This window comes from Paenibacillus algorifonticola, assembly GCF_050481745.1.
GTDB classification, from domain to species: Bacteria; Bacillota; Bacilli; order Paenibacillales; family Paenibacillaceae; genus Pristimantibacillus; species Pristimantibacillus algorifonticola_A.
Genome location: NZ_JBCNGR010000018.1, coordinates 57672 through 102106, shown reverse-complemented (window position 1 = coordinate 102106; position 44435 = coordinate 57672). Strand labels below are relative to the sequence as shown.

Here is a 44435-nt window from a genome sequence, read left to right as displayed (position 1 = left end):
CGAAAGAATGCTGTCACAAGTAGCTTAGTAACGGGATTTCAGTATGAGCGTGTTTTCAAACTGCACTTTTCTTGACAACTCCAGCTTGACCTCTGCCTGCGTCGCACTCCGTATGGAGTGCGTGGATTGAAACAGTAAAGGTTCCCAGTATAATTTTATGCTTTTCAGGTCGCACTCCGTATGGAGTGCGTGGATTGAAACCGAGAAGGATCCGAAGGTACGCCGTAGCTGGAGCGTCGCACTCCGTATGGAGTGCGTGGATTGAAACACCGTCTTATCTCCAAAACCCAACACATCGGACATGTCGCACTCCGTATGGAGTGCGTGGATTGAAACGAGCGGTACGCCGAGCAGCCGGCAGGGCAGTTGCAAGTCGCACTCCGTATGGAGTGCGTGGATTGAAACAGCCATCTCGAAGGTAGGAGCTATGCCTCGCAGAGTCGCACTCCGTATGGAGTGCGTGGATTAAAACACATCCAGAACGACTACAAAATCGAGTTGCTAAGCGCACATTCATTTAAATTGAAAAAACAGGCTGCTCCCGCGTTGTATCATCCACGCGGAAACAGCCTGTTTATATTAAAACCCCCTACTTATTCCACTGTCATCGTCTTCTTCAAAAGCTCCTTCATCATCTGTGCAGCTTTCACCTTGACGCTGAGGCAGGGAGAGATTTCCACGGAGTAGCGACCGCTTTGCAGCTCTTCGCGCAGCTCGGTGGCGGTGCGGCATTCCCGCTCCAGCACATTCCATACGCTGCCGAACTGGAGCGGTTGGTGGGAGTCGCTGCCTGCGCAGGCGGGCAAGCCGATTTCAGCTGCAAGCTGGCGAACCTGATCGGCCATGTCGGGGCCATATTGGTACAAGTCCTTCGCGTTAATGTCCAACGCATGAAGCCGCAGAAGCTGCTCAGCCGCATACTGTGTGAGCGGGTTGCTCTCCCGCATCGGATGTGCGCCAATCCGCAGCACAGGAGCATCCTCCGTAAGATCCATCAGCTCGGAAAAGGGGATAAAGCAGCCTTTTTCCGAATAAGGCTCTAATTGCTGGTGTAAATCACGCAGGTACAAGCGATTGCCTATGATCAAAATATGCCCGCGCTCCGCAACATCTACCTCCATCCCCGTGAACACCTTCAAGCCATCCACATCATAATAATCGTCCTGATAGGCGAAGGCTGCGTCAAGCTGATCCAGCATATCGGTATAGTTCAGCGTGTTAAAATGCTCGGTCAACGCAATGGCGCTTAGACTATTTTCAATCGCTTCAGCCGTCATGGCGGCGAAATAGTCGAGCGAAAAATGTGTTTTTTTCGATAGCTTGCCGTGAGTGTGCAAATCAAGATTCATCATATAGCTGAGGTCTCCGTTTCGATATGCAATATTATAAAGATAAATACTGTCCCGCTACCGCCAGCACAATCATATAGCAGAGGGAGCAGCCGAGAAATACAAAATCCAATGGGCGAATACGCAAATAGGCGAGCTTCAGCTTCTTCGCATCCGGGCTGACTAAGGAATAAGTAAAGCCGCGCACCTCCAGCGCTTCAACCGTTGTGCGGGTGCGCTTCGCCGTATTTAAAATTAGCGGATAAAAGGCACGGACGCTGATCGTCGCCAAGTAGATGAGGGAGCGCCAGCCGAAAATCCCTTTCCGCTGCGGCGAGCGTCCGCGAAGGCGGAAGGAATGAATAATGTTGTGATATTCCTCAATTAGAATTGGCAGCATTCGGTAGCCATACGATACCCCGAAGCTGAACTGCGCCGGCATGCCGAGGCTGAGCAGCGCGTCGCTCAGCTTCTCGGGGTCCATGCTGGAGAAAACAGCAATGCTGGCGAGTGAAATGAGCAATATTTTCAGCGTGAGTGTCATGAGGGGCCAGAAGCTGGCGAGACTTCCGCCGAACAGGAGCGAGCCTAGCAAAATATAGCTGATCTCGCTGACGAGCCCGACGCCCATAATGATGAGGACGAGCGGGCTGACCTTGGAGGACAAGGTGAGCGCGACGATTGGCACGAGCAGCCCCAGCAGAATGAACTTGTTATGAATGAACCAGGGCGCTATAGCGAAAAAGGAATACCAGACAATAAGCATGCGCGGATCGAAGCGCGATAAAAAAGTAGATTGGCGGCCGAAGGCGGTGCGCATCAGCTCAATTTTAATTTGCTCGACGCTGAGCTTGTCGATCAGATTTTGTTTAATGGCTTCCACTCGGTATGGCCTCCTCTCTAGGCAGTTGCTCTGATGCGTCCGCAGAAGCGGCTCCAGTCAGGCGGCAAAGCAATTCGTCAACGGATAAGCACGGCGGCTCTAAACCAAGCCGATCGCTGAGCAGCGTAATTTGCGGCGGAATGAGTCCGGCCTGCTCCAATACGGGAAGCTCGCGGAACAAGGAACGCGTATCTGTATCCAGCAGCACCTGACCGTTGTGCATCACGATGACGCGATTCGCCCATTCGGCAACCAGCTGCATATCATGGGTGGCGATCAGCGTCGCCTTGACCTGATCCTCCAGCTCGGCAAGCATGGCGGTCATTTCGCGCCGACTTGAAGCATCAAGACTGGCCGTCGGTTCATCGAGCAGCATCACCGTAGGACGCATCGCGAGGCCAATCGCAAGGGTAGCCCGCCGCTGCTGCCCGCCGCTTAACAATCTGCCATCGCGATCCTGAAGCGCGGTGAGCCGCAGCCGCTCCAGCACTTCATCGGTAAAGGCTGAATATCCCGCTTTATTTCGGGCTTTCGGGAAAAACTCCACATCCTTGCGCACCGAATCCTCAATAAACATTTCCTCCGGATGCTGATAGATGAAGGAAACGAATTCAGAAAGCTGCTCGGGCGAATGGCGCTTCGTTAAGCGGCCGCAAACGGTAAGCTCGCCCTTATTTGGACGGCGAATGCCGGAAATAAGCTTAAGCAGTGTCGATTTGCCCGCGCCATTGTTGCCGACGAGTGCAATTCGATCTCCCTCGTAAATCGAGAGACTCAGATCGCGAATAACAGGGTGCAGCGCTCGCGTAATCGTTTTGTAGCCGTAGGACACATGCTCGAAGCGAATCAACTCTTGCGGTGACGCGGCATCCGAAGCCTTTGCCAGCGCTGGAACCGGATTTGCTGAAAGGCTGAGCACCTGCGATTCCTGCTTTGCTATAAACCCAGCCTGCCCAGTGGACGGAAAAGCAGCTTGCGGCTTATGATCCTTGTTAACATAGGACGCTGCTTCCATATCCTTTTGAAAATAAACCGCAGCCTCCGCCAGCGTAATCGGATATATCTGCTCTGCTGTGGCTGCCGCCGTCGCTGCTGCCGATTGCCTGCGCCGGGCTTCCCAATTTCTTACTGCCAAGGTGACCTGCGGCGGCAAAATATTCAGCGCTGCCAATTCATCGACGCGGGACAGCGCCTCCTGTACAGGCTTGATCCAGCGGATGCTGCCGCTATCCATCAATACGACTTTATCGCAATAATCGGCAATAAATTCAGTATGATGCTCAATGACGATGATCGTTTTACCGTATTGCTTGTTGAGCATGGCGAGCTTATCGTAAATCAGCTTGGCGTGATAAGGATCAAGCTGGGCGACGGGCTCGTCCACGATGATCACATCGGGATCAAGAGCGAGCGCGCCTGCCAGCGCAGTCATATGCTTCTGCCCGCCGCTAAGCTGCCAAATCCATTGGTCGCGCAATGGCTCAAGACCGAGCACGGCGAGCGCCCTTTCGCCGCGCTGGAGATAGTCCGCATAGCCGTAATTAAGCGGTGCAAAGCAGGCTTCATCGTACACAGTCGGACGTACGAGCTGATTTTCAAAATCCTGAAAAACGTAAGTCACCTTGCGCGAAAGGGAGGACACCGTTTCGTTTGCGGCATCCATGCCAGCTACCCGAATCGATCCGCTCAAATCACCAACATAATAATTAGGAATAAGGCCGTTCAAGCATTTGCAGAGCGTCGATTTGCCGCTCCCATTCGTCCCAGCAATGGCGATAAATTCCCCAGGCTGAATCGTCAGCTTTATATCGTGCAAAGCCATGCCCTCAGCACCTGGATATTGAAAGCTAACGTCGTTCATTTCAATGATAGGAGCTGCAGCTGCAGCGGCTCGTGAGGTCATCGTTGCGGCGTTATGATGCTGTAGGTTGCTCAAAGCTTCATATCCCCCGGCTTCTGGACGGTCTTTGCTTTGGAACGCATCGCGAATGCAACGGTGACGATCAGAACGAGGGCTGCGGCACCGATGCTCACCCACATATAGCCGCTGCCATATTGCTCAATAAATTCCGGCTCCCAGACGGCGAAGTTCATATCTGACTCGGCCAGAAATTCGGCGACGACCGCAAGGAAGAAAAAGCAAATGCCCGTAATGAGCAAGCGCGGCGTCACCAGCTGTCCAAGCGAAAGCGGAACCCGGCTGTCGCGCGGCTTCATGCCGAGCAGCGGCTCGATTTTTCCATAGAGTCTTGGTACGAGAAACAGCGTTGGCAGCAGGGAGAAGAAAATGCCGGTAATGACCATGGCGTTCAGGAAGCTAAGGCCTTCAATGAGCAAAATACTTTCTGGCAGCCCCGGCACCGCTTCAAATTCCTCAATCCCAAACCATACTTTGCCGATATCGACAATCGTGCCGAGCATTTGGTCAATGCCTACTGCAACGAAGGAAGCTAGAGCAAGCTGCTTGCGATTGCGGGGATCGCTGACGAGCAGTCCGGCAACATACATGGCGAGCGAGAACTCAATGAATTTTTCCAGCTCCCCCAGTCCGCCGAATTGCCCGAGCAGCAGCTCTCCGAAAATAATCTCCCCGAAAGAAGCGCCAAGCGCGGCATACAGCGGGTTGAACAAAATACATAAAGTGAGCGGAATGAATGCGAAATATTCAACCTTGATTTCAATCGGCCCAAGCTTGAGCTCGGGGATAAGCTCGGAGAACATATTGGAAATGCCGTACAGCGACATAGCCAGTATGAACACCATAAGCTTCTGGGATTGCGTCAATTCGTAACGGCGTTTAAGCGCGGATGTCACGTTTAATTCCTCCTAAGCAAAATGGGATTGAGGCGAAATTCGCTTCGCCTGCCTCAGTGCAGCAGCGAACTCTTTTTCAATATAAAGAGGAACTGTTAACGCATCATCAACGAATTATTTCGTTTCTGTAAAATAATTTTCATGAATTAATTTATGATAAAAAACTTTCAAAAAGTTGCGGCCAAATGCTATACTGCTGATGAGAGCCTGCTTTTGAGGCACAGGATCAGGCGTAGGCACAGGCATAGGGAGGGCACATCATGGTACCGATTAATATCAAAATGAATTTGGATAAAATGTCAAAAAGCCAGCAGGCGATAGCCAATTATGTAGCGGGCGCACTAGCGCAAATTCCCTATTGCACCGAGGAGGACATTGCGCAGGCGGTTGGAGTCAGTACGGCGACCGTTTCGCGTTTTTGGGCTACGATTGGTTTTGCCAATTTGAAAGCCTTCAAGAAGCATTTGCTGCAAAATGAACATGCTACCCCTGCTCATAAAATGAAGCAGATTTTAAATAAGGTCGATTCGGAAGCCGCCGATGTTGTGGGCGAAATATTGGACATAGCCGCAAATCATGTTGCGGTCACGAAGCAGCGGGTGGAGCGGGCAGCGTTTCATCAGACGGTGGAGGCGATTCATGCCGCGCGTAAAGTTTATATTTTTGGCTCGGGGGCGGCGGTCTGTCTCGTTGCGCTTCTGCAATTCCGCCTGAATCGGATCGGCGTGCAGGTGGTGGCGATGGAGGCTAGCGGCAGCGAGCTGTTTGAAACGTTGTCTCACGCTGGGGAAGAGGATGTCGTGCTGATGTTTGGCTTTGTCAGGCGGTCGCCGGAAATGACGGTTATTTTGGAGCAGGGCAAGGCGGCGGGTTATCGGACGGTGCTGGTCACGGATTTGCTCGTCTCGGATATGCTGGTGCAGAGTGATATTGTGCTGCAATTGGATCGGGGGGAGCTGGAGGGCTTTCATTCGATGACGGCTCCCGTTGCATTGGTAGATGCTTTGACGGTAGCTGTGACGAAGCGGCAAGGCCAGCAGGCGCTTAATCAGCTGGATCGGCTTCATGCGCTGCGCAAGCGTTATGCTGCGCAGCTTCCGAAGTAGGGGACTACTAGCAAGCCGGGTGTTGGTATAGCTGCCTTTTTCTACGAGGGATTCTGATCCGTATTCTCTTGATTGTCTTTGTTCTTATAATAGGCCTTTCTGCGGACATAGACGAAATGGGCCAGATTCAGAATACCTGTCACGATGGCTAAAATAGAGGGGAGTATTTGAAGTAGGGTTGGCAATGTGGCTCCGTTGCCAACGGGGCCCGTTCTAGGCTGCAAGGCTTCCCAATAGCCAAAAAGTATGGCGCTAAAGCCGAAAAAAATCAAAAATAGCGACAGCACAATAACTAATTTTTCGTTTCTCATCGCAAATTCCCCCCTCATTCAAGTTTAGCCCGCAAAAGCGCATATCAGCCATTTAAATACTCCTTACTACGAAAACACACCCTAAAATGTTACAATTTACAAAGAAGCTGTCTTTTAGACACTTATGCACGCATGGGTAAATGTGGATTTTTAAGGAAAGGCTGAATCATAATGAATCAAATGAATCAAATCGACTACGAGGCTTTTTATAATGAGGTTGGAGCGAGCAATGGCTGGAATTTCAGCAGGCTGAAGTGTATTTCGGAGGAAGCGAAGTGGGATTTGTATCAGGAGGTTGTCAAGCTTAGCCGAAAAACCGACCTTCTGCTCGATATTGGCACGGGCGGCGGGGAAGCTATTTTATCGATTGCGGACTGTGCCCTGCTGCTGGTGGGCATTGATTTATCTAAAGGCATGGTTGATACCGCTATGAAAAATATAACGAAAGCTGGGCGCGGCAACGTGCGCGTGCTGCAAATGAATGCGGATAAGCTGGATTTTCCAGACCGCTTCTTTCAGATCGTTTCTTGCAGGCATTCCGCCTTTAATGCGCAGGAGGTAGCTCGTGTGCTGGAGAACGGCGGTACATTTCTGACGCAGCAAGTGAGCGAGAACGATAAGCTGAATCTCAAGCAGGCGTTTGGAAAAGGGCAAGCCTATGGGGAGAAGCCAGGCTCGCTCAAGGAGCGGTACATAGCAGAGCTGACGGAAGCTGGCTTTTTGAAGATTGAGGTTATGGAGTGGAACGTCGCTGAGTTTTATGAGACGGCGGAGGATTTGATTTTTCTGCTTAAGCATACGCCGATTATTCCGAATTTTGGGCGGCAGCCGGAAGATTTTGAGCGATTAGAAGCGTTCATTAGAGATAATAAGTCGGAAAGAGGCATCAAGACGAACGCAGAGCGGTTTATGATTAAAGCACAAAGGTAGAAGCAGGGGGCACAAAGGTGAGAGAACAGCAGTTGATCAACAGTCAGAAAAGGCCGATTACGATAAACAACATCGTGAAGGATTTGCGAAGATTAGGCGTTCGCGAGGGAGATGCGGTGCTGGTGCACGCCTCCTTGTCGCGCTTGGGCTGGGTATGCGGCGGGCCGCAGGCTATGGTGCAGGCGCTTCTGCAGGCGGTCGGGGACGAGGGCACGTTAATTATGCCTGCGCAAAGCGGAGATTGGAGCGATCCCGCCGAATGGGGCAATCCTCCGGTTCCAGAGGAGTGGTATGAGACGATTTATCGGGAGCTTCCGGCTTTCGATCCGGCTTTATCACCTACGCGGGGAATGGGGCGTATTGCCGAGCTGTTCCGAACGTTTCCGGCGACGGTGCGTTCAGCGCATCCGCAGGTTTCTTTTTGCGCCAATGGCAAGTATGCGGAGCTTATTACATCCGAGCATATGCTAAGCCCGCAATTCGGCATGGCGTCGCCACTTGGTAAGCTGTACGGCTTGGGTGCCAAGGTGCTGATGCTGGGGACGGGGTATGAATCCTGTACAAGCTTTCATCTGGCTGAAGCGATGAGTGAGCGTCTGCCGACGAAGCAGCTGGGAACAGCTATTTATGAAGGGGACGAGCGAGTATGGAAATGGTTTACGGATTTCGCATATGATTCGGAGGATTTTGGCCGGATTGGGCAGTGCTACGATCATGAAGGCTCTGTGCAAAAAGGTGCGGTAGGCAGCGCCGAGTCCCGGCTTTTTGATCTGAAAGAGGCGGTCGATTATGCCAAGCAGTGGATCATGATCCATCGTTGGATGGAGTGAAAAAAAGTTATGCCCATGCAGGTGCGAATGTGTTGCTCACATAAAAACCCTAGGGGATTCGCACCTCAAAATTTGTCGAATCATGACGAAGATGAAGGGCTTCGGGAAAAGTCAATATTTTATTAAGACTTTCTTCGTATGGATGATCTTGAAAATATATGCAATTGATGCCATGATGGGATCAATTGTATGTATTATTGCTGTCGCACTCCGTATGGAGTGCGTGGATTGAAATAATCTACCGGATGACCTATTTACCGAGTTAATTAAGTCGCACTCCGTATGGAGTGCGTGGATTGAAATATTTTTGATAAACTCCAATAGCTGGAGCATATCGTGTCGCACTCCGTATGGAGTGCGTGGATTGAAATCTAATAATGGTATAGCAACAAACCAGAAATGCAAATGTCGCACTCCGTATGGAGTGCGTGGATTGAAATGCCCTTAAATTTGGCGATGATTGTCGCCACAAGCCAGGTCGCACTCCGTATGGAGTGCGTGGATTGAAATGCATCATGGGAACGAAAAGTGTTCGTATCCCATTGTCGCACTCCGTATGGAGTGCGTGGATTGAAATAAAACAACACCCCCCGCCCTTGCGGATCATACCCGTCGCACTCCGTATGGAGTGCGTGGATTGAAATCTTCCTTTATCGGGATGATTATTACGATAAGGAGTGTCGCACTCCGTATGGAGTGCGTGGATTGAAATTTGGATGCCTGATCGCAATACAATCCGTGTTCGGCGTCGCACTCCGTATGGAGTGCGTGGATTGAAATAAACTGAATGAGCCGTCTAAACGGATAGGCGATAGTCGCACTCCGTATGGAGTGCGTGGATTGAAATGGCTTGCTAAACCATGCTCGACCAGGACGATCAAGGTCGCACTCCGTATGGAGTGCGTGGATTGAAATGCACACGTTGTTCGTATTGCAAAGCACGTTCTCGTCGCACTCCGTATGGAGTGCATGGATTGAAATCGTCGAATCAGTTTTTTACTTGCTGATTGCATCTGGTCGCACATCGTCCGTATATCCTTGATGAGATGTTCGTGTGCAACAATTGTTCGAAGCTTCTGCCAGAGTTCGGGGGAAGCTTCTTTCTTTAAAATTTTTTCTTAAAATTGTAATTATTCTTTTTGAAAGTATAATATAACAATAATTCATTGAGCTGTTTAGCCGAATTGTATTTGAATATTGAGATGAAGCTGGTATTTTCATGAATTTCGTGAATACAACGTTTTCCGAAACTACTTTATAATTAATTCATCAACAGAAAACTTACTAAAGGATGATATAAGAATGATAGATTATAAAGTTTTATTTGAAATTATAGATAAAAGCATTCAACAAAGAGGATATAAATTAATTACAGAAAAACCAGATCTAAATATATTAGGAGATAGTATTTTTAAATATAAGAGAACTGATCCTCCACGAATGAATATTTTAGCAGTTTGGAATTCGGATGAGGAAAAAGAAAAGGGTTACTTTATGATTCAATTGATTTATAGAAGAAAGATATATGAACCAGGAATGTTTCTAATACGTTTTAGAGACCTGAAAGATGAAGATGAATTAATAGACGATATAAACGGGATTTTTAAACATTGGGAACAATAACAACAATAACAACATTAAAAAAAGATAGTGAATAAAACGAATTTGGTTGATAAACACGGAAGAAACAGCAATGGACCCTAGAGGCTCCTCAATCCGTTGGTGCCATTTGCAGGGAAGCGGATTCAGCGGACACATCCGTATCGACTAACCGCATCACGGCCAACTGCTGCGGAACTTTAAGCCGGTGGGACGTCGTGAATATGGGAACATTATACGAAGCTCTTATGAAAGATCTATAAAAACTAATGAAAGTGGTCTCATGGTAGACCAAAGAATTAAATGCATGAGCATCGGCGTTACGTAACATTTTTCCTTTGTCAGGCTTGCTTTATTGTGAAAAATGCGGTTCACGGATGAGGTTTCGGGTGGGAGAGAATAAGAAGCAGGGGCAGCACTGGAGTGCATTGTGCTATCATCAATATAAAGACGGAAGCAAATGTGAGCAGCGCGGCAAGGTAATGGATGTTGATTTTTTCATTGCTCTGTATGACCGAATTATTCATGTAGACCCGAACATTTTACTGGAGATTGAATTGCATGGAAGTAGGTACAATGATACAAAGGTCATTATTGAGTTCAAAGAGCAGGAGTTGAAGAACCAGAAGCAGGCATTGGACAAGCTGCATGAATCTTATGAAGAAGACTTGGTAACGAAGCAGGTATTTTTGGAGCGTAAATTTATCCGGTCTAAGCAGATACAGAAGCTGGAGGAAGAGTTGAAGGATTTGCGGAAGGTTGTAGTAGATGAAGGGAATTATCCAACTGTGGAGCAGATATATGAGCGGATGGGTGAGTTTAGGGAGTTGTGGAGCATTGCGGTGACGAATGAGGAGAAGAATCGGGCGTTGAAGAAGTTGTTGGAGCGGATTATGTATGATCGGGAAGGGAATCGTGTGGGACTTACGGTTTGTTATAAATGATTTTTATAGTGAATTTTAAAGATAGAACCATTCAAGCCTCTAGAGATATTTCTAGAGGCTTGTCAGATTTCCGAAATTATTGTCCAATGTTGGAATATTTTGAAGGGGAATAGTTAGGTCTGTAGAATTACTAGAGTAGGTCTTTAAATGATGGGTTAATTATTTACGGTGAGTATTTTAGATGGGATTTGAAGGTATTAATTTAATTATTTTAGTGTGAATAAACAAAAAGTCAATATGGGTATGAATGATATTGTAATGCGAAACTTTTAGAGTGTTTTTCAGCTTGTTGATGAAATCATATAGTAGATGAGGTGCTAACATGGAACCGTATATTCTGGATAATGGTGGAATATTTAGCTTGAGTGGTTTTTCTTATCAAATAAGAGTATTCGTTTATTATATGTTGAAAATGAAAGAGGGAATGCAAATTGAGTTTGAAACTATAGAAGATGTTAATATGAAGAAAATTAAGCCGTACCAAATAGACGAATATGATGAGAAAATTATAAACAAAATAGTTAGTAGTGCGACAAATGAAGCTATTCAGGTTAAAAGAACTAAAATTACAGAAAGTACCACAATGCAAATATTAATGAATTGGTTCTTACTTGAGACCTCTGAACAAAATGTTTCCAAGTATACGCTTTTTACTGATTCAGAATATGGAAATTTGGATATATTGTTTAGCAAATCAGCCGAGACAATTTTTGAAGTGGTTAAAAATTCAAAAAAAACTAGCAAAGCCACTATTACTAAGGTTAAAAAAAAGATCAAAGAAATAGATGAGTTTATTAAAGTGTATGAATCTATCAAACAAAAATATGAATATATTTCTGCAAACAATATCGATACGTTAATTGATGAAAATTGTTCGGAGATTTTCAGAAAGGCTGGAGTTAATAAAGTGGTTTATTATCAGAGAATAAAGGAATTATTACAACATGTTACTGTTCAAGTAATAGAGAGTATACATAACAAAAATCCATATATTTTCTCTTATCAAAAATTCATTGCTTTAGTAGAAGAAATATGCAACAGATTGACAGAAGAAGTAACACTTCCTCAATATTCAGATTTCAAGAAACTATATACAATAAATTTCAATGATTTAAGTATTTCGAAATCTAGAGAATATAAGCAGTTGTTGGCATGTGAACTGCCTGAACATCAGATTAAAACACATCTAGGATACGGAGAATATTATAAAGAATTACGGTTTAGATTTATGGAATTAAATAAGATTGGTAAAATCAATGATTTAGAAGAAACAACTTATGAGAATTATGAGATGGTTAAAATGAAACTACAAAATAATAATAATGATACACCATTTAATCGGCTCGATGAGACAAAACAGCGAGGTAATACATATGCAGAGACAGAACCAGTACGTTTTGGATCGGGAATTTTTTTAACAAAAGCAGGAAATGATGAGCTTCAAATATCTTGGAAGGATGAAGAGAAATGAGACAACTTAATGTGGAAATCGAATCGATTCAAGTTAGTATCTTCTGTGAAGTAGTGTTAGATATTCTAAGGAAGCATAGAAGCCTAAGTATAAATAAAACTATTGTGTTTGCGTATCTTATAAAAAAAGAGCGTTTTATTCCTAATAGTGTTTATAACGGAAATAATACTCAAGATATTATTTATAAATGCCTCTCACTTCTTTCTGGAGATTTTGATGGATTTTGTAATAGTGTTGAATTCATTATTAAAGCAATTCATATTTTGAGTAATAAAGGAGTTGTAATTGTAGAAAATGATTTGCTACATGTTGAAGATAGTTCAGATGTTAGCGAAATAGCATATAAAGAAACAAAATTCATTGAAAAGGCTATTGAATATAGCAAATATATGAATGAAAAACAATTTATGAAAGAGGTTACTGCCAATGTTTAGAATAATTTTTCTACAGTTGCTAAATTCCAATGCGGAAAATTATAAATATGAATTTAAAGCAGGAATTAATTATTTCAAGGGTAAAAATAGTTCGGGAAAAACTGAGTTCTATAGTTTTATTGATTTTATGTTTGGTTCATCCGAAGATATTAGAAAAAAGCCTTGGTACAATGGAACATTAGAAAAAGCAACGATGGAGATTGATTACAACGGTATTCATATTATGTTATCAAGAACTAGCAATCCTAATGTGAATTATCTATATTATACAGATGAGGAGGAGACAGACTATATAGATCTAAGGGAATATAAAGGAAAGTTAAACACGATTTTTGCAAGAGATATTGAACTTCTTAATGATTTAAGAAAATTCACTGAAGAAGATCTTACATATAGAACATTTACAATGTTCAATTTTCTTGGGGAAAAAAGGCAAGGAGCAATTCATGATTTTTTTGATAAATGCAGTGACGTTAAATATTCAGTGAAATTAGCACCGATATTAAATTTCATATTCAATAATTTTCTTGAAAGAATATATGAATTACAAAAAGATTTAGAGTCTTTGTTGTCTGAGGTAAAAGAGTTAGAATCTGCCTCTGCGAGGTATGATTTTATTTATAATCAGATAAATAAAAATCTTCAAAAATTAGATATTGGAGTTTGGTATTCAGGTAAAAATAGTGAAGATATAAAATCAAAATTAAACAAAATGAAGAACATGAACGAGCTTAGGATTAATAAGAAGGACAAAAACGTTGCTGATTTGGAAGTTATGTATAGCAATATTTCTGAGCAAATTAAAATTTACGAAAATCGAATTTCTGATTCTAAGCAAATTGAGAAAGACAATCAAAATAGAAAGTTATTATTAGAAAAACTAAATTCATTACTCGGCGAAAATAGTGATTTTGAATATTTAGTTGCTCCATTACAAAAATTACTTTCTGAACTTGATACTACAATATCATTTAGTAAGTTTCTAGTGGGTGACAATACTATAATTGAACTGAAAAAACAAAGAGATCAAATAAAAACAGCAATAAGAAGAAACGATTCGCGGTTTAGATTATTTTCAGTTGAGGAAAAGGCAAAAGCAATAGTGATAATAGAAGATTACTTATCGGCAGATGTGAAATCTCATGAGGATGAAATTAAGCAGAAAAAAAAGCGTATCAAAGAAATACGTGAAGAATTAAAAATATTGCAAAATTCAGATGATAAAAGAAAGATTGAGAAATTGTCAAAGTTCATTACTGAACTTTATTTATCTGCAAAAGACATTTCATCTGTAGTTGAAGATGATTTTCAAAAAGAGGGTTTCAAGATACAGTATTTTAAAAAAGGGAATATTCTACAACCGACAATAATTAAAACGGATATTGATGAAAATGAAGTTGAAAATGTAAAAGTAGTTAATTATTATACTGGCAGCATGGCAAGGCATACGCTAATTCAATTATGCGGTTACTTGGGCTTTTTGAAACTATTAATAGAGGAGAATAAGTATCCTTTGATTCCTATATTAGTAATAGATCATTTGTCTAAACCTTTTGATTATACTAATGCAAAAGCAATAGGAAGAGTAATCACTAAAGCGTATGAGAGTATTGGAAAAGATAAACTACAGCTTTTTATGTTTGATGACGAGGAATATCAAGCCTTAGACTTAAAACCGGATCACTCTGAAAATTTGGTGAATGAAATAAAAACAGGATTTAATCCGTTTTTTGTCGCGGAGGGAGAAATCAAGCTGGAAGAACAAGGCGAAGTGCCCGATAACAATACAGATTATTAATCCGTTTTCGAATTGAGACCTATAAATATATTCATGTTAAAGCCTGGGGTGAACATGAAAGGTAACTCGTTTATATCTGAAGAAGCTTTTGAAATCGCCAAGTGAGACAACAAGCTTCTCTCCCTTTTGTATTGAATCAGGCAGAAATCTGTTTCAAGACCCTTTCCATGCGCTGACGTTTCCTATTCACACACCAAAGCGAATGCTTAAAAAAAATTCGTCGTGCTGCCTTAAGTGACGATTATCATTGGCTGAAGTGCTGGATTGGAGTGATATTCTTACGTCCGACGCAAAGAAGAGGCCTTGAATGAACGTAGAGAGATGGTTGAGTTGAGGCTTCGACAATTGCAAGTGCAGGGACAAAATAAACTTTGCGATGGGTAGGTAGGGGGGCGCAATGTATCCTTTTCCTAGAAAGCGTGGATTGTGGTGAACAAAAATTTTTCCAGTAAGCAATAAGGCTAGCTACCTAATCTATTTAAATACATTCGTTTGGTAGCACATTTTTTTGTAAGACTCATGTAATTAATTCTGAGAAGTTCATTAATCTAGCTTGTTGAACTTGAAGGAGAGAATGGTTTATGTATAAATATTATAAAACTATATTAGGTGAGTATAATTTTAACCATCATTTTGCTGTTGATATCATTAAAAATGATAGTACAGAAATGTATTATACAGAATCACATGAATATATGCATAGTATGATAACAATGAGCACCTCTTATGGATTTTATACATATTTATTGAATTTATGTGAAAGACATGAAGTTATTCACAAGGATTTTAAAAAAGAATTGATCATGAATATGAAATTTATCCAAGAGTCTTATGCAACATTTTCTGAGTTATGTCATGTACATATCAAAGAAGGCAAAGAAGTTTTTTTGAATAAAGTTGAAAAATTAAAGGCAACTAATAAAGAGTACTACAATTATTATAAGATGCCTGCCTTTATTTTAGATTATTGCGAAATTGAAGATGCGCTTATGTTTACGGAAATAATTGCACACATATCAATGAACATACCAGTTACAGATATTCCTCTTAATAAAAAGGAAAGAAAGAAGTTTTTGAGCAACGGAGTAAATGCCCAAAAGTATATACCAAATAGCCGATATAAACAACTTTTGAAAATGGTAAAAAGGAAATTTGAAGAAGGTAAAGACAACCAAGAAATAGTTGAATGGATTAAAGAGAATAATAATGGTTTTAAATATAATGATGTATATATGGAAGAATTAAAAGCTAAGGTGCTTACAAATTATTTGAAATGTGATAATTATGAGTTAATTAATAATTTATTATCAAACATGTACAATTTTGATATTTTGAGCTACGATACCTTCTTATCATACCCAACATTATTAAATCAAAAAATTGATATGTCATCTTTTGAATCAGTGATTGATTGGAAGCCTCTGTTTCAAAATCTTACCCACCAACACTTTTGCTTTCTATTCCTTTTATCAATTATTAAAGAAGGGAATATTCCATTTGTATTAATTAATATAAATAAAGAATCGAGATACTTAAAATATATTTCTGTAATGAAAGATATTGAAGTTCAAGAAATTTTTCATGAGAGATCGAATGTAATTATACTGGTTGGGAAAAAGTCACTTGCCTATAAATTATATATAAATAATTCTGTGGATAGCATATACCAATTTATCGATAATGCACTTATTGACAGTATTGAGTATTTAAATAAAAATTTTTCTGGATGTAAATATCGGGTTTTCAATTATAATAATAAATTCTCTATTCTATTAGTTTCAGATGGGAAAATGAAAATAATACAGCCAGTATCTATTCATGCATATTTACAAATAAAAAATGCCTGTGAACAGAAAATTTTAAAATTATTAGAAGTAGAAGAGGATGCAAATGCTTTCGATAACTTTATCATAAAAAATCAGAGAGAGAAAAAAGAGCTTGATACTGTAGTGAGTCTTCTGTTATTCAATCTCTTTGGAGAGATTGAATAGAAGACAGATATAGAAATATAGGATTCGTTTATTGTGGTTCATTTTCATATGCGCCTTTCCCTAGCTTTTTGGGTAAACTATCCCTAAGCAATACTTTACCCAAATCTCGCAGAAAAGAGGTGATGCCCCATGACAACTCACAAAGTACCCAATAGATTAGCCAAGGAAAAATCACGATATCTGCTGCAACATACACATAACCCGGTGAACTGGTTCTCTTGGTCGCCGGTCGGAAAAGGATTTTGAAATCGCCAAGCGCGACAACAAATCTATCCTTTCTATTGTGCATATCTATTTATTGACCCACACGTACTTGTCATTGACGAGTTGTTTCTTGAAGGCGTTCATGTCGCACTCCGTTTGGATGTGTGGATTGAAACACCTTAACCGACATACGTTCGTCGTGCGGATCGTATCTTACTCTGTGTGGAGTGTGTAGATTGAAAACCCTAAACATTCTCTTTCATTGCCATGTTCGTTTGCAGTCGCACTCCGTACAGAGTGCGCAAATTTAAACCCTAACAAACAGAGTACCCAAGGAGGACCTCCATGAAATGAATGGTATGAACTCATACAGATTACATCATTTCTGAGCTTTCCGGAAACGGAGGAGCAGTGGGAGAAGGATCTCGACTATTACCTCAGAAGGTGTAGATTTTTTGGGTATGCAGCGTGAAGGGCTAGAGCAGAAAAAAGACCACCTATTAAAATACCTCCCAGAAGCTTTTCACCCCTACATACACGATGGCACGTTGAATACGATCTACCCGCCTCCTGAATTGCAGGAAATGGCGAAGCAGTGGAAGCAAGATTACGATGATCGCATGCGTAAAGTGGCCGAGACGTATAACCGCTATTATAAATCGATTCAAAACGAGCTTCCGCCCAATGCGGTCAAGCTATTTGAAAATACCCTTCACGATGCCAAAATCACCTCGTATGCTCGTCCTGATGAAGCAACGTTTATTCTATATTTGGACTGTCGCGGCTCTTATTATTATTTTACGGATATTAAAATTACGTTTCACGGAGTCAAGCAGTTGGAGCTTCCGGATCTTCCTGAAAATACGTGGTGGCTGTACGATGAAATTTATACGATTGACGGCGGCTTTGAGCTCAGAGTGCTGCTGGATTCGCTAGAAGCGTTCATTATTTCCGCTGTCGATGTAGAGATTGAAGAATTAGGCGAACTGCAAAGCCAATAGCCAAGAGAGCCTATATAATATCCCAAAAAGGATCGTGAGCGCATGAACACGATATATTTAGTTCGTCATTGCCAAGCAATAGGCCAAGAGCCCGAAGCTCCGTTAACCGAGGCGGGGATAGAGCAAGCGCAGCAATTAGCTGTTTTTTTAGCGAACAAGCAGATAGAGGGAATCATTTCGAGCCCGTATGAGCGGGCTTATCGAACCATCTCTCCTCTGGCAGAGGCAACTGGCCTGCCTATACAGCGGGATGAGCGGTTAACCGAGCGTATTTTATCGGGTCAAAATCATCCTGACTGGCGCGAAATGCTTCGCCGAACGTATGAGGACATGGATTTATGCTACGAGGGCGGGGAATCCAGCCATGCCGCTGCAAGTCGGGCCGTTCAAGTCGTTAATGAGGCACTGAATAGCGGCTGGAAAAATACCGTAATCGTCTCTCATGGCAACCTCATTTCGCTGCTGCTCAAGCATCTGGATCAGGCAGTCGGATTTGATGAATGGGAAGCCCTGTCCAATCCCGACGTTTATGAGCTAACCTTCACCAGTGCGGCGTCCAGCTTTAAGCGAATTTGGAAGCCATAACCACACAAGCTCAGGGCTGTTTCTGCTACGATCTTCCACCTATATTTGATTCAATTTCAAATCCAGAGAGGAGCAGCGCCATTATGGATCAAAATATTATACAGGCGATAGTCAAGGGGGAAACCTCGCTTGGCATCGAATGTGGCTCCACACGAATCAAGGCTGTCCTGGTTGATTATAATTTTCAAACCATCGGTTCCAGCAGCTATGAGTGGGAAAATCAATTGATCGACGGTTACTGGACCTACGATCTCAATGAAATGATTAAAGGGCTGCAAGAAACCTATCGCCAATTAAAGCAAGAGGTCGAGAATAATTATGGCGTAACCCTGCAAGCAATCGGATCAATCGGATGCTCTGCCATGATGCAGGGCTATATTGCTCTTGATCACGCAGGGGAGCTATTGGTTCCGTTTCGTACATGGCGCAATGCCACAACGGGTGCAGCGGCATCGGAGCTAATCGAGAAATTCCAGTTTAAAATTCCAGAGCGCTGGAGCATCGCCCATTTATATCAAGCGATTTTGAACGAGGAAGAGCATGTCGCTAACCTAGCTTATATGACGACTTTGTCGGGTTATATGCATTGGTTGTTGACTGGCAGCAAGGCTCTTGGTATAGGCGATGCCTCTGGTATGTTCCCAATCGATGAATCTGCACAGCAATATAATGAAGATATGGTGAAGCAGTTTGCCGATTTAATTGCCGATAAAAGCTACCCGTGGAAGCTTAAAGATATTTTACCTAAAGTTCATGCTGCAGGCGAACATGCTGGATATCTAAGTGAAGCTGGCGCAAGGCTATTAGATCCATCTGGCAGTCTGCAAGCAGGTATTCCGCTATGTCCCCCAGAAGGCGATGCCGGAACAGGCATGGTCGCTACGAATAGTGTCAAAAAACGTACCGGCAACATTTCCGTAGGTACGTCGATTTTTGCCATGATTGTATTGGAGAAAGATTTATCCACGGTGTACCCTGAGATTGACATCGTGACTACACCTGATGGCAGCCCTGTCGCCATGGTTCTGGCTAACAACTGCTCCAGCGATATGAATGCATGGCTCGGCTTGTTCCGTGAATTTTATGAAGCAATGGGGCTGAAACCTGATATGAATCAGTTATTCAGCGTCCTGTTGGGCAAAGCGCTGGAAGCAGACGCTGATGGCGGCGGCTTGCTGAGCTACGGCTACTATTCAGGCGAGAACATTACCGGGTTTGCAAAAGGTCGTCCGCTGTTTGTTCGTTCTCCAGAAAGCCGCTTCAATCTGGCTAACTTTATGAGAGTACATCTGTTTAGCGCGTTTGCTGCCCTAAGGCTCGGGATGGATATTTTGACACAGAAGGAGCATTTAACGGTTGACCATATTTTGGCGCATGGCGGATTGTTCAAAACGCCGCTAGTCGGTCAAAAAATGTGTGCCGCGGCACTGAATGTTCCTGTTTCAGTCATGTCTACGGCTGGAGAGGGCGGCGCATGGGGGATGGCCATTTTGGCAGCCTATATGGTTAATAAAGAGCAGCACGAAGGCTTGGCTGATTACCTTGCGGCTAAAGTGTTCAAGGATGCGCAAGGACAAGAGGTTTATCCTGACAGCGCAGATGTGAAGGGCTTTGCCTTGTATATGGAGCGTTACACGGAAGGACTGGCCATTGAGCAGGCAGCGGTAGATCATTTTGTGGAAAACGGAATGAAATATGAAGCGTGAAAATGGAATAGCAGGCGGAGGTATCTAGACAGCTTTATGAAGAAGTATGACGAACTCATGTCATACTTCTTTTTTTATGATAACAACAGTAACAAAATCAAATTCATGATCATTTAAAAGGAGACGATACGAATGTCAAAGCATCCGTTACAAATGTTTGAATACCACACATGGGCGAGCCAAGCTATCCTGGGGAGAATCAAGGAGCTCCCATCCTCTGTGCTGAGTCAAGAAGTGAACAGCTCGTTTCCCACCATCGCCCATGCCCTTACTCATATCTATGCGGTTGATAAGATGTGGTATATGGTTTTGACAGGCACAGGTATGCCAGAGGCGCTGCAAGCATGCATGCCGCTAAATGCGGAGATCCTGAGTTCAGTGGATGAATACGCCAATCTCTTTGCCCAGTTATCAGAACAATATAGAGAATGGTTCCGAAGCCAAGCTGATTTGGAGCAAACTATTCTGCTTGACAATCCATATGCCGGAATACGCCAAACAAGCTTAGCAGAAATTGTGCTGCATCTGGTCAATCACGGAACCTATCACAGGGGCAATGTTTCGACTATGTTGCGTCAGCTCGGCCATGCATCCACTATGAACGACTATTCCCTTTTTTGGTACCAGGAAGCCGCAAAGTAAAACGAATAGCCAGCTCCCTTTTTTAACATAGCTCACCCGCTTTTATTCGTACTTATTAGCGGGAGCTATGTTTTTCCTTCAGGTGTCTCCATCATTAGAAAGAGAATATAGTTGATCTATGGAAATTGAAAATCTTATTACAGTAAAATCGAGAGAAAATCTGAGAATTTGGCTTACCCAGATAGGCTGCTATAGAAGCAAAGGAAGTTCATGGACTGAATTGAATAAAGAACCTGCTATGTCAAGGTCAGCGTGCAGCCGCCTTATTTTTTCGCGTAAAAGCTTACGGTTCCCGTGCTCTCATCCGCGCTGACGAACAAGCTGCGCCCTTGAACGCGGTGAATGCCTTCCGGCGATTCGCCAGCCGTTGGAATCAAGCCGAGGTAGACAGGGCTGGCAGCATTAGCGATATCGAAAAATAAAATCGCATCCGCACGTTCCGACGCTACAGCGGCAAGCGCTGTGCCGTCGACTGTCGCGACGGTCAGATTTTCCACCTCGCTGCCTTTATTCGGGCTGCGGTCATCGGGATACAAGCCGACCTTCGCTGTCGCCTCGTCAATCAGGTTCGCGCTGTCGTATACTCGCTTGCCCTCCAAATCCCAGACCGCGATGTTGCGGCCGCCGGCCTTCACGCCGTCTTTAAATTCATTTTTGCCCAAGTCGCCTTCATTGGCGGTCAGCACATATTTGCCATCCGGTGAGAAGGCAATGCCATCAGGCTCATAACGGGCGGTCAAATCCTGCGTAAACCGAACATTCCCATCGTCCTCCAGATCGGCTTTATGCTGCGTCGTGCCGAGCGAGAAAATTCGAATGAGCTTTTTCGTTTTCAAATCGACAAGCGCGATAGCGTTGTTTTCCTGCATCGTGACGGCTGCGGTTGTGCTGTCTGGGCTAATTGCCACATACTCCGGCTGCGGATCATGCGGATAAATCGCTCCCTCTACACCTTCCAAAGGAGTAGCAATATCCACTACCTCGCCCTTCAGCGGGTCGCCGCCTGCAAAAGAAACGATCATTATGCTGCCTGGGCGCTTCGCATTTGCAAAATCAATTTCATCCGCAGCTTTATCAATCTCCTCATCCTCAATCGCAATCACAGCATTCAGCCCGTCCGGCGAAAGCGCAATGGAGTCGGGGCCGATGCCAAGCTCATATGTTTTTACGGTTTTGTAGGTAGCCAAATCGACTACGGCAAGCAGTCCTTTGTTTGCTTTGTTCACGTCATCGCCTGTGCGGATGACCGCAAGACCATAGCTGCCGTCCTTGGATACGGTGACGCTCGTCACTTCCGCCGCTGCGGAAAGGTCGTTGAAGCTGACGGTTTTCAGCACGCTTACTTTATTAATGTCCGCGATGTCCAGCACGGAAATGCTGCCATTGTCCGCTTCGGTAACGAGCAGGCGCTTGCCGTCTGGCGTGGACGCTGCGATTTCGGCTTTACCACTTGGCATTTGGAAGGAGGCGGCAGGCTCAAAGCCGGTTTTATTTTGCTGCTGGACGAGCTGCGTTTTTAGGCTGTCCAACGCTTTTTTGGAAACATAGGTTGTGCTTTTCGTCAAAAGGGAAGGGCTTCCAATCTCGGTTGCAGCACCGTTAATCGTAGCGGACGAGGAGCCAATCGGGAACGATGCTTTTAAACCGCTTACCGTAATTTCAGCGCTGCGGCTGGCGGCGTCCCATGTTACTTCGCCTTGCATATTTTCGATCGCTTGGCGCAGCTTCACATAATCGCCAGCAGGCGCATCAGCAGCAAGTGCGGCAGGAGCGAAAGCGCCTGTCCCGGCAGCGAGCATCGTCGCGACTGACATCATTTGAACAAGTTGCTTAACCGTTTTCATAAGCTTGAAAATCCCCTTTATCCTTTTTTAAATTCGTATGTAGAATCGTTCTAAGTATATAAATAGATTGTTAAAGGCAGATCAAGGGACAGAGCTAGTTTTGTAAAAACGGCGAAGGAGCAGCTTCCAAATAAGGGAAGCAACGATATAATAGAAAGACTTAGAGGGCGAAAGGGCGCGGGCAGCACGATGGAAAAAGGGTTGTCGAATATTCACAAGATAAGAGGCTGGAAGCGCAGAGTCCGGGAAATAGCTGCCAGCTAGGTGACGTAGGGGTAGGGGATAGGCAGTTTTATGCCGAATGGGATAGCGAATGCCAACCATAAGTTGACATTACAAATTCATATATGGTATATAAAAATTAGGATTAGCACTCAGGCGTGAAGAGTGCTAAACTAGACTTAGCCTTACGCAGCCTAATAATGATGATTATTGAAGGGAGATTTATTCGTGGCCAAGAAACAGTTTAAAGCGGAATCGAAGAGATTGCTGGAAATGATGATTAATTCCATCTATACGCAGAAGGAAATCTTTTTGCGCGAGCTGATCTCCAATGCTAGTGATGCAATTGATAAAATCTACTACAAAGCATTATCCGATGATCAATTGGTATTCAATCAGGCGGATTATTATATTAAAGTAACGGCGGATCAAGAGGCGCGCACGCTGACGATTGCCGATACAGGTATCGGAATGACCAAGGAGGACCTGGAGAACAATCTCGGCATTATTGCCAAGAGCGGCTCGCTGGCCTTCAAGAACGAGAATGAAGCGAAGGACGGCCATAACATTATCGGCCAGTTCGGCGTTGGTTTTTATGCGGCGTTTATGGTGGCGGATGTGGTAACGGTAACGAGCCGTGCCCTCGGCAGTGAGGAAGCGTTCAAATGGAAATCCGAAGGCGCAGACGGCTACACGATTGTACCGGCTACGAAGGATACCGTCGGAACCGAAATCGTGCTGAAAATTAAAGACAATGCGGAAGAAGTCAGCTACGACGAGTTTTTGGAGCAATATCGCCTGCGTGCGATCATTAAGAAATATTCCGATTTCATTCGCTACCCGATTAAGATGGATGTTACAGGACAACGTCCGAAAGAGGACAGCGAAGGCGAATTCGAGGAGTATTCTGAAGAGCAGACGATTAACAGCATGGTGCCGATCTGGCGCAAAAATAAAAACGAGTTGACGCAGGAAGACTACGACAACTTCTATATGGAGAAGCGTTATGGCTTCGACAAGCCGCTTAAGCATATCCACATCAGTGCGGACGGCGCGGTTGTATACAACGCGATTCTCTATATTCCAGAGCATACGCCGTTCGATTATTACACGAAGGAATTTGAGAAAGGCCTTGAGCTGTACTCCAATGGCGTGCTCATTATGGACAAGTGCTCCGACCTGCTGCCGGATTATTTTGGCTTCGTGAAAGGGATGGTCGACTCCGAGGATTTGTCGCTGAACATTTCCCGCGAGCTGCTTCAGCATGACCGCCAGCTGAGCCTCATTGCCAAAAACATCAAAAACAAAATCAAAAGCCAGCTGGTCAGCCTGCTCAAAGACGAGCGCGACAGCTATGAGAAATTCTACAAAGCCTTCGGCAGACAGCTGAAATTTGGCGTCTACAACGATTACGGCGCCAACAAGGATACGCTGCAGGATTTGCTGCTGTTCAGCTCCTCCAAGGAGAAAACGCTCGTATCGCTCGATGAATACGTAGAGCGCATGCCGGAAGATCAGAAGTATATTTATTATGCTTCGGGCGCATCGATTGATCGCATTGAGAAGCTGCCGCAAACGGAAATGGTATTGGACAAAGGGTACGAAATTTTGTACTTCACGGACGATATCGATGAATTTGCGATTAAAGTGATTTTGAAATACAAGGATAAAGAATTTAAATCCGTATCCAGCGGAGATCTTGGCATTGAAGCGGATCCGAGCGAGGAAACGACAGAGGCGGAAGCGACTGACAACAAGGAGCTGTTCGAGAAGATGCAAGGCATCCTAGCGGGCAAAGTATCCGGTGTTCGCGCTTCGAAGCGCTTGAAATCGCATCCGGTCTGCTTGTCCTCCGAAGGAGAAGTGTCGATCGAGATGGAGAAAATTCTCCAAGCGATGCCGGACAGCCAAAATGTGAAAGCGGACAAGGTGCTCGAAATCAACGTCAACCACGAGATTTTGCAGTCGCTCAAAGCCGCTCTTGCAAGCGATGAAGAGAAGCTCGGCCTGTACACGAACCTGCTGTACAACCAAGCGCTGCTCATTGAAGGGCTGCCGATTCAAGACCCGGTTGAATTTACGAACGCCATGTGCAAAATTATGGTGTAACAGCCATAGGCACACAGAGGGGGCTTTCCCTAGAGCAGCGTTAAGCTGCTTTAGAGAAGGCCCTCTTTTTTATAAATGCGTTCTGTATATTTGGTGATGGCTTCATCGTAGTCGGGATAGGCATACCCAAAGCTTGCTGCCACGGTTTTAGAGTATTTTCTAAACAGCTCATAGCAGGTGAATAGGGACTGCCACATGTTGGGGTAGCTATTTTGAGCATAAGTAGAAAGCAGCGCTTCCCAATCCTCTACTGAAAGGTAACGGTTAATAAATTTAAAGTTTTTCCCCACGCTAAAGGAATAGCCTTGCTCTGTGCCAATTTGCCAAGCCATCATTCGGAGTAAATTAGGGCGGGCAATTCCGCTTAAATGATCAATCGCGAATAGAATTTCTTCCCTTGCCAGTCCCTTTGCTACGTAAGTTGAAACCATCCAAAATTCATTGCAGCAATCGTCAAATTCTCTTGCGGTTGGTGGCTTTGTCCAATACTGACGGTCAGTTGGGAGCACTTCATTTTGCACAAGCGACTGTTTATCAAGCAGCACTTCAACTAAACCGTCGCTGTTCGTAAAATAATCCTCTACCTCGTCAATTGGAATTAACGTCAGATCGAGCTTATGCCCATCTTCAAAAATAATGAGATAGGAAAACCAATTGCCTAAATCAGGCGGGAATAGCTCCATATCCTCAGGCTTCTGCATCATAATCCGTTTTCCGAAGCCATTCAGCCAATCCTCATTTTCCTTGAAAGCCTCCATATCGGTCACAAAATAGGAAACATCAAAATCCTGAAACAGATCAGGGACGATGTTTTTGTTGGTGCGTGAGCCTTCGAGCGTTGCAAGTACTATTCTAGAATCATGGGCAGCAAAATCGATAAGCAGCTTCATCATTTCCTGATCGCTTCTCAATGGTAGAATACTCCCTTCTAAATTTGTCGTACCATTTGTTATATCTGCAATCACAATAGAACCGTTGCCTATTCTCAAGTATTCCGTTATAGTTAAACTAATTTCATACGAAATGCGGGTGCTGGATAAAGTCTGGCTGAGATAGGGAACTTGTTTTCCTGACCGTTAATCTGATCCAGGTAATGCTGGCGTAGAGAACATAACGAAATCTAGCCATTCGTGTATTCTCGAATGGTTTTTTTGTATTTCTCCGCAGAAAAAAAGCGGGTTTGTCCGAAAAGGGGTTCTGGACGAACAGCGAGCATTGCTTTCCTTCAGGAAAGGGGAGAAAGTAGATGACAGAAGCGTGGATTGGGGCGTTGCAGCAGCAGGTGGATGAGCGGCAGGATGAGCTGTTCGCGCTGCTAGCGGAGCTGGTGGCCTATCCAACGGTCAGTCCTCCGGCACGCAATACGCTGGAAGCCCAGCAGTTTTTGGAGAAGCAGCTGCAAGCGAGCGGTTTTGCAACTGAGCTGTGGGAGGTTTACCCGGGTGATCCGAACGTGACAGCGGTAAAACGGGGCACCGATAGCGAGCGTTATCGCAGCCTGCTGCTCAATGGGCATATGGATGTTGCCGAGGTGGGCGACAGCGGCGGCTGGAAGCATGATCCGTTCAAGCTGGTGCTGGAGGATGGGCGCGCCTATGGGCGTGGAACTGCCGATATGAAAGGCGGGCTTGCGGCGCTGCTGTTTGTAAGCAAGCTGCTGACCGAAGCGGGTGTGGAGCTGAAAGGGGATTTGCTGTTCCAAGCCGTTATTGGCGAGGAAGCGGGCGAAGCAGGTACTCGCGCTTGTATGGAGCGTGGCTGCGAAGCGGATTTCGCCATCGTCGCCGATACGAGCGGATTGGCGATTCAAGGACAAGGCGGCGTTATAACCGGCTGGGTCACCTTGCAAAGTCCGGAGACGTTCCATGATGGCATGCGTTCGCGCATGATCCATGCCGGAGGCGGCGTTCAAGGAGCCAGCACGATTGAAAAAATGGCCAAGCTGATCGCCGGGCTTCAAGATTTGGAGCGCCACTGGGCAGTGAGCAAATCCTATGAAGGTTTTCCTCCCGGCGCAAATACGATAAACCCTGCGGTTATTGAGGGCGGGCGTCATGCTGCGTTTATCGCAGACCGCTGTTCGTTGTGGATCACGGTTCATTTTTACCCGAATGAAGATTACGAAGCGATTGCTTCCGAGATTGAAGAGCATTTGCTTGGCGTGGCGCAGGGTGATCCTTGGATGCGCAAGCATCCGCCAACCTTCCGCTGGGGAGGGCGCTCGATGATTGAGGAGCGCGGCGAGATTTTTCCTTCGCAGGAGCTTCAGCCCGAGTGGGCGGGGCTGAAGGCGCTGGAGCAAAGCCATCAGCAGGTGCTTGGCGTGCTGCCTACGGTTGGCATGAGCCCAAGTGTAACCGATGCGGGCTGGATCGGCAGGGAAGGCATCCCGACGGTCATTTATGGTCCAGGGCAGCTGGAGCATGCTCATGCGGTAGACGAGAGCATCGACATCAACGAGCTCATTTATTATACAAAAGTTATACTCGGCTTCATCGCCGACTGGTGCAACCGTCCGAAAGCGGAAGCGGCGAGCAACGGGCAGTAATTAGTGGATTAAAGTGGCTAAATCGCTGAAATAGCGGATCTCTTGTCCGCTGGTCCGACTAAATCGGATAAATCAACCAAAGTGCGGATATAGCGGAACGAAAGTCCTCGAACATAAGTCGGATTAATATGAGTAAGGTTAAAGTAGCAGTTTTTATAGTAGTCAATGTATTTGAATAAACGAGATGAGCATATAAGAGAGAGCGAATCACTCTTTGTTAAATAAAAAGCCGGATGAAAAAGGGCTTCGCTGCGTGAAAGGTTTGAGCTGGAGAAGCGCAGCGCAGCAGTCCTTTTTCATCAGGCGTCCGGAGGACATGATGAGCAATTTTAGCGATAGATTATATCAGGCAAGCCGCGAAGTATGGCAGAAAAGCCACGAGCATCCGTTTCTCGTGGAAATGCGGCAAGGAACGCTGGATCCGCAGCGCTTCATCTATTATCTCAAGCAGGACTACGTCTATTTAATTGACTATGCAAAGCTGTTCGCCTACGGCAGTATAAAAGCTGGGGATATGGCAACAATGGTCAAATTCGCCGGGCTGTATCATTCCACGCTGCATGTGGAAATGGAGCTGCACCGCCAGTATGCCGATCGTTTTGGCGTTACGCGCGAGCAGCTTGAGGGCACGCAGCCTTCGCCTAGCAATATCGCGTATACGAAATATATGCTTGACGTGGCGGCGAATGGCTCGCTCGCAGAGGTTGTAGCAGCGCTGCTGCCGTGCATGTGGAGCTACCGCGAAATTGGCGTAACCTTCGCCAACTATCCGGGCGCCTTGGAGCATCCGCTTTATAAGGAATGGATTCTCATGTACAGCTCAGAGGAATTCGGAGAGCTGACGAACTGGTGCATTGGCCTAATGGACCAATTGGCAGCAGGGCTTCCAGAGCGGGAGCTTGCGAAGCTGGAGGAGCATTTTGTCATAACATCGAAGATGGAATATTTATTTTGGGATATGGCATATCGCGGGGAGGAGTGGCCAGTGTGAGCATATTGAAAGGTCAGCCGGGAGAGCAGGGGCTTAAAAAGGCGGCGGGGGCAAGGCAGACAGAAGCAGAAGCATTAGAAGCAGCAGCAGTAGCAGACGCGAGAACCACCGCTTCTGCACATAGCAAAAGCAACGAGCCAGCAGGCCTTAGCGTCAGCGGACTGACGTATGCTTTTCCCGGCGGGCCGCCGCTGATTGAAGGGCTTGACCTGCATATTAGGCAGGGCGAGTTCGTCAGCGTGCTTGCGGCGAGCGGCATGGGCAAGACGACGCTGTTCCGGTTGCTGGCCGGGCTGCTGGAGCCGCAAGCCGGCACGATTGCGATTGGCGGCGTGAATCGCCAGCATCAGGCGGCAAAAATCGGCTATATGCCGCAGAAGGATTGCCTTATGCCGTGGCGGACGGTGCTGGATAATGCCGCGCTCGGCATGGAGCTGGCGGGAACGCCAAAGAAGGAAGCGCGCCAGCGGGTGCGGGAGCTCCTGCCGGATTTCGGCCTCGCCGGAACCGAGGCGAAATATCCGCATGAGCTGTCGGGCGGCATGCGCCAGCGGGTGTCGTTTCTTCGCTCGCTGCTGGGTGGCGGCGAGCTCTTTTTGCTCGATGAGCCGTTCAGCGCCCTTGATGCGATGACGAGAGTCAGCATGCAGGAGTGGCTGCTGCAAATATGGGAGCAGCATCGCAAAACGATTGTTTTTATTACCCATGACATAGATGAAGCGCTGCTTCTATCGGACCGGGTGCTGGTGGCGGCGAAGGCGCCGGTTGCCGAGCTGGTAGAATATCCGGTGGCACTGCCGCGTCCACGCACCTACGAGACGATGCTGAGCGAGCCATTTGTGGCGTTAAAACGCCAGCTGCTTGGGCATTTCGGGCATGCGCACACAGCGGCTAGCTTAGAGGGGGGAAGCCGATGAAGCGTTTTTTCAAGAAGCATATGCCAGTTGTGCTGTTCATCCTCCTGCTTGCCGTTTTGTGGGAAGCCGGAACGCGAATATTCCAAATTCCCCATTATATTATCCCGCGGCTGTCTGATGTGCTCGTCTCCATAGCGGAGAACAGCGGGCTGCTGGCGCGGCATTTCGTCATCACATTAGGCGAGGCGCTGCTTGGGCTGGCGATTTCAATCGTGCTTGGCACCTTGTCGGCGATCTGGATCGACAGCTCATCGCTGGCGCGCAAAACGCTGTATCCGCTCGTTGTCGCCTCGCAGACGATTCCGATTATTGCGCTGTCGCCGATTATGGTCATGTGGTTTGGCTATGAAATCGGCAGCAAAATCGCCGTTGTCATGCTGTTCACCTTTTTCCCCATTGCGATGAATACGGCCGATGGCTTCCGCTCGGCGGACCCGGATATCGGGGAGCTGTTGCGGACGATGGGAGCAAGCAAGCGAGAGCTGTTCCTCAAGTGGAAAATCCCTTCGGCGCTGCCGGAGTTTTTCACGGGGCTGAAAATGGCAGCGGCGATCAGCGTCGGCGGCGCTACGCTTGGCGAATGGCTGGGCGGCGAAGCGGGCCTGGGCATGTACACGAAGCGGGCGGCGAATATGCTGCGCGGCGAAAGTGTTTTTTCCGGGGTGCTGCTGCTGTCAGCGATGGGCATTATGCTATTTTTAGCCGTATTGGCGCTTGAACGAATCTGCCTATCCTATCGGAAAGAATCGAAGGCAGGCCAGTAAGGCAGTAAGACAGTAAGGGGCCACAGGGCGGAATGCCGCTTAAGCTTTATCGCATTTTATATACTATAATAGAACAAGAAAGAGGTAAGCTGTCTATGCGTAAGGAGAAGGAAGGAAATCATCATTATACGAAAAATATAGCTTCCAAATGGAGACGCAGCACATGGGTCGCAGCATGTCTGGCTTTGACGCTAGTCATTATGGCGGGCTGCTCCTCGAATAACAAAAGCACGGCAAATGGTGCTGAAGGCGCGCAGGAGCTGACAGTGCTGCTCGACTGGTATCCGAATGCGGTGCATACTTTCTTGTATGCGGCGGAGGAGCAGGGCTACTTCAAGGAAGCAGGTCTCAATGTAAAGCTGCAGGTGCCGGCGGATACGAATGATGCGCTTAAGCTGGTTGCAACCGGCAAGGCGGATCTGGCGATCAGCTATCAAATGCAGGTAGCCGTTGCCCGCGCAGAGGAAATTCCGATTGTATCGGTTGCTTCGCTTGTGCGTCACCCGCTCAATCAGCTGTTCGTGCTGGAATCGTCGGGCGTGAAGACGCCAAAGGATTTGGTCGGCAAAAAAATCGGCTATCCGTCGATTCCGCTGGATGAAGCGTACGTGAATACGATGGTGAAAACCGACGGCGGCGATCCGTCAGCGCTGAACTACGTCGATGTAGGCTGGGACCTGATTCCGGCCATGACGACGAAGAAGGTTGACGCCATTATCGGCGGTTATGTGAACCACGAGAAGCTGCTGCTGGAGAAGGAAGGCGAGAAGCTGATTGCGCTTAACCCTGCCGACTATGGCGTGCCGGATTATTACGAGCTTGTGATGACAGCAAGCGAGGATGGCGTTGCCAGCAAAAGCGAAGTATTCAAGAAGTTTATCGAGGCGGCGGCCAAAGGGCAGGAATATACGGCAAGCCATCCGGATGAGGCGCTTCAGGTGCTGCTCGACAAGCAAAGCGCGGATTACCCGCTCGATGCCGAGATTGAGAAGCAGAGCCTGCAGGTATTGCTGCCGCTCATGGATGCGGGCTCCGAAGCTTTCGGCAGCCAGACGGCGGAGTCGTGGAGCAATGTCATTTCATGGCTGCAGGAGCATGGCCAGCTCACGAAAGAAATCAAGGCTGAGGATGCATTCCGCAACCTATAGTAGTGGAGGGAATACGGCGTATGGACGAACGCTATTCAAGACAGATGTTGTTTACGCCAATTGGTGAAGCAGGGCAGCGCAAGCTAAGCGAAAGCGCTGTGCTTATTATAGGAATGGGAGCGCTCGGCACCGTTCTGGCCAATCATATGGTCAGAGCGGGGGTCGGGCTCGTCCGTTTCGTGGATCGTGATTATGTGGAGCGCAGCAATCTCCAGCGGCAGATGCTTTACGACGAAGAGGACGTCGAGAACGGCTATCCGAAGGCGGTTGCCGCCGAGAGGAAGCTGCGCAAAATCAATTCCGATATCAAGATCGAGGCGATTGTCGCTGACGTCACCGTGCAAAATATTGACGCTCTGCTGATGGATATCGACCTCGTGCTTGATGGGACGGATAATTTTCAGACGCGCTTCCTGCTCAACGATGCTTGCTTCCGCAGCGGCATTCCGTTTACCTATGGCGGGGCGGTCAGCTCGCGGGGCATGAGCGCGATTCTCGTACCGGGTGCTACGCCATGTCTGCGCTGCTTTATTCAATCAGCGGATGCGGGCGGACAAACCTGCGATATGATCGGCGTTATTTCACCAGTCGTGGATATTGTCGCTTCCTACCAGGCGGTAGAGGCGCTTAAATATTTGGTTGGAGCCACGGATAAAAGAAGAAACAGCCTGATGACCTTCGATTTATGGCAAAATCACGCGTTCGAGATGAAGCTGGGCGAGCCTGCGAAGCAGTGCCCTTGCTGCCAGCTGAAGCAGTATCCGGCTTTGCAGGTGGCAGAGCAAGATGCGGCAGTCTCGCTATGTGGACGCAGCACCGTGCAAATTTCAGGCGGCGCCCCGCTTAATCTGGAGCAGTGGCGGCAAAGGCTGGAACCGATTGCTGTGGAGCTTACGCATAACGCTTATTTGCTGAAAGCCGAGCTGCCGGAAGGCGAGCGGCTCGTGCTGTTCCCCGATGGGCGTGTGCTTGTGCAGGGGACGGAAGATATGGTCCGTGCCAAAACCTTATATGCCCGTTATATCGGAAACTAAGGAGCTGCGAGGAAATGAGTACCCGCCTTTGTTGACAAAATCCCCACGGTTTTGGGAGATTTGTCAATAAATCAGCGATGCTTTATTTCGTCGCAGTCACCAACAGGGAAGGGAATGTGTGAATATGAAGGATTTTCGTTTATATGCGATTACAGGCGAGGAATTCCACCCGGGCCGCGATTTGATCGAAGTGATGGAAGAAGCGATTTATGGCGGCGTTGACATTATTCAGCTGCGCGACAAGTCGGGCGACAAGCCGGCGATTTTGGAAAAAGCATGGGCGCTCCGCGAGCTGACCCGGAAGCATGGCGTCACCTTTATCGTCAACGACTACATTGATATTGCGATGGAAGTGGATGCGGACGGCATTCATCTGGGACAGGGCGATGTGCCGCTGGTGGAAGCACGCAAGCTCGTGGGCGATAAAATCATCGGCATTTCGACGCACGCCATTGAAGAGGCTCTTCTTGCTGAGGAGCAAGGTGCCGACTACATCGGCGTTGGTCCGGTATTTCCAACAAAGACGAAGGTCGACGTTGTTGATCCGGTAACGGTTGAATACGTGCGCGAGGTAGCGGAAAAGGTGAAAATTCCATTTGTCGCTATCGGCGGCATCAAGCTGCGCAATGTGGATGAAGTGATTGCAGCTGGCGCGACGCGCATTTGCGCGGTTAGCGAAATTGTCGGCAGCAGCGATATTTCCGGCACCTGCCGCTCTTTTCTGGATAAGCTGGATAAATGGGGAGAGTCGTAATGGAACTGGTCATTAACGGTGTGAAGCAGGAGCTGGCAGCGAAGACGATTGAAGAGGTCATTGCCCATTTTGGCCTCGCGGGCAAGCCGGTTGTCGTTGAAGCTGACGGAGCGGTACTGACCCAGGAGCAGTGGGCAGCAACCGAGGTTCGCGAGGGCATGAAAATCGAGCTTGTCCATTTTGTAGGAGGAGGCTGAAGCGAATGAAACCGGATGTATGGCATATTGGCAACCATGAACTAACGTCCCGATTTTTTATCGGCACCGGGCTTTTTCCAAGCCCTTATGTACAGAGGGAAGCGATTGAGGCATCAGGCGCAGAGGTACTGACGTTCGCTATTCGTCGGATTAATTTGGAGGCGACCGAGGACGATTCGATTCTTCAGCATTTGCAAGGGAAGTCGTATCAATATTTGCCGAATACTTCAGGAGCAAGCACAGCGGAGGAAGCGGTGCGGATCGCGCGTCTTGCACGGGCTTCGGGACTCAGTGACTGGATCAAGGTCGAGATTAGCGCCAATGAGCGCACGCTGCTGCCTGATCCGATTGAAACGCTGAAGGCGACGGAAATTCTCGTAAAAGAAGGCTTCACCGTTCTTCCGTATACGTCGGATGATCCGGTTATTTGCAAGCGGCTGGAGGAAGCGGGCGCTGCGGCTGTTATGCCGGGAGCAGCTCCAATTGGGACGGGCCTTGGCATTTTGAACCCTTATAATTTGGGCCTTATTGTAGAGGAAGCGAAAGTTCCAATTATTGTCGATGCCGGGCTTGGCTCAGTCAGCGATGTGACCCAGGCGATGGAGCTTGGCGTGGCGGGCGTGCTGATGAATACACCGGTTGCGAAGGCGAAAGATCCAGCAGGCATGGCGCGGGCGATGAGGCTCGGCATCGAAGCTGGCCGTCTGGCTTATTTGTCCGGCCGTATTTCGAAGAAGCGTTACGCTTCCGCAAGCAGCGGTTACGAGGAGTTTAAGCTGAAATAACAGCATCATTCAACAAGGAAAGCTGGTTAGGACATGGGAGAACGGATTGTAATCATGGGCGGCGGCATTATTGGCTTATCCTGTGCGTTCGAGCTGCGAAGCCGCGGCCATCAGGTGACGGTGCTGGAAATTGGCAGCTGCGGGGGACAGGCGTCCGGAGCGGCTGCGGGGATGCTGGCTCCTTTTTCGGAAAATGTTGAGGGGCCGGATGACTTTTTTCGCTTATGCGCACAGAGCTTGCGGCTTTATCCTTCGTTTACAGATCGCGTGAAGCAGGTTTCCGACCTGCCTTTTGAATATACCGAATCCGGGAGCATGTATATCGCTTACCATGATGCCGATATTTTGGCGCTTGAAGGCAGGCTGCGCTGGCAGCGGGAGCATGGTTCGTCGGGCAGCCTGCTGGAAGGTGGCGACGTGTTCCGGCTGGAGCCGAAGCTGTCAGGCAAGGTGCGGGCGGCGCTGTATACGCCGGAGGAAAGCCATCTGTATGCGCCGCATTATGTGAAAGCGCTGGAGCATGCCTGCCGCTTGATGGATGTTCATATTCAGGAGCATTTGGAGCAGGTTGCGATTAAGGATTGGCAGAGCTCGGTTGTGCTGGAGGCAGCAGACGGACGTTCTTTTGAAGGGGATCGGCTCGTTGTATGCTCGGGAGCTTGGGCGCAGCAGCTGGAAGCCACATTTGGCCTTCGGATTCCGGTTTATCCGATTCGCGGACAAATTTGTGCTTATGAGACGGTGGAAAAGCCTGTTCATCATATGGTATTTTGCAATCAGGGCTACCTCGTGGCGAAGGAAAATAATACGCTCGTATGCGGCGCCTCCGAGGATGTAGCCGGGTTCGAGACGAGCGTGACGGAGAAGGGCATTGAGCGACTGCGAAAATGGAACAAGCAGGCTTTCCCGTTTCTCGAAACGTGGACGCCGTTCCACAAATGGGCGGGACTTCGCCCTTCCACGCAGGATGGCTTCCCGCTGCTTGGCGCGCTGGCGCAATCTGGCCGCGTCGTGATGGCGGTAGGGCATTACCGCAATGGGATTTTGCTCAGCCCCGCTACAGCGCAGCTTGCGGCTGATAGCGTAGAAGGCAAGAAGATGCCGGACTTCATGCAGGCGTTTGCTCCTGAGCGGTTCAGCTAGGCAGAGCCAGATACAGCTAGGTACAGCGGGCTGGAGATGGTAGTGGAAATTTGCGAAAACATGAATGATGGACAGGCGTTTAACCTAGTGAGGCATTTGATGAAGAAAGGGGCAAAAGCACATCATGAGCGTACATGGGAATGGACAGGCGCCGCGCAGTGTCCCAACGGCATTGACGATAGCGGGCTCGGACAGCGGCGGCGGCGCGGGCATTCAAGCGGATCTGAAAACGTTCCAGGAGCTTGGCGTATTCGGCATGTCCGCAGTGACCGCAATTACCGCGCAAAACACACTTGGCGTGCAGGGCGTATTTCCGCTTAGCGTGGAAGCCGTTGTGCAGCAAATGCATTCGGTCGGTTCGGATATTGGCGTCGATGCGCTGAAGACGGGCATGCTGTTCAACAGTGAGATCATTACGGCTGTTGCGGCAACGATTGCCGAGCTTGGCTGGAAAAATGTTGTCGTAGACCCGGTCATGATTGCCAAAGGCGGTGCCTCGCTGCTGCAAGAGGAAGCCATCCGGGCGATGACGGACAAGCTGCTGCCTGTAACGACGGTTATTACGCCGAACATACCGGAGGCGGAGAAGCTGACAGGGATTGCGATCGTAACGGCGGACGATAAGCGGGAAGCGGCGAAACGGCTTGCTGGCTATGGAGCAGGCTACGTCATTATTAAGGGCGGCCACGATACGGGCGAGGAAGCGATTGATCTGCTATATGACGGCAGAGGCTTTACCGAGCTGGCAGGCAAACGCGTTGCAACGGCCCGCACGCATGGCACGGGCTGTACCTTTTCGGCGGCGCTTGCGGCAGGACTTGCCGAAGGGGCGGATATGGAAGCGGCGATGCGCCAAGCGAAAGCTTTTATTCAAGCGGCCATCGAGGACGGCATTCAAATTGGCGGCGGGCATGGGCCGACGAATCACTGGGCTTTCCAGCGCAGCAAGCGGGCATTGCAAGCTCCCCTATAGTAGAAAAAGCTATGCGGCTTCCGGTTAGGCTCTAACCGAAGGTTGCATAGCTTTTTTTGAAATATTAGAATTCATAAGCTTCACACTTACGGGCTAAGTCCAGCCCCAGAAAAAGCCTTCGCGGTCCCAGGCTGCTTTGCCGCCATGGCCTTTTTTGAACGCTTTTTTAACTTCCTTGTCGATCGACGTATTTCCCTGCTCGTTCACATAAATGAACTGCTCTCCAAAATGGGCTGTAATATGGGCAACGGCTTTCTCCTGATGAAGAATGCCAGCAAACTTCAGCTCTCCAAGCATCCAATCGGCTACATCCTGTGCGGTATGACTCAACGTATCTCTTCCTCTCTCATTCGCAACTCTCGCCCACTATTATAATCAACCGCGGCACATATGCCAAATTTACAGCAGGCTTACTTCAAAAGCATCCACATAAACGGCAGTGCCCGTCACTTCGATGAGTGGTTCATCCTGCTGTTTAGTGACGGTTACCAGGACACGTCCATCCCGGCCTATTTCATGGCCCTGTTCAATGCATAGCTCAAGCGAATGTAGCGGTTGCTCAGCCAAATGCGCTGCATAATAAGCTCCCATTACGCCAGATGCTGTACCTGTAACGGGATCTTCAATCGTGCCGGAATACGGCGATGAAAAATGACGGGCGTGCATATGAGCGCGTGGATCATAGGTTTCCAGGCAAAAAGGATGCAGAGAAGCACGCGGCATCTCCTGCAAAATCTCGGGGAACCGCTTATTATTTGGCTTCATACGGCGGAATGCTTCGAGACTTTTGATCGGAATTAACAGCGTCCATGTCCCCGTGCTTCCGTAAACAGTGGGAAGCTCTTTCTCAATGTCGGCTTCCTCAATGCCCAAGGCAGATGCCAATTGTGCATAGGAACCGTTAAAAGCCCGGAACTGCGGAGCCGCCTGCGCCATGGTGATTTGAAGCTGCCCCTGCTCATTCGTATGCAGCTGAACAGGGAGCACGCCTGCTTTTGTCTCAATCAGCAGCTCCGTTTTATCGCCTAACAGCCCCTTTGTTTGCAGCGCATAGATCGTTGCCATCGTGGCATGACCGCAAAGATTAATTTCGTGGCCGGGTGTAAAATAACGGATTCGGATATCTGCTACAGTCGATGGCAGCGGGAAAGCAGTCTCATTAAAGCCAACTTGCCCAGCGATGGCTAGCATTTCTTTTTCCGTCAGCTCAGTACCTGTTAAAACGACACCCGCCGGGTTTCCTTTCCCCGGAATAGGGCTAAAGGCATCGTAATGATAGACGTTAATAGATGGCATATGTTTACTCCTTTATGAAGTCTCTTTTTCAGCAGGCCGATAATTACATAAATAGCCCCTAAATATTCGACAAAATTTCCTAATTTCCTTTCTTGTAGGGTGTAAGCGTCTATGAATAGGGATAGCAAGGCAAGGTATGGAAATCAGATGTCATAGGTTAACGCTTTATCCCATTGATTCCTTGTTTGCTCCAAGCCTTCCAGCACAATTCCCAAAATGAGGACAGAGTCTAGCCTCCGCGCGACTTTTCCTTTATTTTTGCTAAACAAATCACCGTCTATAACCGATATTTCTATTCATGTATAGCAATTAAATTAATAGGTGGGTGGCTCTTATGTTTTTCAGATTGTTAAGTCCTTTTACAGCTCTCATGTCGAAGTTGAAGTATGCACAGAAGTTTGTTGTCGTCAGTTTGCTATTTATGATTCCGCTGGTCTTGCTGCTTGTTTTATGGGTGAACGAGCAGGAAGGAAACATTGAGTATATTCAGAGTGAACATGAAGGCGTCACTTATATTAGAGAGATGATGCCGCTTATGCTTCAGGTGCAGCAGCACCGTGGACTTTCCTCGGGCTTGCTGAATGGCAATACGGATGCCAAGGCAGAGGTGGATGCCAAATCACAGGAAATTGCGGGCTTGATCCAAACGATAGACTCGGAGTTGCAAGCGTCTGGCATGGCGGGGGTGCAGGAGCTGTGGGAGGCGTGGAAGCAGCAGTGGACAAAATTAATTGCAAGCAACGCTGCGATGTCGGCTGCCGACAGTTTTGAAAGCCACTCCACGCTCGTCTCCGATTTAACCAATATTATGATTAAGCTTTCAGATGAATCGGGACTTTCGCTGGATACGCAGATGGATTCTTATTATTTGGGCTCTATGTTCGTGCAGCAGATTCCCGCGTTAATGGAGCATGCGGCGATTATTCGCGGCAAAGGAAATGGTGTGCTTACGAGTAAAAAAATGACGGATAACGAAGAAATTAAGCTTCGTTTGGAAGCGGAAATGATCAATTATTCTTTGACGAATATGAATAAGTCGCTGAGCAGCGCTTTAGGCTGGAACGAGACATTGGTGCCATCCCTAGAGAAAAGTGGCGCAACGACCGCGACATCGCTCAAAAGCTTTGTAGCGCTTCTTAATACAGGTGTCCTTAACGGCTCCAACTTGAACATGAATGGATCGGAGTTTTTCAAGTCTGGCACGGCGACGATTGGTGTATTAAACGACTTTTATGTACAGGTGAATACAGAGCTTGAGCGGGTGCTCCAGCAGCGTATTGATGAGCTGACAGCCACTAGAAATATGCTGCTCGGCTTGACGGCTCTGTCCCTGCTGCTCGTTGCAATTTTCTACATGGCTTTCTACCGCAATGTAATGGTAACGGTGGCAGCGCTCCGAAATCGTGCAGATGCGATGGCGAAAGGCGATTTTTCCAAAGAATTGCATTTGGAAACACGGGATGAGCTGCTTCAGGTCGGCCTTTCCTTTAATGACATGATTCGCTCCTTGAATGGGCTGCTGCGGAGAAACCAAATCGTATCCGAGCAGGCAGCGGCTTCGTCGGAGGAGCTCACAGCCATTTCACATGAATCGACGCTTGCGATGAAGCAAATTGCCGAGTCGATTCAAGGGGTATCCGAAGGAACGGACGTACAGCGCGTATCGGCGGATGAAACGTCGAAAGCGATGAATGAAATGGCGGTTGGTATTACACGTATTGCTGAAGCGGCTTCAGAAGTGGCAGATGCCGCGGTCAAGGTGACGGGCAATGCCCAAGTAGGCGAAGAACAGCTTGGCCAAACGGTGCGCCAAATGAACAGTATTCAAGCATCGGCTGTCCGTTCAGGCGAGGTTGTTACGAAGCTGGATGAGCATTCGGTGCAAATTGGCCAAATCGTGCAAGCGGTTATGGCGATTGCTAAGCAAACACAGCTATTGTCACTGAATGCGAACATTGAAGCGGCAAGGGCTGGCGAGCACGGACGGGGCTTTAGCGTTGTAGCCTCCGAAGTAGGCAAGCTGGCCGAGCAGACGAGCGAGTCGGTGCAGACGATATCTGAGCTGATCAGAGATATTCGGGCGCTGGTAAGTGAGAATGTGAAGGCAATGAGCGAGATGAAATCGGAGACAGCCTCGGGGCTTGCTTCCATTGAGCAGGCTAACACGACGATTGGAGATATTTTGTTTGAAGTCCGCTCGATGAGCGATCAAATTCAGGAAGTGTCGGCAGCTGCCGAGGAAATCTCCGCAGGCATGGAAGAGGTAACGGCATCGGTTGGCGAGGTAGCGAACATCTCGAATAAAACGTCGGATGAGGCGGAGACGATGGCCGCAGCGACGGAGGAGCAGCTTGCGTCGATGGAGGAAATTCAAGCATCAGCCGAAGCGCTGCGCGATATGGCCCAGCAGCTCCAGGACGATCTCAGTCATTTCGTGCTGAGCAGCGAGGACACGGAGCAAGCGAAGGCTGTATAGCATGGAAACATGGATAATGCTCGGGCTGTGCAAGCAGCCTGTAAATTATCCTTTTTTTGTATTCAGATCGAGTCGGATGGTAGAATGAAAGAAGGGCTGAAAAGAACATAAAGGAGAGCAAGCAATGAGATTTTTGAACAAAACATTGATTTATATTTTGGTCGCTATCATTCTTATTTTTTTATTGAGACTGTTTGAGGTTAGTACTCCGGTATCGATCATCATTATATTTTTGACGTATGTGGCCTTAACGCTGGGCCCGTTATTTTATACCATTTTAGGGACGAGAAACTTGATGAAGATCGAGAAGTTTCTGCTCGCGAACCGCAAAATACCTAGCTACTATATCAACTATGCGGTAGCCAATCGCCTGGATGACGAGTTCGAAGAGAACATAGCGAAGCTGCTCAAGCAGTACAAGCAAAAGAATAAACAAGCGCTGTTCAAGACACTTCAGGCTCACTACTATAAGGATATTCAGAGCGTCTTACATGAAATCGAATTTATTCAGCCAATAGAATATAGATATTATTATCAGGCTTATTATTATATCGAGAGAAGAGAGTTCACGGAGGCGCGTGACTATATAAGCCGCATTTCCAAGGTTTGGATGAAGCAATCTTTGCTATCTTACTTTGAGTATAAACAGGGCAATCGGCCAAGAGCAATTGAGCTGGCAGAGGAAGCGATGCAGGCCGCGCGGGGACTACAGTTGTATGTCATGGTGAAAACATTCGAACGCGAGTACCCGGAGCTAAGGCAGCAGAAGGCGAAGTAAGGTTTGCTCTAGCCGTGCGGGACACTCTGATTAGTCCGGGCAGGACGTGTAGAGCCATGTAGAGCCGTATATAATACAAAGGGAAAAGATGCGGAACGGACCGCTGCTAAAGCAGCAGCGATGTCCGTTCTTTTTCTTTTTTTGGGGAAAAAATGAGGTCGCTGCATTATAGATTTTTATGATCGTCTAATAGATTATTTCTGGGCTGATGCCGATTGACGATTAGCTGGGGGTAGCCTATACTTGCCTAAATACAAGTAAACAACTGTGAATAATGAGTATAACGATATTGTATAGCTGATTACAAGGTGAAACGGCTGTCGCATTCCTCTGGCGGCGCGGCGCGTTTCAGTCCGAGAAATATAGAGAAGGGATGGAACCATCCTATCCTTTCCTATAATTTAAACAAGGGGGTTTGCGAACAAATGGTACAGGTGAAAGCACCAATTCAATACGTAAACGAGCCGAATGCTTGGGCGGATGGCGGAGCAAAAATTGCAGAAATCGGCAACAAGCTTTTTATTATCGGCGGGGAAAAAGCACTCGAGGCCGCGGCGCCGCTGCTGGCCAGCCTGAATACCGTCGATGTCACCTATCAGGTGCATCGTTTTTCCGGACAGGTGACGACGGAGCAGATTGCAGCCTACTCAGAGCTGGCGTCAAGCCAGGATATCAACGTGCTGGTAGGAATCGGCGGCGGACGGGTGCTGGATTTGACGAAGGCGGTGGCGGAACGGATTCATGTGCCGACCGTGACGGTGCCGACGATTGCGGCAACCTGCGCTGCATGGTCAGCGCTCAGTGTATTGTACGACGAGGAGGGCCGCTCGGCAGGCTATTTGCCGCTTAAGCGGTCGCCGCAGCTGGTGCTTGCCGATACGTCGGTGCTTGCTGCTGCACCTAAGCGCTACCTTGCATCGGGCATAGGCGATACGTATGTGAAGTGGAACGAGACGGTCGTCAATGTCAAAAAGGTTCCGGCCGACCTTGATGTACGGCTTGGCGTCAAAACGTCTGAGCTGGCGGTCGAGGTGCTTGACCGCTATGCGCAGCAGGCGTATGCGAACGCAGGCGACGGCATCGTGACACCCGCATTCCATGAGGTTAGTCACGCCATTGTCTGGCTGGCGGGGCAAGTGAACACTGTATCGGCAGGAGGCGCACGCGGCGCTTTGGCCCATGCCATTCACGACAGCCTGACGCAGTTTGCGCAAACGCATGGCTCGCTGCATGGCGAGAAGGTCGCGTTTGGGCTCGTTGCCCACACGCTGCTGCAAGGGCAAACGGCCGAAGAGACGGAGCGGCTTGCAGCGAAGCTTGCTGCGCTTGGTCTGCCTGTTACGCTGGCGCAGCTGGGATTTGAAGAAAAAGCGGATCAAATTGCATATGACATCGCCCATAAAGTGCCGCTCGCTGGAGCGAAAGCTGCTGAGCTGCCCTTCGCCGTTCATCCGGCGGCAATCGCTGAGGCGATTATTGCAGCGGATCAGCTCGGACAGCGCATTAGAAGCAGGGCGGCCATTTCTTCGCAATAAAGGTACGGAATAAGCGATAAGGGGAAACATTCCACACGATCTAGAGAGGCGGAAACAACTATGAAAAACAGAAAGAGACAATGGCTGGGCTTAAGCATCGCAATTATCGTGGCGAGCCTGCTTGCAGCGTGCGGCAATACAGGGGGAACATCGAATACAGGTACAGCAGCGAGCCCGCCTGCTTCATCTGAAAGCAGCAGCCCCGCAGCGGAAGCTGGGCCGGATTTGAGCAAAGTCACGCTGAACATCGGCCAAACGGGCTGGGAAAATCTAAAGATCGGCTTCAAGGAAGCCGGACTTGATGACACGCCTTACAAAATTGAATTCAGCGTGTTCCAAGGCGGCAATTTGCAGCTGGAGGCAATGGCAGGCGGACATTTGGATGTCGCTTTGACGAGTGAAATCCCGCCACTGTTCGCAGCACAGGCGGCAAACGGCGGCAATTTCAAAATTATTGCGATTCAAAAAGGGAGCACGCTCCAGCAGGAGCTGCTGATTCCCAAAGGCTCGACGGTGAAATCCGTAGCCGATTTGAAGGGCAAGAAGGTTGCTTACGTCAGCAGCACAACCGCGCATTATTTTCTGCTGAAAATGCTTGAAGAAGCAGGGCTTGGATGGACGGACATTGAGCCTGTAGCACTGTCGACCTCTGATGGTCTCAGCGCATTAATCGGCGGCAGCGTCGATGCATTGGCGAGCTATGGCAATGCGGTCATTTCGGCCCGCCAAAATGGCGCTACGACGCTGGCGTCTGCCCAGAACATTTTATCCGGCAACTTCCCGATTGAAGCGACTCCGGCAGCGATTGAAGATCCGGGCAAGCATGCAGCGATTGCGGACTTCCTGAACCGGCTCAATCAGTACAATGAGTGGATTCGTGCGAACCAAGAGAAGTGGGCAGGCATCGTAGCTGAAAATACGAAGCAGCCTGTCGAACAGGCGCTTCAAACGCTGAAGGCCGGCGAAGCCCAGCAGCCGACGAAGATTTTGCCGCCATCGGATGAAGCGATTGCTTCCCAGCAGGACATTGCCGACACGCTGCAAAAGGTCGATTTGCTTAAAAATCCGGTTGATGTGAAGACGATTTGGAGCGACGCTTTTGCGGACGCGCTGAAATAATTCGGAGGCCGAAAGGAGAGAGCTATATTTTGCGAAAACCATCTTACAGCTTCTGGACATCCTCCTTCACGCCGTGGCTGCTGCCGATTCTGCTGCTCATCGCTTGGCATGTGCTGACGGTTACGGGCATCATTGCTGCTAACGTTTTGCCGCAGCCGCTGCAGGTTATAGAGGAGCTGATTCATTCCATCAAGAGCGGCCAGCTGGCTGAAAATATTGCGATCAGCGCCCGTCGTGCCATCCTAGGCTTCCTTATTGGCGGCGGCATCGGCTTCCTGCTAGGCCTCATTAACGGCTTTTCCTCAAGAGCGGAAATCGTCATGGACTCATCGATTCAAATGCTGCGCAATGTGCCGCATTTGGCGCTCATCCCGCTCGTTATTATTTGGTTCGGCATTGGCGAAGAGGTGAAGCTGCTGCTGGTGGCGCTTGGCGTCTTTTTCCCGATCTACCTCAACACCTTTCACGGCATCCGCTCGATTGACCGCGGGCTGATTGAGATGGCGAAGGTGTATGGGCTGCGGGGCTTCGACTTGTATAAAGAAGTGATTTTGCCGGGAGCGCTGCCTTCTGTGCTGGTCGGCGTCCGGTATTCGCTTGGCATTATGTGGCTGACGCTCATCGTCGCGGAGACGGTAGCAGCCAATTCCGGCATCGGCTACATGGCGATGAATGCCCGTGAATTTATGCAGCTCGATGTGACGGTGCTTAGCATCATCATCTATGCGCTGCTTGGCAAGCTGTCCGACAGCATTGCGAAAATACTCGAGAGGCGGCTGCTCCAGTGGAATCCGAACTACAGCCGTGCGAAAGCATAGGAGGGGATGACATGACCGATAGCCGCAAGGGGGCGCAGCTCCAGTTAAGCCGGGTACGCAAGGAGTTTGCAGGCAAGGAAGTGCTAAAGGGTGTTGATCTGAAAATAGACCGTGGCGAATTTGTCGCCATCGTCGGCCGCAGCGGCTGTGGCAAAAGCACGCTGCTGCGGCTGATCGCCGGGCTGGATTTGCCGACGGAAGGCACGCTGCTGCTGGGCAGCGGCGAACAGCAAAGCGGCGGGACAGATATTCGCGTGCTGTTTCAGGAAGCGCGGCTGCTGCCGTGGAAGAGCGTGCTGGACAATGTGCGGATTGGCACGCCGGGCAAGGATAAGGCCAAGGCGGCGGAGGCGCTGTCGCAGGTAGGGCTTGCGGACCGCGTAGGCGAATGGCCGCATGTGCTTTCC

General features: G+C 48.0%; 41 protein-coding genes and 2 CRISPR repeat arrays (1 of these 43 only partly in view). Of the genes, 32 read left to right on the top strand and 9 right to left on the bottom strand.

Annotated elements, in window-relative coordinates; all coding sequences use genetic code 11:
- Nucleotides 1-100: 100 nt before the first annotated feature.
- Nucleotides 101-472: direct repeats of the CRISPR family, unit length 33 nt; unit sequence GTCGCACTCCGTATGGAGTGCGTGGATTGAAAC.
- A gap of 121 nt (nt 473-593) precedes the next feature.
- Genes ABEW34_RS17975 through ABEW34_RS17960 form a run of 4 tightly spaced genes read right to left on the bottom strand, consistent with a single transcriptional unit; the run spans nt 594 to nt 4974 of the window.
- The gene (locus ABEW34_RS17975; RefSeq protein WP_430160527.1) at nt 594-1352 is read right to left on the bottom strand and encodes a PHP-associated domain-containing protein; all 759 of its coding nucleotides are present in this window, start codon (nt 1350-1352) and stop codon (nt 594-596) included.
- A gap of 31 nt (nt 1353-1383) precedes the next feature.
- Entirely contained in the window at nt 1384-2211 is an 828-nt protein-coding gene (locus ABEW34_RS17970; RefSeq protein ID WP_430160526.1) for an energy-coupling factor transporter transmembrane component T family protein, read from the bottom strand.
- Nucleotides 2198-4147 carry an ABC transporter ATP-binding protein gene (locus tag ABEW34_RS17965; protein ID WP_430160525.1) on the bottom strand — a complete coding sequence of 650 codons (1950 nt, stop codon included), beginning with the start codon at nt 4145-4147 and terminating at the stop codon, nt 2198-2200. Before ABEW34_RS17965 ends, ABEW34_RS17970 begins: the two co-directional genes overlap by 14 nt.
- The gene (locus tag ABEW34_RS17960) at nt 4144-4974 is read right to left on the bottom strand and encodes a cell division protein FtsQ (RefSeq protein ID WP_430160536.1); all 831 of its coding nucleotides are present in this window, start codon (nt 4972-4974) and stop codon (nt 4144-4146) included. The genes ABEW34_RS17965 and ABEW34_RS17960 overlap by 4 nt, the downstream gene beginning before the upstream one ends.
- Before the next feature lie 311 nt (nt 4975-5285).
- Between ABEW34_RS17960 and ABEW34_RS17955 the strand changes: the two genes are divergently transcribed.
- The gene (locus ABEW34_RS17955; RefSeq protein ID WP_430160524.1) at nt 5286-6131 is read left to right on the top strand and encodes a MurR/RpiR family transcriptional regulator; all 846 of its coding nucleotides are present in this window, start codon (nt 5286-5288) and stop codon (nt 6129-6131) included.
- Between the two features lie 41 nt (nt 6132-6172).
- Here ABEW34_RS17955 and ABEW34_RS17950 read toward each other — a convergent pair whose 3' ends face one another.
- Nucleotides 6173-6442 carry a hypothetical protein gene (locus ABEW34_RS17950; RefSeq protein ID WP_430160523.1) on the bottom strand — a complete coding sequence of 90 codons (270 nt, stop codon included), beginning with the start codon at nt 6440-6442 and terminating at the stop codon, nt 6173-6175.
- Nucleotides 6443-6622: 180 nt separating this feature from the next.
- On the opposite strand from ABEW34_RS17950, the gene ABEW34_RS17945 reads away from it, so the two are divergent.
- From ABEW34_RS17945 to ABEW34_RS17885, 13 genes are all read left to right on the top strand, one after another.
- Complete coding sequence (locus ABEW34_RS17945) at nt 6623-7372, top strand: class I SAM-dependent methyltransferase (protein ID WP_430160535.1); 750 nt, start codon at nt 6623-6625, stop codon at nt 7370-7372.
- A gap of 17 nt (nt 7373-7389) precedes the next feature.
- On the top strand, nt 7390-8202 hold the full coding sequence (locus ABEW34_RS17940; protein ID WP_430160522.1) for an aminoglycoside N(3)-acetyltransferase: 813 nt from the start codon (nt 7390-7392) through the stop codon (nt 8200-8202).
- Between the two features lie 202 nt (nt 8203-8404).
- Nucleotides 8405-9183: a CRISPR direct-repeat array (repeat unit 33 nt; unit sequence GTCGCACTCCGTATGGAGTGCGTGGATTGAAAT).
- 321 nt (nt 9184-9504) lie between these two features.
- Nucleotides 9505-9825: a hypothetical protein gene (locus ABEW34_RS17935; protein ID WP_430160521.1), complete on the top strand. Its 321-nt coding sequence runs from the start codon at nt 9505-9507 to the stop codon at nt 9823-9825.
- Between the two features lie 314 nt (nt 9826-10139).
- Nucleotides 10140-10745, top strand: a complete 606-nt coding sequence (locus ABEW34_RS17930) for a zinc ribbon domain-containing protein (protein ID WP_430160520.1) — start codon at nt 10140-10142, stop codon at nt 10743-10745.
- Nucleotides 10746-11067: 322 nt separating this feature from the next.
- The gene (locus ABEW34_RS17925; protein ID WP_430160519.1) at nt 11068-12216 is read left to right on the top strand and encodes a hypothetical protein; all 1149 of its coding nucleotides are present in this window, start codon (nt 11068-11070) and stop codon (nt 12214-12216) included.
- Nucleotides 12213-12650: a hypothetical protein gene (locus ABEW34_RS17920; protein WP_430160518.1), complete on the top strand. Its 438-nt coding sequence runs from the start codon at nt 12213-12215 to the stop codon at nt 12648-12650. Before ABEW34_RS17925 ends, ABEW34_RS17920 begins: the two co-directional genes overlap by 4 nt.
- Nucleotides 12643-14448, top strand: a complete 1806-nt coding sequence (locus tag ABEW34_RS17915) for a hypothetical protein (RefSeq protein ID WP_430160517.1) — start codon at nt 12643-12645, stop codon at nt 14446-14448. The genes ABEW34_RS17920 and ABEW34_RS17915 overlap by 8 nt, the downstream gene beginning before the upstream one ends.
- 581 nt (nt 14449-15029) lie before the next feature.
- Nucleotides 15030-16439, top strand: a complete 1410-nt coding sequence (locus ABEW34_RS17910) for a hypothetical protein (protein WP_430160516.1) — start codon at nt 15030-15032, stop codon at nt 16437-16439.
- Nucleotides 16440-16568: 129 nt separating this feature from the next.
- Nucleotides 16569-16685, top strand: coding sequence for a DUF255 domain-containing protein (locus ABEW34_RS17905; RefSeq protein WP_430160515.1), 117 nt, complete (start codon nt 16569-16571; stop codon nt 16683-16685).
- A gap of 419 nt (nt 16686-17104) precedes the next feature.
- A complete protein-coding gene (locus tag ABEW34_RS17900; RefSeq protein ID WP_430160534.1) occupies nt 17105-17644 on the top strand; it encodes a DUF4085 family protein in 540 nt (179 codons plus the stop codon).
- A gap of 42 nt (nt 17645-17686) precedes the next feature.
- Entirely contained in the window at nt 17687-18229 is a 543-nt protein-coding gene (locus ABEW34_RS17895) for a histidine phosphatase family protein (protein WP_430160514.1), read from the top strand.
- Between the two features lie 83 nt (nt 18230-18312).
- The gene (locus ABEW34_RS17890) at nt 18313-19935 is read left to right on the top strand and encodes a xylulokinase (RefSeq protein WP_430160513.1); all 1623 of its coding nucleotides are present in this window, start codon (nt 18313-18315) and stop codon (nt 19933-19935) included.
- 132 nt (nt 19936-20067) lie between these two features.
- A complete protein-coding gene (locus ABEW34_RS17885; RefSeq protein ID WP_430160512.1) occupies nt 20068-20577 on the top strand; it encodes a DinB family protein in 510 nt (169 codons plus the stop codon).
- A 263-nt stretch (nt 20578-20840) separates the two neighbouring features.
- On the opposite strand, the gene ABEW34_RS17880 is transcribed toward ABEW34_RS17885, so the two are convergent.
- Entirely contained in the window at nt 20841-22421 is a 1581-nt protein-coding gene (locus ABEW34_RS17880; protein ID WP_430160511.1) for a choice-of-anchor I domain-containing protein, read from the bottom strand.
- 450 nt (nt 22422-22871) lie between these two features.
- Here ABEW34_RS17880 and htpG point away from each other — a divergent pair, with 450 nt between their 5' ends.
- Nucleotides 22872-24752, top strand: a complete 1881-nt coding sequence (htpG, locus tag ABEW34_RS17875) for a molecular chaperone HtpG (RefSeq protein ID WP_430160510.1) — start codon at nt 22872-22874, stop codon at nt 24750-24752.
- A gap of 50 nt (nt 24753-24802) precedes the next feature.
- Here htpG and ant(6) read toward each other — a convergent pair whose 3' ends face one another.
- Nucleotides 24803-25663: an aminoglycoside 6-adenylyltransferase gene (gene ant(6), locus ABEW34_RS17870; protein ID WP_430160509.1), complete on the bottom strand. Its 861-nt coding sequence runs from the start codon at nt 25661-25663 to the stop codon at nt 24803-24805.
- Nucleotides 25664-25998: 335 nt separating this feature from the next.
- On the opposite strand from ant(6), the gene ABEW34_RS17865 reads away from it, so the two are divergent.
- The 11 genes from ABEW34_RS17865 (at nt 25999) to thiD (ending at nt 36006) form a co-directional block, all read left to right on the top strand.
- On the top strand, nt 25999-27300 hold the full coding sequence (locus ABEW34_RS17865; RefSeq protein ID WP_430160508.1) for an acetylornithine deacetylase: 1302 nt from the start codon (nt 25999-26001) through the stop codon (nt 27298-27300).
- A gap of 319 nt (nt 27301-27619) precedes the next feature.
- Complete coding sequence (gene tenA, locus ABEW34_RS17860) at nt 27620-28291, top strand: thiaminase II (RefSeq protein ID WP_430160533.1); 672 nt, start codon at nt 27620-27622, stop codon at nt 28289-28291.
- The gene (locus ABEW34_RS17855; protein ID WP_430160507.1) at nt 28288-29208 is read left to right on the top strand and encodes an ABC transporter ATP-binding protein; all 921 of its coding nucleotides are present in this window, start codon (nt 28288-28290) and stop codon (nt 29206-29208) included. Before tenA ends, ABEW34_RS17855 begins: the two co-directional genes overlap by 4 nt.
- A complete protein-coding gene (locus tag ABEW34_RS17850) occupies nt 29205-29972 on the top strand; it encodes an ABC transporter permease (protein WP_430160506.1) in 768 nt (255 codons plus the stop codon). Before ABEW34_RS17855 ends, ABEW34_RS17850 begins: the two co-directional genes overlap by 4 nt.
- 95 nt (nt 29973-30067) lie before the next feature.
- The gene (locus ABEW34_RS17845) at nt 30068-31120 is read left to right on the top strand and encodes an ABC transporter substrate-binding protein (RefSeq protein WP_430160505.1); all 1053 of its coding nucleotides are present in this window, start codon (nt 30068-30070) and stop codon (nt 31118-31120) included.
- Between the two features lie 20 nt (nt 31121-31140).
- Complete coding sequence (locus tag ABEW34_RS17840; protein WP_430160504.1) at nt 31141-32154, top strand: ThiF family adenylyltransferase; 1014 nt, start codon at nt 31141-31143, stop codon at nt 32152-32154.
- A 124-nt stretch (nt 32155-32278) separates the two neighbouring features.
- Nucleotides 32279-32908, top strand: coding sequence for a thiamine phosphate synthase (thiE, locus tag ABEW34_RS17835; RefSeq protein ID WP_430160503.1), 630 nt, complete (start codon nt 32279-32281; stop codon nt 32906-32908).
- Complete coding sequence (gene thiS / locus ABEW34_RS17830; RefSeq protein WP_430160502.1) at nt 32908-33105, top strand: sulfur carrier protein ThiS; 198 nt, start codon at nt 32908-32910, stop codon at nt 33103-33105. The genes thiE and thiS overlap by 1 nt, the downstream gene beginning before the upstream one ends.
- 5 nt (nt 33106-33110) lie before the next feature.
- A complete protein-coding gene (locus tag ABEW34_RS17825; RefSeq protein WP_341281233.1) occupies nt 33111-33890 on the top strand; it encodes a thiazole synthase in 780 nt (259 codons plus the stop codon).
- Between the two features lie 33 nt (nt 33891-33923).
- Nucleotides 33924-35033, top strand: coding sequence for a glycine oxidase ThiO (gene thiO, locus ABEW34_RS17820; RefSeq protein WP_430160501.1), 1110 nt, complete (start codon nt 33924-33926; stop codon nt 35031-35033).
- Nucleotides 35034-35157: 124 nt separating this feature from the next.
- On the top strand, nt 35158-36006 hold the full coding sequence (gene thiD, locus ABEW34_RS17815; RefSeq protein WP_430160500.1) for a bifunctional hydroxymethylpyrimidine kinase/phosphomethylpyrimidine kinase: 849 nt from the start codon (nt 35158-35160) through the stop codon (nt 36004-36006).
- A 93-nt stretch (nt 36007-36099) separates the two neighbouring features.
- On the opposite strand, the gene ABEW34_RS17810 is transcribed toward thiD, so the two are convergent.
- Together ABEW34_RS17810 and ABEW34_RS17805 are read right to left on the bottom strand one after the other, a co-directional pair.
- Nucleotides 36100-36336, bottom strand: coding sequence for a DUF6953 family protein (locus ABEW34_RS17810; RefSeq protein ID WP_172455375.1), 237 nt, complete (start codon nt 36334-36336; stop codon nt 36100-36102).
- A gap of 69 nt (nt 36337-36405) precedes the next feature.
- Nucleotides 36406-37302 (bottom strand): PhzF family phenazine biosynthesis protein, encoded by an 897-nt coding sequence (locus ABEW34_RS17805; RefSeq protein WP_430160499.1) that lies wholly within the window; start codon nt 37300-37302, stop codon nt 36406-36408.
- Nucleotides 37303-37636: 334 nt separating this feature from the next.
- Here ABEW34_RS17805 and ABEW34_RS17800 point away from each other — a divergent pair, with 334 nt between their 5' ends.
- The 6 genes from ABEW34_RS17800 to ABEW34_RS17775 form a co-directional block, all read left to right on the top strand.
- A complete protein-coding gene (locus ABEW34_RS17800; RefSeq protein ID WP_430160498.1) occupies nt 37637-39778 on the top strand; it encodes a methyl-accepting chemotaxis protein in 2142 nt (713 codons plus the stop codon).
- A 124-nt stretch (nt 39779-39902) separates the two neighbouring features.
- Nucleotides 39903-40556 (top strand): hypothetical protein, encoded by a 654-nt coding sequence (locus tag ABEW34_RS17795; protein WP_430160497.1) that lies wholly within the window; start codon nt 39903-39905, stop codon nt 40554-40556.
- A gap of 425 nt (nt 40557-40981) precedes the next feature.
- The gene (locus ABEW34_RS17790; protein ID WP_430160496.1) at nt 40982-42091 is read left to right on the top strand and encodes an iron-containing alcohol dehydrogenase family protein; all 1110 of its coding nucleotides are present in this window, start codon (nt 40982-40984) and stop codon (nt 42089-42091) included.
- Between the two features lie 60 nt (nt 42092-42151).
- Entirely contained in the window at nt 42152-43210 is a 1059-nt protein-coding gene (locus ABEW34_RS17785) for an ABC transporter substrate-binding protein (protein WP_430160495.1), read from the top strand.
- Nucleotides 43211-43239: 29 nt separating this feature from the next.
- Nucleotides 43240-44028: an ABC transporter permease subunit gene (locus ABEW34_RS17780; RefSeq protein WP_430160494.1), complete on the top strand. Its 789-nt coding sequence runs from the start codon at nt 43240-43242 to the stop codon at nt 44026-44028.
- 11 nt (nt 44029-44039) lie between these two features.
- Nucleotides 44040-44435, top strand: partial view of an ATP-binding cassette domain-containing protein gene (locus ABEW34_RS17775; protein ID WP_430160493.1) — the 5' portion only. The gene runs 369 nt beyond the window's last position; only the first 396 of its 765 coding nucleotides appear in the window; the start codon lies at nt 44040-44042; its stop codon lies off the right edge, out of view.

What these genes read in the sequence shown, in the direction of transcription:
- ABEW34_RS17975 (WP_430160527.1), bottom strand. Translation starts at nt 1,352, where the DNA reads ATGATGAATCTTGATTTGCACACTCACGGCAAGCTATCGAAAAAAACA.
- ABEW34_RS17960 (WP_430160536.1), bottom strand. Translation starts at nt 4,974, where the DNA reads ATGGTGTTCATACTGGCTATGTCGCTGTACGGCATTTCCAATATGTTC.
- ABEW34_RS17955 (WP_430160524.1), top strand. Translation starts at nt 5,286, where the DNA reads ATGGTACCGATTAATATCAAAATGAATTTGGATAAAATGTCAAAAAGC.
- ABEW34_RS17950 (WP_430160523.1), bottom strand. Translation starts at nt 6,442, where the DNA reads ATGAGAAACGAAAAATTAGTTATTGTGCTGTCGCTATTTTTGATTTTT.
- ABEW34_RS17945 (WP_430160535.1), top strand. Translation starts at nt 6,623, where the DNA reads ATGAATCAAATCGACTACGAGGCTTTTTATAATGAGGTTGGAGCGAGC.
- ABEW34_RS17935 (WP_430160521.1), top strand. Translation starts at nt 9,505, where the DNA reads ATGATAGATTATAAAGTTTTATTTGAAATTATAGATAAAAGCATTCAA.
- ABEW34_RS17925 (WP_430160519.1), top strand. Translation starts at nt 11,068, where the DNA reads ATGGAACCGTATATTCTGGATAATGGTGGAATATTTAGCTTGAGTGGT.
- ABEW34_RS17920 (WP_430160518.1), top strand. Translation starts at nt 12,213, where the DNA reads ATGAGACAACTTAATGTGGAAATCGAATCGATTCAAGTTAGTATCTTC.
- ABEW34_RS17915 (WP_430160517.1), top strand. Translation starts at nt 12,643, where the DNA reads ATGTTTAGAATAATTTTTCTACAGTTGCTAAATTCCAATGCGGAAAAT.
- ABEW34_RS17910 (WP_430160516.1), top strand. Translation starts at nt 15,030, where the DNA reads ATGTATAAATATTATAAAACTATATTAGGTGAGTATAATTTTAACCAT.
- ABEW34_RS17905 (WP_430160515.1), top strand. Translation starts at nt 16,569, where the DNA reads ATGACAACTCACAAAGTACCCAATAGATTAGCCAAGGAAAAATCACGA.
- ABEW34_RS17900 (WP_430160534.1), top strand. Translation starts at nt 17,105, where the DNA reads ATGCAGCGTGAAGGGCTAGAGCAGAAAAAAGACCACCTATTAAAATAC.
- ABEW34_RS17895 (WP_430160514.1), top strand. Translation starts at nt 17,687, where the DNA reads ATGAACACGATATATTTAGTTCGTCATTGCCAAGCAATAGGCCAAGAG.
- ABEW34_RS17890 (WP_430160513.1), top strand. Translation starts at nt 18,313, where the DNA reads ATGGATCAAAATATTATACAGGCGATAGTCAAGGGGGAAACCTCGCTT.
- ABEW34_RS17885 (WP_430160512.1), top strand. Translation starts at nt 20,068, where the DNA reads ATGTCAAAGCATCCGTTACAAATGTTTGAATACCACACATGGGCGAGC.
- ABEW34_RS17880 (WP_430160511.1), bottom strand. Translation starts at nt 22,421, where the DNA reads ATGAAAACGGTTAAGCAACTTGTTCAAATGATGTCAGTCGCGACGATG.
- ABEW34_RS17865 (WP_430160508.1), top strand. Translation starts at nt 25,999, where the DNA reads ATGACAGAAGCGTGGATTGGGGCGTTGCAGCAGCAGGTGGATGAGCGG.
- tenA (WP_430160533.1), top strand. Translation starts at nt 27,620, where the DNA reads ATGAGCAATTTTAGCGATAGATTATATCAGGCAAGCCGCGAAGTATGG.
- ABEW34_RS17850 (WP_430160506.1), top strand. Translation starts at nt 29,205, where the DNA reads ATGAAGCGTTTTTTCAAGAAGCATATGCCAGTTGTGCTGTTCATCCTC.
- ABEW34_RS17845 (WP_430160505.1), top strand. Translation starts at nt 30,068, where the DNA reads ATGCGTAAGGAGAAGGAAGGAAATCATCATTATACGAAAAATATAGCT.
- ABEW34_RS17840 (WP_430160504.1), top strand. Translation starts at nt 31,141, where the DNA reads ATGGACGAACGCTATTCAAGACAGATGTTGTTTACGCCAATTGGTGAA.
- thiE (WP_430160503.1), top strand. Translation starts at nt 32,279, where the DNA reads ATGAAGGATTTTCGTTTATATGCGATTACAGGCGAGGAATTCCACCCG.
- thiS (WP_430160502.1), top strand. Translation starts at nt 32,908, where the DNA reads ATGGAACTGGTCATTAACGGTGTGAAGCAGGAGCTGGCAGCGAAGACG.
- ABEW34_RS17825 (WP_341281233.1), top strand. Translation starts at nt 33,111, where the DNA reads ATGAAACCGGATGTATGGCATATTGGCAACCATGAACTAACGTCCCGA.
- thiO (WP_430160501.1), top strand. Translation starts at nt 33,924, where the DNA reads ATGGGAGAACGGATTGTAATCATGGGCGGCGGCATTATTGGCTTATCC.
- thiD (WP_430160500.1), top strand. Translation starts at nt 35,158, where the DNA reads ATGAGCGTACATGGGAATGGACAGGCGCCGCGCAGTGTCCCAACGGCA.
- ABEW34_RS17805 (WP_430160499.1), bottom strand. Translation starts at nt 37,302, where the DNA reads ATGCCATCTATTAACGTCTATCATTACGATGCCTTTAGCCCTATTCCG.
- ABEW34_RS17800 (WP_430160498.1), top strand. Translation starts at nt 37,637, where the DNA reads ATGTTTTTCAGATTGTTAAGTCCTTTTACAGCTCTCATGTCGAAGTTG.
- ABEW34_RS17795 (WP_430160497.1), top strand. Translation starts at nt 39,903, where the DNA reads ATGAGATTTTTGAACAAAACATTGATTTATATTTTGGTCGCTATCATT.
- ABEW34_RS17790 (WP_430160496.1), top strand. Translation starts at nt 40,982, where the DNA reads ATGGTACAGGTGAAAGCACCAATTCAATACGTAAACGAGCCGAATGCT.
- ABEW34_RS17785 (WP_430160495.1), top strand. Translation starts at nt 42,152, where the DNA reads ATGAAAAACAGAAAGAGACAATGGCTGGGCTTAAGCATCGCAATTATC.